The 57,671-nt window shown below is 31.7% G+C and carries 51 protein-coding genes (1 of these 51 running past the window's edge); 29 read left to right on the top strand and 22 right to left on the bottom strand.

Going from position 1 to position 57,671, the window contains the following annotated elements; translation table 11 throughout:
* The 4 genes from B2989_RS07135 to B2989_RS07120 all read right to left on the bottom strand — a co-directional run.
* Positions 1-190 carry the start of a lysoplasmalogenase gene (locus B2989_RS07135; protein WP_292946737.1) on the bottom strand. 317 nt of this gene lie to the left of the window's left edge, so 190 of the gene's 507 nt are visible here — the first part of the coding sequence; it begins with the start codon at positions 188-190; the stop codon falls past the left edge of the window.
* Positions 191-389: 199 nt separating this feature from the next.
* The gene (locus tag B2989_RS07130) at positions 390-1,112 is read right to left on the bottom strand and encodes a lysoplasmalogenase family protein (RefSeq protein WP_292946541.1); all 723 of its coding nucleotides are present in this window, start codon (positions 1,110-1,112) and stop codon (positions 390-392) included.
* Between the two features lie 110 nt (positions 1,113-1,222).
* The gene (locus B2989_RS07125; RefSeq protein WP_292946538.1) at positions 1,223-2,398 is read right to left on the bottom strand and encodes a GlmU family protein; all 1,176 of its coding nucleotides are present in this window, start codon (positions 2,396-2,398) and stop codon (positions 1,223-1,225) included.
* Between the two features lie 144 nt (positions 2,399-2,542).
* Complete coding sequence (locus tag B2989_RS07120) at positions 2,543-2,794, bottom strand: type B 50S ribosomal protein L31 (RefSeq protein WP_145002153.1); 252 nt, start codon at positions 2,792-2,794, stop codon at positions 2,543-2,545.
* Between the two features lie 160 nt (positions 2,795-2,954).
* On the opposite strand from B2989_RS07120, the gene B2989_RS07115 reads away from it, so the two are divergent.
* The 7 genes from B2989_RS07115 (at position 2,955) to B2989_RS07085 (ending at position 9,910) form a co-directional block, all read left to right on the top strand.
* On the top strand, positions 2,955-3,485 hold the full coding sequence (locus tag B2989_RS07115; RefSeq protein ID WP_028281742.1) for a DUF4199 domain-containing protein: 531 nt from the start codon (positions 2,955-2,957) through the stop codon (positions 3,483-3,485).
* Between the two features lie 36 nt (positions 3,486-3,521).
* Positions 3,522-4,475 (top strand): glycosyltransferase family 2 protein, encoded by a 954-nt coding sequence (locus tag B2989_RS07110; protein WP_292946532.1) that lies wholly within the window; start codon positions 3,522-3,524, stop codon positions 4,473-4,475.
* 71 nt (positions 4,476-4,546) lie between these two features.
* A complete protein-coding gene (locus B2989_RS07105) occupies positions 4,547-6,274 on the top strand; it encodes a phospho-sugar mutase (RefSeq protein WP_292946529.1) in 1,728 nt (575 codons plus the stop codon).
* 4 nt (positions 6,275-6,278) lie between these two features.
* On the top strand, positions 6,279-8,117 hold the full coding sequence (locus B2989_RS07100) for an ABC transporter ATP-binding protein (protein ID WP_292946526.1): 1,839 nt from the start codon (positions 6,279-6,281) through the stop codon (positions 8,115-8,117).
* 270 nt (positions 8,118-8,387) lie between these two features.
* Complete coding sequence (locus tag B2989_RS07095; protein ID WP_292946523.1) at positions 8,388-8,933, top strand: RNA polymerase sigma factor; 546 nt, start codon at positions 8,388-8,390, stop codon at positions 8,931-8,933.
* 33 nt (positions 8,934-8,966) lie between these two features.
* On the top strand, positions 8,967-9,449 hold the full coding sequence (locus tag B2989_RS07090) for a hypothetical protein (RefSeq protein ID WP_292946519.1): 483 nt from the start codon (positions 8,967-8,969) through the stop codon (positions 9,447-9,449).
* An 11-nt stretch (positions 9,450-9,460) separates the two neighbouring features.
* A complete protein-coding gene (locus tag B2989_RS07085) occupies positions 9,461-9,910 on the top strand; it encodes a glycosyl transferase family 90 (RefSeq protein ID WP_292946515.1) in 450 nt (149 codons plus the stop codon).
* A gap of 130 nt (positions 9,911-10,040) precedes the next feature.
* On the opposite strand, the gene B2989_RS07080 is transcribed toward B2989_RS07085, so the two are convergent.
* From B2989_RS07080 to B2989_RS07050, 7 genes are all read right to left on the bottom strand, one after another.
* Positions 10,041-11,138 (bottom strand): WD40/YVTN/BNR-like repeat-containing protein, encoded by a 1,098-nt coding sequence (locus B2989_RS07080; RefSeq protein ID WP_292946513.1) that lies wholly within the window; start codon positions 11,136-11,138, stop codon positions 10,041-10,043.
* A gap of 278 nt (positions 11,139-11,416) precedes the next feature.
* Positions 11,417-12,559, bottom strand: coding sequence for a YHYH protein (locus B2989_RS07075; protein WP_292946511.1), 1,143 nt, complete (start codon positions 12,557-12,559; stop codon positions 11,417-11,419).
* Between the two features lie 24 nt (positions 12,560-12,583).
* Positions 12,584-13,117, bottom strand: coding sequence for an EF-hand domain-containing protein (locus B2989_RS07070; protein ID WP_292946508.1), 534 nt, complete (start codon positions 13,115-13,117; stop codon positions 12,584-12,586).
* Between the two features lie 154 nt (positions 13,118-13,271).
* A complete protein-coding gene (locus tag B2989_RS07065) occupies positions 13,272-13,556 on the bottom strand; it encodes an EF-hand domain-containing protein (protein WP_292946505.1) in 285 nt (94 codons plus the stop codon).
* A gap of 135 nt (positions 13,557-13,691) precedes the next feature.
* Positions 13,692-14,153: a Spy/CpxP family protein refolding chaperone gene (locus B2989_RS07060; protein ID WP_292946502.1), complete on the bottom strand. Its 462-nt coding sequence runs from the start codon at positions 14,151-14,153 to the stop codon at positions 13,692-13,694.
* A gap of 2 nt (positions 14,154-14,155) precedes the next feature.
* On the bottom strand, positions 14,156-14,470 hold the full coding sequence (locus B2989_RS07055) for a hypothetical protein (protein ID WP_292946499.1): 315 nt from the start codon (positions 14,468-14,470) through the stop codon (positions 14,156-14,158).
* 34 nt (positions 14,471-14,504) lie between these two features.
* Positions 14,505-15,083 carry an RNA polymerase sigma factor gene (locus B2989_RS07050; RefSeq protein WP_292946496.1) on the bottom strand — a complete coding sequence of 193 codons (579 nt, stop codon included), beginning with the start codon at positions 15,081-15,083 and terminating at the stop codon, positions 14,505-14,507.
* A 168-nt stretch (positions 15,084-15,251) separates the two neighbouring features.
* Between B2989_RS07050 and B2989_RS07045 the strand changes: the two genes are divergently transcribed.
* The 14 genes from B2989_RS07045 to B2989_RS06980 all read left to right on the top strand — a co-directional run bounded on the left by B2989_RS07045 (position 15,252) and on the right by B2989_RS06980 (position 35,983).
* A complete protein-coding gene (locus tag B2989_RS07045) occupies positions 15,252-16,463 on the top strand; it encodes an RsmB/NOP family class I SAM-dependent RNA methyltransferase (protein ID WP_292946493.1) in 1,212 nt (403 codons plus the stop codon).
* Between the two features lie 120 nt (positions 16,464-16,583).
* Positions 16,584-18,422: an endonuclease gene (locus B2989_RS07040; protein ID WP_292946490.1), complete on the top strand. Its 1,839-nt coding sequence runs from the start codon at positions 16,584-16,586 to the stop codon at positions 18,420-18,422.
* A 164-nt stretch (positions 18,423-18,586) separates the two neighbouring features.
* On the top strand, positions 18,587-22,285 hold the full coding sequence (gene purL, locus B2989_RS07035) for a phosphoribosylformylglycinamidine synthase (RefSeq protein ID WP_292946487.1): 3,699 nt from the start codon (positions 18,587-18,589) through the stop codon (positions 22,283-22,285).
* A 69-nt stretch (positions 22,286-22,354) separates the two neighbouring features.
* Positions 22,355-23,161 carry a helix-turn-helix domain-containing protein gene (locus tag B2989_RS07030; protein ID WP_292946484.1) on the top strand — a complete coding sequence of 269 codons (807 nt, stop codon included), beginning with the start codon at positions 22,355-22,357 and terminating at the stop codon, positions 23,159-23,161.
* A gap of 263 nt (positions 23,162-23,424) precedes the next feature.
* Positions 23,425-25,194: an AMP-dependent synthetase/ligase gene (locus B2989_RS07025; RefSeq protein ID WP_292946481.1), complete on the top strand. Its 1,770-nt coding sequence runs from the start codon at positions 23,425-23,427 to the stop codon at positions 25,192-25,194.
* Between the two features lie 140 nt (positions 25,195-25,334).
* The gene (locus B2989_RS07020) at positions 25,335-25,790 is read left to right on the top strand and encodes a MarR family winged helix-turn-helix transcriptional regulator (RefSeq protein ID WP_145002185.1); all 456 of its coding nucleotides are present in this window, start codon (positions 25,335-25,337) and stop codon (positions 25,788-25,790) included.
* Position 25,791: 1 nt separating this feature from the next.
* Entirely contained in the window at positions 25,792-28,200 is a 2,409-nt protein-coding gene (locus B2989_RS07015) for a 3-hydroxyacyl-CoA dehydrogenase NAD-binding domain-containing protein (RefSeq protein WP_292946477.1), read from the top strand.
* A gap of 4 nt (positions 28,201-28,204) precedes the next feature.
* Entirely contained in the window at positions 28,205-29,395 is a 1,191-nt protein-coding gene (locus B2989_RS07010; RefSeq protein ID WP_292946474.1) for an acetyl-CoA C-acyltransferase, read from the top strand.
* 37 nt (positions 29,396-29,432) lie between these two features.
* Positions 29,433-29,795, top strand: a complete 363-nt coding sequence (locus B2989_RS07005; protein WP_292946470.1) for a four helix bundle protein — start codon at positions 29,433-29,435, stop codon at positions 29,793-29,795.
* A 43-nt stretch (positions 29,796-29,838) separates the two neighbouring features.
* Positions 29,839-31,647: an acyl-CoA dehydrogenase family protein gene (locus B2989_RS07000; protein WP_292946467.1), complete on the top strand. Its 1,809-nt coding sequence runs from the start codon at positions 29,839-29,841 to the stop codon at positions 31,645-31,647.
* A 92-nt stretch (positions 31,648-31,739) separates the two neighbouring features.
* The gene (locus B2989_RS06995; protein WP_292946464.1) at positions 31,740-32,486 is read left to right on the top strand and encodes a sugar-binding protein; all 747 of its coding nucleotides are present in this window, start codon (positions 31,740-31,742) and stop codon (positions 32,484-32,486) included.
* A gap of 3 nt (positions 32,487-32,489) precedes the next feature.
* Positions 32,490-34,139 carry a M1 family metallopeptidase gene (locus tag B2989_RS06990; protein ID WP_292946461.1) on the top strand — a complete coding sequence of 550 codons (1,650 nt, stop codon included), beginning with the start codon at positions 32,490-32,492 and terminating at the stop codon, positions 34,137-34,139.
* 2 nt (positions 34,140-34,141) lie between these two features.
* Positions 34,142-34,714: a YdeI/OmpD-associated family protein gene (locus B2989_RS06985; RefSeq protein ID WP_292946457.1), complete on the top strand. Its 573-nt coding sequence runs from the start codon at positions 34,142-34,144 to the stop codon at positions 34,712-34,714.
* Between the two features lie 57 nt (positions 34,715-34,771).
* Positions 34,772-35,983 (top strand): bifunctional alpha/beta hydrolase/OsmC family protein, encoded by a 1,212-nt coding sequence (locus tag B2989_RS06980; RefSeq protein ID WP_292946454.1) that lies wholly within the window; start codon positions 34,772-34,774, stop codon positions 35,981-35,983.
* Positions 35,984-36,038: 55 nt separating this feature from the next.
* On the opposite strand, the gene B2989_RS06975 is transcribed toward B2989_RS06980, so the two are convergent.
* Together B2989_RS06975 and B2989_RS06970 are read right to left on the bottom strand one after the other, a co-directional pair.
* Complete coding sequence (locus B2989_RS06975; RefSeq protein ID WP_292946451.1) at positions 36,039-37,505, bottom strand: magnesium chelatase; 1,467 nt, start codon at positions 37,503-37,505, stop codon at positions 36,039-36,041.
* 62 nt (positions 37,506-37,567) lie between these two features.
* Positions 37,568-38,695 (bottom strand): vWA domain-containing protein, encoded by a 1,128-nt coding sequence (locus B2989_RS06970; RefSeq protein ID WP_145002207.1) that lies wholly within the window; start codon positions 38,693-38,695, stop codon positions 37,568-37,570.
* 96 nt (positions 38,696-38,791) lie between these two features.
* Between B2989_RS06970 and B2989_RS06965 the strand changes: the two genes are divergently transcribed.
* The 5 genes from B2989_RS06965 to B2989_RS06945 all read left to right on the top strand — a co-directional run bounded on the left by B2989_RS06965 (position 38,792) and on the right by B2989_RS06945 (position 44,750).
* On the top strand, positions 38,792-42,004 hold the full coding sequence (locus B2989_RS06965) for a VPS10 domain-containing protein (protein WP_292946448.1): 3,213 nt from the start codon (positions 38,792-38,794) through the stop codon (positions 42,002-42,004).
* 71 nt (positions 42,005-42,075) lie between these two features.
* A complete protein-coding gene (locus B2989_RS06960; RefSeq protein ID WP_292946445.1) occupies positions 42,076-42,708 on the top strand; it encodes a YceI family protein in 633 nt (210 codons plus the stop codon).
* Positions 42,709-42,780: 72 nt separating this feature from the next.
* Positions 42,781-43,338 (top strand): superoxide dismutase family protein, encoded by a 558-nt coding sequence (locus tag B2989_RS06955; RefSeq protein ID WP_292946442.1) that lies wholly within the window; start codon positions 42,781-42,783, stop codon positions 43,336-43,338.
* Positions 43,339-43,423: 85 nt separating this feature from the next.
* A complete protein-coding gene (locus tag B2989_RS06950; RefSeq protein ID WP_292946439.1) occupies positions 43,424-43,951 on the top strand; it encodes an RNA polymerase sigma factor in 528 nt (175 codons plus the stop codon).
* Between the two features lies 1 nt (position 43,952).
* Positions 43,953-44,750, top strand: a complete 798-nt coding sequence (locus B2989_RS06945) for an anti-sigma factor (RefSeq protein ID WP_292946436.1) — start codon at positions 43,953-43,955, stop codon at positions 44,748-44,750.
* 568 nt (positions 44,751-45,318) lie between these two features.
* On the opposite strand, the gene B2989_RS06940 is transcribed toward B2989_RS06945, so the two are convergent.
* The 4 genes from B2989_RS06940 to B2989_RS06925 all read right to left on the bottom strand — a co-directional run bounded on the left by B2989_RS06940 (position 45,319) and on the right by B2989_RS06925 (position 50,179).
* Positions 45,319-47,547, bottom strand: coding sequence for a TonB-dependent receptor (locus B2989_RS06940; RefSeq protein ID WP_292946433.1), 2,229 nt, complete (start codon positions 47,545-47,547; stop codon positions 45,319-45,321).
* 10 nt (positions 47,548-47,557) lie between these two features.
* Complete coding sequence (locus B2989_RS06935) at positions 47,558-48,841, bottom strand: tetratricopeptide repeat protein (RefSeq protein WP_292946430.1); 1,284 nt, start codon at positions 48,839-48,841, stop codon at positions 47,558-47,560.
* Between the two features lie 97 nt (positions 48,842-48,938).
* The gene (locus B2989_RS06930) at positions 48,939-49,505 is read right to left on the bottom strand and encodes a DUF4331 family protein (protein ID WP_145002223.1); all 567 of its coding nucleotides are present in this window, start codon (positions 49,503-49,505) and stop codon (positions 48,939-48,941) included.
* Positions 49,506-49,531: 26 nt separating this feature from the next.
* Positions 49,532-50,179, bottom strand: coding sequence for a DUF4331 family protein (locus tag B2989_RS06925; protein ID WP_292946424.1), 648 nt, complete (start codon positions 50,177-50,179; stop codon positions 49,532-49,534).
* Positions 50,180-50,335: 156 nt separating this feature from the next.
* On the opposite strand from B2989_RS06925, the gene B2989_RS06920 reads away from it, so the two are divergent.
* Entirely contained in the window at positions 50,336-51,517 is a 1,182-nt protein-coding gene (locus tag B2989_RS06920; protein ID WP_292946421.1) for an LETM1-related biofilm-associated protein, read from the top strand.
* A 3-nt stretch (positions 51,518-51,520) separates the two neighbouring features.
* On the opposite strand, the gene B2989_RS06915 is transcribed toward B2989_RS06920, so the two are convergent.
* The 4 genes from B2989_RS06915 to B2989_RS06900 are packed head-to-tail and all read right to left on the bottom strand — an operon-like array spanning position 51,521 to position 54,670.
* Positions 51,521-52,276, bottom strand: coding sequence for a LytR/AlgR family response regulator transcription factor (locus tag B2989_RS06915; RefSeq protein ID WP_292946419.1), 756 nt, complete (start codon positions 52,274-52,276; stop codon positions 51,521-51,523).
* Between the two features lie 59 nt (positions 52,277-52,335).
* The gene (locus B2989_RS06910; RefSeq protein ID WP_028281701.1) at positions 52,336-52,683 is read right to left on the bottom strand and encodes a 2TM domain-containing protein; all 348 of its coding nucleotides are present in this window, start codon (positions 52,681-52,683) and stop codon (positions 52,336-52,338) included.
* Positions 52,684-52,694: 11 nt separating this feature from the next.
* The gene (locus B2989_RS06905; RefSeq protein ID WP_292946409.1) at positions 52,695-54,041 is read right to left on the bottom strand and encodes a 2TM domain-containing protein; all 1,347 of its coding nucleotides are present in this window, start codon (positions 54,039-54,041) and stop codon (positions 52,695-52,697) included.
* A gap of 2 nt (positions 54,042-54,043) precedes the next feature.
* Positions 54,044-54,670 (bottom strand): hypothetical protein, encoded by a 627-nt coding sequence (locus tag B2989_RS06900; protein ID WP_292946406.1) that lies wholly within the window; start codon positions 54,668-54,670, stop codon positions 54,044-54,046.
* Positions 54,671-54,935: 265 nt separating this feature from the next.
* Here B2989_RS06900 and B2989_RS06895 point away from each other — a divergent pair, with 265 nt between their 5' ends.
* Together B2989_RS06895 and B2989_RS06890 are read left to right on the top strand one after the other, a co-directional pair.
* Positions 54,936-56,780, top strand: a complete 1,845-nt coding sequence (locus B2989_RS06895) for a hypothetical protein (protein WP_292946403.1) — start codon at positions 54,936-54,938, stop codon at positions 56,778-56,780.
* A 39-nt stretch (positions 56,781-56,819) separates the two neighbouring features.
* A complete protein-coding gene (locus B2989_RS06890) occupies positions 56,820-57,326 on the top strand; it encodes a 3'-5' exonuclease (RefSeq protein ID WP_292946383.1) in 507 nt (168 codons plus the stop codon).
* A gap of 14 nt (positions 57,327-57,340) precedes the next feature.
* On the opposite strand, the gene B2989_RS06885 is transcribed toward B2989_RS06890, so the two are convergent.
* Positions 57,341-57,628, bottom strand: a complete 288-nt coding sequence (locus B2989_RS06885; RefSeq protein WP_292946381.1) for a hypothetical protein — start codon at positions 57,626-57,628, stop codon at positions 57,341-57,343.
* Positions 57,629-57,671: the final 43 nt, after the last annotated feature.

Genomic DNA, 57,671 nt, shown 5'->3' with positions numbered 1-57,671 from the left:
TATACAAAAACGCAACAAACAAAAAACAAACTACTAAAAATGGTAGCAAACGCTTATTACTAAAGTCTTCCTTGTGTGTAAATTTAAAAATGTAGATTAATTTACCAACTACAAAAAGTATTAAACTAATAATAAACTTTACTTTATTTAAGTGGTCAATAATTAAAATATCACCTATAAAAAAAATAATTAATCCATAAAAACATACCTATTGTTTAACTTATTTTTCTTGTAAACACAATAACCCGTAAATATTATAAGAGTGACTAGCACAAATATTTTAGAATAATACCTATAAGGAATTATAGGTAAATTAGTTTTTACATAAATATCTAAAAATAACAAAGCCAAAAATACAGGTGTAAAATAGCGTATTAATTTATCCATAATTATGTATTCACTTTCAGTATATCATTATTATCGATAGCTCTACTTTCTTTTAGTACTCCCAATATAATCATGTACTGAGACAAACAATAAAAAAACATAACAGTAATTTTATTATAAGCAATTAATGGGTCATAAAATATTTTAAGGATATTAATACTATCTGCTATCATTGAGAAAAACACACCAAATAAGACTAACCAAAAACTTAATCCATTGACCTCACTTTTTCTTAAATAAGCAAATTGCATTAATAACAGTACTACAAATAAGTAGATTAAAAATGGAAAAAAATAATGACCTAAATTATTATACACCAAATCTGTGATAATAGTCATGTAAGCAAAACCAAGTATTAAAAAAGGAATTAATTTAGAAATTTTGAAATCTTTACTATTTAAAAATCGTATCGAATAACAAATTTTAGCTCCAATAAATAAAAAAGCTGCAAATACAAAATGAGTCATTTCGCCAGAATTTCCTGTAATAAAAAAAACATCTCCAATTATAAATAAAGATAAAGCATAAATTACCAGTCGTTTTTTAGAAATGTCCTTTTGCTTAGTTTTAAATAAATAAAAAACTAATAAAGTAATGCCTAGAGCTAATTTAGTAAAGTATCTATAGGAATATAACGCTTCATTATTCTTAAAAAAAGAATCTAAAACGTATAGAAAAAGATATAAGATGGTAAATCTAAGCGTATTTTTAAAAATAAAACTCATATTGATTATTAAGCCTAATCAATATAAAAATTTAATTCAGAATTAACCCATAAAAACTTACAATTTCGACGAATAACCTTTGATCACCAATAGATTGTACTAAATAATGATTACTCTTTTCTGTACTTTTTAGAATCTTCAAAAACTTGAGTTAAAATAGCTTCGTCTTGACTAGAAAATTCCACACCTCTTCTTGCCATAACAACTTTAGCAACCTCAAAAGCTTTAGACGTTAAATAGGTTGTAAAACCAGAAGCGCCTCCCCAACTATAACTTGGCACAAAATTTCTTGGAAAACCACTACCAAAAATATTGGCATTAACACCAATAACGGTTCCTGTATTAAACATTGTATTAATACCGCATTTACTGTGATCTCCCATCATTAAACCACAAAACTGTAATCCCGTTTTAGCAAAACGTTCTGTTTCATAATCCCATAGTTTAACTTCTACATAATTATTTTTAAGGTTAGAATTATTAGTATCTGCACCTAAATTACACCATTCACCTATTACGGAATTCCCTAAAAACCCATCATGTCCTTTGTTAGAGTACCCAAATAAAACTGAGTTATTAACCTCGCCTCCTACTTTACTATGTGGTCCAATTGTAGTTGGTCCATATATTTTTGCTCCTAATTTTAAAGTTGCATGATCACATAAAGCTAAAGGACCTCTAACCAAACTCCCTTCCATTACCTCTGCATCTTTACCAATATAAATTGGTCCTGCACTAGCATTTAATGTTGCAAACTGGACAACTGCTCCTTCTTCAATAAAAGTGTTTTCTGGTGCAATAATATTATTACTTGTGGGTATTGGTTCAGATTTTCTGTCTTTAGTTAACAATTCAAAATCCTGTTGTATAGCTTCTCCGTTTTTAGAAAATATCTCCCAAGTGTGTTCAATTTTAGTAATATCGTTATCAAACTCAATAGCTTCATACGTATCAAAATCTATGTCTTCCTGAGTATCTGTTGTATAAAAAGCAATTATATCCTCATCTTTAAAAATGGCTTGATTTTTTTCTAACCCTATAATCAATTCAACTAATTCATTATTTGGTAAATAAGATGCATTTAGCATAACATTTTCTTCTAACTCAACCATAGGATATTTATCTGCCAAATAATCTTCTGTTACTGTTGTAGTTGTGGTTTGTAAATACATCTCCCACTTCTCTCTAATAGTCAGTATACCAACTCTGATATCTGCAACAGGTCTAGTATAAGTAAATGGAAGTAATTGGTTGCGTACTGGTCCATCAAAAAGGATATAATTCATTGTGGTTTTATTTTAAGTTTAAACATCAAAACACTATTAAGCATTTTACTTTTGTGTTTAGCATTCAAAAATAGTTGAAAATAAGATAACAAAAAAAGCCTTTCATAAAAATGAAAGGCTTTTAAAATATAGTTAACGCTAAAATTATTTTTTAAATTTTGCGTATTTGTTTTTGAATTTATCGATACGTCCTGCAGTATCAATTAGTTTAGACTTACCTGTATAAAATGGGTGAGACGTTCTAGAAATCTCCATTTTAATAACTGGATATTCAACACCATCAACTTCAATAGTTTCACTAGTGTTTGCAGTAGACTTAGTTAAAAATACGTCATCGTTTGACATGTCTTTAAATGCTACCATTCTATAATTTTCTGGATGTATACCTTTTTTCATCGCTAAATGCTTTTTTATCTTAACTAAATTCGAGGTGCAAATTTAAGTATTTTTTACAAATGAGCAACTAATTTATGAAAAAAAATTAATTATGTAATATTGTAACATATTATTGCACTTTAAGACTAATAGATTATTAACTAATTAACTCAACAAAATTATGGAAAAAACTATAAAATCAATCGCAATTAATTTTGGTCTGTACCTTGGTGCAACCTTAGGCGGAATCACTGTATTAGCCTATGCTTTGTATTTAGACCTATTAACTAAATGGTGGTTAGGTATTTTATTATTTGTTATAATTATTGTCTACGGAATTATTTCTGTGTCAAAATCTAAAGCATCATTAGGTGGTTATATTTCATTTAAAGAAAGTTTTAGCTCCTATTTTATTACGGTTGCAATAGGTGTAATAATTAGCACTTTGGTAAGTGTACTTGTTTTTAATTTTATCGACCCTGAAGCTGCTGTTGCTTTAAAAGAAAAAACAATTGAAGCAACATTACAAATCATGAAAAATTTTAACGCTCCTGAAGAAGAAATCGCTAAAACTTTAGATCTTATGGAAGCGCAAAAAAACCAATTCGCGTTAATGCCACAAATACAATCAACAGCCATGTTTTTAGTAATACAAGCTGTTATTGGACTTATTGTTTCATTAATAATGAAAAAAACTAACGAAGACCTATAATAGTTTTATATTTGAAAATATATTTCAAATTAAATTATGAACATATCAGTAGTCATACCACTACTTAACGAAGAAGAATCATTAACAGAATTACACCATTGGATTGCAATTGTCATGCAAACCAATGGTTTTTCTTATGAGCTATTGTTTATAGACGATGGTAGTACAGATAATTCTTGGAAAATTATTGAAAAAATCCAAGAAACGGACAATAACGTTAAAGGTATTAGATTTTTAAAAAACTTTGGAAAATCCCAAGCATTACATGCTGGTTTTGCTACAGCAACAGGAGATGTAATAATCACTATGGATGCCGATTTACAAGACAATCCAGAGGAAATACCTGAACTTTACAACATGATTACTAATCAAGGTTTTGAGTTAGTTTCTGGATGGAAAAAAAAGCGTTATGATAATAAGTTTACTAAAAACTTACCTTCAAAATTATTTAATTGGGCAGCAAGAAAAACTTCAGGTGTCCAACTTAATGACTTTAATTGCGGACTTAAAGCCTACAATAAAGATGTTGTTAAAAATATTGATGTAAATGGCGAAATGCACAGATACATACCAGTTTTAGCCAAAAATGCTGGATTTTCTAACATTGGTGAAAAAATAGTCCAACATCAAGCCAGAAAATATGGCGAAACCAAATTTGGAATGGATCGTTTTGTTAACGGGTTTTTGGACTTAATAACCATTTGGTTTTTATCCAGATTTGGCAAAAGACCAATGCATTTATTTGGTGCATTAGGCGTTATAATGTTTGGCTTAGGACTTGTTTTTGCTTTGTATTTAGGAATAGACAAACTATTTTTTAATACCTCAGGTAGACTAATCACCCAACGACCTCAGTTTTATCTAGCATTAGTAACCATGATTTTAGGATCACAATTTTTTGTTGCTGGTTTTTTAGGCGAAATAATTTTACGTCAAAAATCAGACAAAAAAAGATATTTAATTAAAGAATCCTTAAATTTAAAGGACTAAACTTATTAATTAATAACAAAACAAATAACTACCTTTAGGTAATTATTTATCTTAATTTAAGACTACAACCTATGAGACATATTGAACCAGAACTTTTAAACAGAGTCAATACTTGGTTAACTCCAGCTTTTGATAATGAAACACAAGATTATATAAAAAATCTTATCGCTTTAGAGCCTACTCAGCTTAAAGAAAGTTTCTATAAAGACTTAGAGTTTGGTACTGGAGGTATGCGTGGTGTAATGGGAATTGGGACAAACAGAATTAATAAATATACCTTAGGAAAAAACACACAAGGTATTTGTAATTACATGAAAACTGTTTTTCCAGGAGAAGACTTAAAAGTTGCTATCGCTTACGACTGTAGACACAACAGTAAAAGTTTAGCAAAAGTTGTGGCAGACGTGTTTTCATCAAACAATGTCAAAGTTTATTTATTTGAAGACCTACGTCCTACTCCAGAGTTATCTTTTGCTTTAAAACATTTAGACTGTCATTGTGGTATTGTTTTAACTGCTTCACATAATCCACCAGAATATAATGGTTACAAAGTATATTGGCAAGATGGTGGACAACTAGTACCACCTCAAGATGCCGAAATTATTAAAATAATAAATGCCTTAGACTATGCCGAAATAAAATTTGAAGCAAAGCCTAAGTTAATAGAATATATAGGAAAAGAAGTTGATGATGTTTTTATTGATGCAGCAGTAAAAAACGGAAGTTTTGATACACCCAAAGCTGCCAAAGATAATCTAAATATAGTTTTTACATCCTTACACGGAACTTCCATTACTAGCATACCAGAAACGTTTAAACGTGCAGGTTACAATAATGTAAATATTGTTGAAGAACAACGTGAACCTAATGGCGATTTCCCAACTGTAAAATCTCCAAATCCAGAAGAACCTGAAGCTCTTAAAATGGCTTTAGAATTAGCAGAAAAAGTAGATGGAGATATTGTTATAGGTACAGATCCTGATAGTGACAGAGTTGGTATTGCTGTTAGAGGTTTAGATAATAAAATGATTTTATTAAACGGAAACCAAACCATGATCATGATGACTGAGTTTTTATTGCAACAATGGAAAAATAACAACAAAATAAATGACAATCAATTTATAGGAAGCACCATTGTATCTACGCCAATGATGACTGCTTTAGCAGATGCCTTTAAGGTAGAATGTAAAATTGGTCTGACTGGATTTAAATGGATTGCTAAAATGATTAAAGATTTTCCTAACCAAGAGTTTATTGGTGGTGGAGAAGAAAGTTTTGGGTTTATGGTTGGTGATTTTGTACGTGACAAAGATGCTGTAACATCTGCTTTACTTGCTTGCGAAATTGCAGCTCAAGCAAAAGCTAAAGGCAGTAGTTTTTACAAAGAATTAATACAACTGTACACTAAACATGGTTTTTATAAAGAACGTTTAATATCCATGACTAAAAAAGGTATTGAAGGTGCGCAAGAAATCAAACAAATGATGATAGATGCAAGAGAAAACCCTCTAACAACAGTTAATGGGTCAAAAGTTATCAAGATTGAAGACTATCAATTATCTGAAGCAAAAAATACAATAGACAATACTACAAGTACTATTGATGTACCTAAATCAAACGTATTAATTTATTACACGGAAGACGGAAGTAAAATAGCCTTAAGACCAAGTGGTACAGAGCCTAAAATAAAATTCTACATTAGCGTTAATACCACTTTAGACAATGTGTCAGAATTTGAAGCTACGGAACAGAAATTGGAAAGCAAGATTGATGCTATATTAAAAGATATGCAGTTATAATTAAATGGATCAAAACCTAAAAAAAATAATCCCATATATTAAACCTTATAAGTTTAATATAGTGATGAATGTTATTTTTAATATTCTATACGCGCTTTTTAGCACATTATCATTTATAACAATGTTTCCGTTGTTAGAAGTGCTATTTCAAAAAAACTCAGAGCCTACAACTATTCTAAAAAAACCTGTGTACACTGACATTTGGAATATTACTGATTATTTAAAAGATTCATTCTTCTATGAAATTGGTAAACTTAATGAAATACATGGTCCTCAATATTCCTTATTGTTAGCTGTTGGTTTAGTAATTACTACATTTTTACTCAAAAACTTATTTAACTATTTAGCGTCCTTTCATATGATGCATTTAAAAAATGGAGTTTTAAGTGATCTGCGTAAAAAAATGTATCAAAAAATTATAAGCTTATCAATACCTTTTTATTCAAATCGCACAAAAGGAGATATAATGGCTAGAATGTTAGGTGATATTAGCCAAGTACAATCATCATTTTTTGTTATTTTAGAACTTATTGTTAGAGAGCCTTTAACAATACTATTTACGATTTATGCTATGCTAAAAATTAGTGTAAATCTTACACTTTTTGTTTTTGTTTTCATGCCTATTTCTGGTTTTATAATTTCTAGAATCGGTAAAAATTTAAAATCAAAATCAACAAAAGCTCAAGAAGAATCAGGAAAACTCATATCAATTGTAGAAGAAAGCCTAACAGGATTAAAGGTGGTTAAAAGTTACAATGCAGAATCTAGTTTCACACAAAAATTCAATAATTCTGTTGACCGTTTATTAAAATTATCAAATAGTATAGGTAACAAAAACAACTTAGCCTCACCAATGAGTGAATTTATGGGTATTGTTACAATTGCTATTCTTTTATGGTATGGAGGTAATCTAGTATTAGTTGAAAAAACACTAGAAGGCGAATTATTTTTAGTGTATCTACTATTAGCGTATAACATTTTAACACCAGCAAAAGCAATCTCTAAAGCATCATATTCTGTAAAAAATGGATTAGCTGCTGCAGAGCGAGTATTTGAAATATTAGAACAAGAGGAAACTATAACAGCAAATAGTGATGCTATTGACTTAACGGGCTTTTCACACGAAATTAATATCGAAAACATCAATTTTAGATATGAAGAAGAAAATGTGCTTAAAAAATTCAGCTTAAAAGTACCTAAAGGAAAATCTGTTGCTCTTGTAGGACAATCTGGAAGTGGAAAAAGTACAATCGCTAATTTACTGACTCGTTTTTATGATGTAAATGAAGGAAACATTACTATTGATGGTAATGACATAAAAAAAGTGACAAAAAAGTCTTTACGTAATCTAATGGGATTAGTAACACAAGATTCTATCCTATTTAATGACACCATAAAAAACAACATTTTAATAGGTAAACCTGATGCAACCGAAGACCAAATTATTGATGCTTTAAAAATTGCAAATGCTTGGGAGTTTGTTAGCGAGTTACCAAAAGGTATTGAAACCAATGTTGGAGATGCTGGAAATAATTTTTCAGGTGGACAAAAACAACGTCTAAGTATTGCTAGAGCTGTACTTAAAAACCCTCCTATTATGATTTTGGATGAAGCTACCTCAGCTTTAGACACTGAAAGCGAACGCCTAGTCCAAGTTGCTTTAGAAAATATGATGAAAAACAGAACATCTATTGTTATTGCTCACAGGCTATCTACCATCCAAAATGCAGATCAAATTATTGTAATGCAAAAAGGTGAAATTGTAGAACAAGGCACACACACAGAACTATTAGATAAAAACGGTATGTATAAAAAGTTAGTAGAAATGCAAAGCTTTGAATAATTAAAACAATTAATTAAAAAAGGATAAACCAAGTTTATCCTTTTTTTTTGTGCATTGCTAGATTTGGGGCCAACAACATAACCAAATTTAATAATATAAATCTAACGCAAATAATACTAAAATACAAGTTAATTTTGTTTTTAAACCGACAAAACACACATTTAATCGTTTATTTTTGTATAAAACTATGATTTACAGATAGTTAATAATCATTAAAAATTCTAATAAAACTTTTAAACTATTAGCTTAAATTAGAGTCTAATATTTAATATGTCAGAGAACGAAACACTTTTAGTGCAGCAATTACAATCTGAATCAGAAAAAAACGCTGCTTTTAAAACACTAATCACGCTATACAAAGAGCGATTGTATTGGCACATTAGACATATAGTAAAATCTCATGACGATGCGGATGACGTTTTACAAAATACGTTTATAAAGGTTTTTAAAAACATTAATAAATTTAAAGGCGATAGCCAATTATACTCTTGGATTTATAGAATAGCAACTAACGAAGCTTTAACGCATTTAAAAAGAAACGCAAAATTAAAAAACACTGCTAGTCACGATACTCAGGATTTAGCAATAAACAATTTACAATCGGACGTTTACTTTGAAGGAGAAGCCATACAGCTTAAACTTCAAAAAGCAATAGCAACACTTCCTGAAAAACAACAATTAGTGTTTAATATGAAATATTTTCAAGATTTAAAATACAACGAACTATCAGAAATACTTGACACCAGTGAAGGAGCCTTAAAGGCATCCTACCATTTAGCTTCTAAAAAAATAGAAGCCTATTTAAAAGAACATTAAACCAATTACGTTTTTTTTAGTCTTAATAATACAATGAAAAAAGAAAGCTTAAATACAATCAAGACTTCAGGATTTAAAATCCCTAAGGACTACTTTGAAGGATTAGAAGATGCCATTCTAGCGCAAGCAACATTAGAAGCTCATTCTAAAACCTCTGGTTTTAAGGTTCCAGATGGTTATTTTGAAACTTTAGAAAACAATATTTTATCTAAATTAGATAAGCCAGAACCTAAAGTATTTAATCTGTTTAACAAAAAAACTATTGTATCATTATCTAGCGTTGCTGCAGCCATAGTACTATTATTTAATTTAAACCTATTTAAAGCAGCTCCTACATTAGACAGCTTAGATACAGATACTGTAGAAAACTATATTTTAGATGAAATTGAAATTAACGATCTTAACATGTTAATTAATGACTCGGAATTATCTCAAACAGATTTTATAGATTATAATTTAATTGAAGTTGAAGACTATATTGACGATATAGATTTAAACGACTTATACCAAGAATAAAACATATTACAATGAAAAAACATATTATAACATTACTAGTTTTAGTGTTTTCTTTTAGTGCAATTGCACAAAAAGATAAAATAAAACAACACGAAAAACTTAAAGCTTTAAAAGTAGCACACATTACAGAGCAATTAGATTTTTCCTCCAAGGAAGCAGAAGCTTTTTGGCCTGTTTACAATGACTTTGAAGAACAAAAAAACAAATTAAGAGAAGCGTCTGACATCAAACGTAAGGATATTGATGTTACAAAATTAACTAACAAAGAAGCTGAAACCCTAATTAAGGACATGCAAGATTTGGAAGACGCTAGAGTAAAAAGCTATAAAATTTACGTTGATAAGCTTTCAAAAATAATTAGTTACAAAAAAATTGTATTACTATTTAATGCTGAACGCTCCTTTAAAAGAAAAATGATAGAAGAGTTTAGAGGAAGACACAAAGACAATAAAAAAGACTAAAAAAAAGAAGCCAATAGGCTTCTTTTTTTTGCATTAAACTTAACTTGTTTTGATTTTAAATTCTTTCTTTGAATAATTATGAGATTCTGAAATAAATTCAGAATGACGCTATTTCTACTATTCAAACAATCTATTTAAAGGTTAATTTACTAATCTTTTTATTTCCTGCAGCATACGCTGTTGTTTCATCTATAAACCTAATAGTATAATACCCATCATCACTTAAATGCGTCCACGTATTACCAGCGTCACTACTGTAATCTATTCCTTTAAATCCAATTGCAACTAATTGTTGCGCATTGCTATTTGGTACGTATTGTACACAGCTTCTGTAACCAGGTCCACTACCATCAGACATAAGTTTCCATGTTTTTCCGCCATCAGTAGTCTTTATTTTATTAGCCACATTATCATCCGCTTTGGTGTAATCTCCACCTACTGCAAAACCATTGTTTTCATCATAAAAATCTATACTATAAATACCTGTAGTTTCTAAGCCTTGTATAATTGGTGTATCAAAGACCTCCCAAGTGTTTCCTTTATCTGGAGAATATAAAATACGACTAGCCTTACCACCTGTAGCCACCCAAGTTTTATCGCCTACAATAGCTATATTAGTATCACTTGCAGCAAATGCAGCTTCGCCTTCTTTTGCTTTTGGTAACACATCACAAGATAGTTTTGTCCAAGACTCTCCTCCATCTCGTGTTATAATTACACTTAAACAATCATCTGTTGGATCTCCAATTGCAATACCTTCTTGGTCATTCCAAAATTCCATAGCATCGTAGAATGCTTTTTCATGACTTTCTTGATACACGACTGTGTTTTTATGTAAATCAACATCTAAATTAAAAATCAAAGCAGGTGACCCTATACTTAACCCATAACCTTTATTACTAGTAACAGCCAAAGCTCTAAAATTTGGAATAATGCTATCGTGTTTTACTTGAATGGGTAATACCTTTTTAATCGCATTATATCCTGGTAAATCACTATTAAAATACATACCAAATTTTCCTTCAGACGTTAAATAGGCTAAACCAACAGTATCAATAATTTCAATAGCTCTTACATTTAAAGCGTCATCTTCTATTAACGTTTCAATCTCAACAGCTGTAAAAGTGGTTTTGATTGGTTTTGGTACCGTTTTATATTTACCAATACCACAACTACCTAATCCAATTATAAGCGAAATACTAAATATTAGATATATTAATTTTTTCATGATTATTAATTTTCTATAAAAATAGAAAAGCTCCACCATTACAGCGAAGCTTTCCTGAAAAATAATCAACCAAAATTATTTACCTTTTTATTTTTAATGCTTTTGTATCTATAATTAATTATGCTCTGCTAGCTTTATTTAATCCATTATAGATACCTTTTATGTGTTTATTTTTATCAATTAGTATAAGTTTATGTTAACTAAAACCTGTTGATAATCTTCCATTATTCACTTCTATAATTTTAATTATTAGGTGTTTGTGTTTAAATTAATTTAAATCAACCTCTTTTGCCTTGAGGATGCTCTCCTTTTGGTCTTTGCCCACCGATTTTTAAAATCTTTTCTAGTTCTTCTCTAGTAATAAAACCATCTTGGTTTGCGTCTATTTTAGAAAAATCTTCAGCGATAGGTCCCTTAACCTCATTTTTAGAGAGCTTCCCATCTTTATTTGCATCCATTTGTTCTATTATCTGCGATGCTTGCGGTCGTCCTCCTTGACTATTCTGCTGACCATTTGGAGGTCCATGTTGCTCTGCTTCTACTTCTCCCATTACACAACGACCAACATACGGAAACTGATTAGTCACTAAATACATATACTTACCATCTATAGTAATACCATTACACTCGTCTAAATCTCCATAACCAGCTACATACTCGTAATCTGAACCATACGTTCCGTCATGATGTCCTCCAACAGCAATATCCATATGCTGATGTGGATTATCATAAGTGCAATCCTCACCTTCTCTGGTTCCGTCTAACAATTTAAAGCTAGGTTTATACTGTCCACTTTTTGAATAGTACATAGGAAAACCATCATGAGCAAATCCAATATGAACCAAATCTTGTCCTGTATCAAATTTTAAAATCATAGACGTTGGCGTCCCATGATAATGATAAGCACCTGTAGGTTGTACATGTGCATGATTAAAATCTAAACCAAGATCTATAACATCCTGAATAGCCTCTATACGATAATTTTCTCCTGTATCACACACTACAACCTCTGCTGTTTGAGGCTCAAATTTAATTCCGTTTAAAGCAATTCCTGGTTCTCTCATCCATTGCGCTTTACCAGTATATTTTGGTATTAATGGAAATGAATAAGTGATATCCTGAGGTGCAATAGTATTTGGATTACCTGGATTAGGAAAAGCTCCTGTGTCATGGTTTGGTAATGAATTGGTCACCATAATACGCGTATCTCCAACAATACTAACTTTAGTTTTAGTCCCAAAAGTAGCATCCTCTAAATCGTAATTCCCGTAATAATTGTCAGAGGATGTAACAACATGATCTGTATCATGAGAATGATTTGGAGTACCATCATGACTATGAGACGTAGATTTTTTTTGACTATTACAACCAAACAAAAGTCCAATAATTACTAGTGTAATAATTTTAAATATATTTTTCATTTGTTTGGCTATTCTTGTTTAAAATCAGTCTCTTTTTCTACGTTTAGAATTATCATCAGTTTCAAAAAATGCCTTTAATTCTTCCAAATCTAATTCACCATCATTATTAGTATCTATCTTACTAAAATTATCAGATAATTCAATTTTCTTTTTAGCAGCTACTTCTAATTCATTTAATGTTCCGTCACCATTATCATCAACAGCTTTGATTATTTTTTTAGCTGAAATTTTTCTAGGCTTACTATCATCTAAAGACACTTTTAATTCATCCAAATCAATCACTCCATCTTCGTTAGCGTCAATTAAATCAAAATCTTCTGACATTTTCCCTCTTTCATCACTAGCTGCTTCATCTTTATCAATCACTAGATCTTTATTAGTGTCTAATTTTGAAAGAATTTCAGACGCATCTGGTGCTCCTCCACGTTGCTGACCTCTTTCACCTCCTCTTTCGCCTCCTCTTCCACCTTGTCTACCTCCACCTCTTTGAGCAAATACGCTAAAACATAATAGCATTGAAAAGACTGTTAATACTGTTTTTAATTGGTTATTTTTCATTTTTAAATACTGTTTATAAGCTTTAGATGCTTTTATTCTAAAAAACTTGTGATAAAATGTTTTTATATTGAATTTATTTCGTCTTAATAATATATCGTTATTATAAAGACCTCATAAGTTTTACATAATGAAGCCTTTAACTGCTATTAAAAAATTAGTTACGCGCTTTTCTTTTTGGTTTTGGTGCTTTTTTAAATTCGGCTTCAGATATAAATCCGTCTTCATCTGTATCAATTTTATCAAAATTTTCTTTTAAAGGTCCTTTAATTTCGGATTTAGATAATTTACCGTCTTCATCTTTATCCAATTCTTTTAATAACTGACTAAATGTTGGTGGTTCTTTTTTCTGCTTATCGCTAGATTGAGCGTTAACACTAGTTACACTTAAAACTGTTAAACCAAGCACTAATACTGCTGTACTTAATATGTTATTTTTCATCACTAAAAATTTATTTGTTATGGTATTTAAATGTCTTGTTTTTAAATTACTTGTGGCTATATGTGTTAAACTAAACACAAAAAAAAAGACCTTCAAATTATTGAAGGTCCTTTAGTAAAATACTCACACAAAAAATTATTCAGGCCTTCTACGACCTTCTCGACCTTTATTATCAAATCTTCGAGATTTTTTTATTATAGTTTTAAATTGTAACTGTTGCCTAGCGTCACACAACAGGTATATCCCTCTTAATCTGTTAAATAATTCAGTTTCTTTTGTAATAATATTATCTGCAATAGCTTGTGTAATATTATCTATTTGTTCTTGATTTATAGAGTCTGACGTGATACTATTAAATAATTTAACTTTTAAAATTTTAATACTATCTCCAATAACACGTATAGCATTATGGTGTTTAGCTTCTAAACTATTAAACTGCTGTAATTGTGTTGGGCTAAAATTTAATTCGTTGACTATAAAATTACCGGACCCATTTGGTCTGTTAGCACCTGGTCGTCCTAAATAATTGAATAGAAAAAAACCATTCATTATAATTAAAACAATAAGTAAAAGGTATAGTACTGTGTTTTTTTTCATAATTAGAAATTAAAAAATGAAGATTCTGTATCTGAGCTCAATCCGTAATCTGATGCAAAACTAGAAATAGCTTCATCATAATTAGCGCTTTTTATTTGTTGTATTGTATATATATTTACCAGCACAACACAAACTAAAGTTGCTAATTGCAGTTGCGGTGTAAACCACTTCCAAGACTTTGATGTCTCTGCTTTTTCGGCAAACATCTTTAGTAATGCTTTATCCTTAAAAAAAGGAGAAGCTTGGATATTATTAATAGTGTCTAACACATTAATTGTCTTCTCTATTTTATCTTGAATGTTTTTATTAGTGTTCATGTAATTTAGATGTAATAGTTTTTAAAAACTTGCGCTATTCTTGATTTTTGTAAAAAGTTTCTAATGTGTTTTGTAATTTTTTTTTAGCTCTAAACAGCAATGACTCAATAGATCCAATACTTTTATTAGTGATTTCACTAATCTCCTTATAGCTTTTATCATCAATTTTATTTAATGTAAAAACAACACGTTGTGCTTCGGGTAATTTATTAATTGCCAAAAATAAGGTATCACTAGTTTCCTTTTGCTCTAATATTAAACCTGGATGATTAATTTCTGTAAAATAGCTAGCTTTGTCCAAGTTATAATCATTACCAGATAGAGATTGTAAAAAAGCGAATCGTTTTTTTGCGCTTTTTTTTCTAATAAACTCTAAACATTTATTGGTAGCAATCCTATAAATCCAAGTGGACAGCTTAGACTCTTGTTTAAATTTATCTATAGAATTAAAAACCTCTACAAAAACCTCTTGCGCAATATCCTCTGCATCTTCCCTATTTGGCACAAATGATAGACAAGTCCCAAACACTTTGTGCTGAAAATCCTCCAAGAGCTTACTATAGGCTGCTCTATTTTGTGCTTTAAGTTGATCTATAAAATCTGATTCTGTCAAAAATGCTATTTATTGCTATTAAAGCAAGTTTAGATGCAATACTCTTAAAAAACTTGCGCTTTTAATAAAAAAAAAAAGTTAAAAGACATATCTATTTATCTTAATGTTAAAAAGTAACACAAATTAGTGTTATTTACCGTAACTTTGCACGTTATTAAATACAAAAAAATGCGCTTACACAAAAATTTATGCTTTGCAACCGTTGATGGGTTATTATTAATCTTTAATGAAGGGCATTATGCAGATAAAGTTGTTCAACAATTACTTAAACGTGACAAGCGTTGGGGAAGTCGTGACAGAGGTTTTGTTGCAGAAACCACATACGATATCGTACGATGGAAAAGACTTTATGCAGAAATTGCTGAAGTAAAAGAACCATTTAACAGAGATGAAATCTGGCGTATGTTTGCAGTTTGGGCTACACTAAAAGGTATTACACTACCTGATTGGAAATATTTTGAAAATACACCGACAAGAAAAATTAAAGGTCGTTTTGACGAATTTTCTAAAATTAGAAAAATAAAAGAATCTTTTCCAGATTGGATGGATGAGTTAGCTGCTGAAGCTTTAGGCGAAGCTGTTTGGACTAAAGAAGCTGCTGCTTTAAATGAGCAAGCAGATGTTATTTTAAGAGTAAACACACTTAAAACAACTAGAGAAAAACTTAAATCCGATTTATTTGATTTAGATATTGAAACTGAAGAATTAGCAAAATATCCAAATGCTTTAAAATTAGCCGAACGTGGTAATGTATTTACTACAGAAGCTTTTAAAAATGGTCATTTTGAAGTGCAAGATGCCTCTTCTCAATTAGTTGCAGAATATTTACAAGTAGAACCAGGAATGCGTGTTGTAGATACATGTGCTGGTGCAGGAGGAAAAACATTGCACCTTGCAAGTTTGATGGAAAATAAAGGTCAAATAATTGCATTAGACATTTACGACAATAAATTAAAAGAGTTAAAACGTCGTGCTAAACGCGCTGGAGCGCATAATATTGAGCCAAGACACATAGACTCGACTAAAGTTATTAAAAAACTTTATGATAAAGCAGATCGTGTATTAATTGATGCACCATGTTCTGGATTAGGCGTTTTAAGAAGAAATCCTGATGCTAAATGGAAAATGCAACCAGAATTTATTGAAAAAATTAAAAAAACACAAGCCGAAATTTTAAGCTCATATTCTAGAATGGTTAAGTCTGGAGGAAAATTAGTGTATGCTACATGTTCTATTTTACCATCAGAGAATCAAGATCAAGTAACCAAATTTTTAGCTTCAGAAAGTGGTAAAGAGTTTTCTTTAATCAAGGATAATAAAATTTTATCTCACCAATCAGGCTATGATGGCTTTTACATGGCGCTTTTAGAAAGAAAATAATTGTATTTCAACTTAAATAATTGCATTTAAAAAGTTAACACATTTAAAATCAATTATTTCAGTTACAAATAACATATATAAATTTAATTTACATATCGTAATACCCTTTAAAATTTAACAATGAAACAATTTTACTTATTATCATTAACCTTACTACTAACACTAACTAGTTTTGCTCAAGTACCAGCTAATTATTATGATAGTGCTACCGGATTAACTGGTTATGCTCTTAAATCAGAATTAAGAAGTATTATTACTAATGGACATTCTGATCAAGGCTATTCAGGTTTATGGTTGGGATATGAAACCACAGATAGAGACCTTTATTATGAAAACGATAATACAATTTTAGATATTTATTCTGAAAAACCTACTGCTACAGACCAATACAGCTACACATACAACTCTGATCAATGCGGAAATTACAATGCTGAAGGTGTTTGTTATAACAGAGAGCATTTAGTGCCTCAATCATCATTTGGCGAAGCCTCTCCAATGAAAAATGATATACATCACGTGTATCCAACAGATGGCTATGTTAATGGTGGACGCGGAAGCTTTGCATTTGGTATTGTGGGTTCTGCTAGTCATACATATTCTAACGGATCTAAAAAAGGAACAAGTGCTGCTCCTGGATATTCAGGAACTGTTTTTGAACCAATTGACGAGTTTAAAGGTGATGTTGCTAGAGCTTTGTTATACTTTGCAACACGTTATGAAAACACAGTTGATGGTTATACCAGTTTTGATATGTTTAATGGTACTAATGACCAAGTGTTTCAAGGTTGGGCTATTAGTTTGTTATTAGATTGGCATAATAATGTTGATCCAGTAGATGCTAGAGATATACAACGTAATAACTCAGCTTACAATTTTCAAGGTAATGCCAATCCATTTATTAGTCATCCAGAATACGCCAATGCTATATGGAATCCTGGACCTACAGATACACAAGCTCCAACAGTACCTACAAATTTAGTAGCTTCTAATCCTACATCAACTACAATTGATTTATCTTGGTCAGCATCCACAGACAACACAGCTGTTGTAAGTTACGATGTTTTTGATGGTAACAATTACGTAAATACAGGATCAAACGCAACGACTTATACTATTTCAGGATTAACACCAGAAACGACTTACACGCTATCTGTAAGAGCAAGAGACGCAGAAGACAACACCTCTGCATTAAGTACAACAGCTACTGAAACTACATTAGCTGGAAGTACAGGTACAAGTAACGATTTATACTTTTCAGAATATATAGAAGGTTCTAGCAACAATAAAGCTTTGGAAATTGCAAACTTTACAGGAGCAGCTATAACAGACTTAACAGGTTATGAACTAAGATTAAGCTCTAACGGTAACTCGGGATGGACAGCAACTTATAACTTTCCTAGTGGTGCATCAATCAATAATAATGACGTGTATGTTATAGGTAATAGTAATTTATCAGTATGTACAGCTGCTGTAGATGATTCTAATAATACCATTACAGGATTTAATGGTAATGATGCTATAGGATTATTTAAAAACGGAATCCTAATTGACATAATTGGTACTTTAGGAGATAATACGATTTATGCTGCAGACACTACTTTGGTAAGAAATCCAAATATTTCTGGAGGAAACAGTACCTTTAACCTAAATGAATGGACCGAATCTCCATCTAACACATGTACCAACTTAGGACAACATAATCAAACATTAAGCACAACAGACTTTAATAAACAAGAAATAAAAATATATCCAAACCCTATTAAATCTAGTTTATTAACTATTGAAGTTAACGAAAACTCTAGTTTTGAAATCTATGATATTTTAGGTAAAAAGATCTTAAAAGGTAATGTGACTTCTAAAAACAATAAAGTTAGTCTATCTAGCTTAAGTAAAGGTGTCTACATATTAAGATTACAAAACAAAAACGGTAGTATTACTAAAAAACTGATTAAAGAATAAGTAAATCTCAATCTATAATTTAAAAAGCGACTTAATTAAGTCGCTTTTTTTTGTTTAAAACCTAGTGAATAACTCTTAAATTAAGCAGCAATTATTATCTATAATTAACCCTAAAAAACCTAAATTTGTGTCTTTATAAAAAACAACACTCAAACTAAAATATAATGATTCATTTCTTCGGAAACCAAAACAGTAACCTTTTTGCTGTTCAAGCAACAAAAGAATTATCAACGCAAACCATTTCTAAATTGATTTGGTTATTTGGCAACCAGCCAAAAATAGAACAAGCATCATTAGATGCTTTTTTTGTTGGTCCTAGAGCTGCAATGATTACACCTTGGAGTACTAATGCAGTAGAAATCACCCAAAATATGGGTATTGATGGCATCATCAGAATTGAAGAATTTGAAGCTTGCCAAAAAGACTTTACAGGCTTTGATCCAATGATTTCAGAAAAATATAATGGATTAAACCAAGAGTCTTTTTCAATTAATATCCAACCAGAACCAATATTAAATATTGAGGATATAGCATCTTATAATCAACAAGAAGGTTTAGCTTTAAATGATGAAGAAATTGAATACCTTGAAGGTGTATCAAAAAAAATAGGTCGTCCATTAACAGATTCAGAAGTCTTTGGGTTTTCTCAAGTCAACTCAGAACATTGTCGTCATAAAATATTTAATGGGACATTTGTCATTGATGGAAAAGAAAAACCAACTTCGCTTTTTAAACTAATTAAAGAAACCTCCAAGCAACATCCAAACACTATTGTTTCGGCTTATAAAGATAACGTTGCTTTTATAAAAGGTCCTAAAGTGGAGCAATTTGCGCCAAAACGTGCAGATGTTCCTGATTTCTATGTAAAAAAAGATTACGACTCTGTTATTTCGCTTAAAGCGGAAACACATAATTTTCCAACAACCGTAGAGCCATTTAATGGAGCTGCAACAGGATCTGGAGGAGAAATTAGAGACAGATTAGCTGGTGGAAAAGGATCCTTACCATTAGCAGGAACTGCTGTTTACATGACTTCTTATTCTAGATTGGAAGAAAATAGACCATGGGAACAAGCTATGGAAGCACGTCCTTGGCTATACCAAACACCAATGGATATTTTAATAAAAGCTAGTAATGGTGCATCAGACTTTGGTAACAAGTTTGGGCAACCTTTAATTTGTGGATCTGTCTTAACGTTTGAACACGACGAAGCAAAAAGCACGATTATTAATGGTGAAAAAAGAACCAACAGAAAAATTGGTTACGATAAAGTAATCATGCAAGCAGGAGGTATTGGTTACGGTAAAGCAGACCAAGCTTTAAAAGATACACCTAAAAAAGGTGATAAAATAGTAATATTAGGTGGAGAGAACTATCGCATTGGAATGGGTGGAGCTGCAGTATCCTCTGCAGATACAGGAGAGTTTGCTTCTGGTATAGAGCTTAATGCAGTACAACGATCTAACCCAGAAATGCAAAAACGTGCTGCCAATGCTGTACGTGGAATGGTAGAAAGTGACGAGAATTTTATAGTCTCTATCCATGATCATGGTGCAGGTGGACACTTAAACTGCTTATCAGAATTAGTTGAAGACACAGGTGGAACTATAGATTTAGATGCCTTACCTGTTGGTGATCCAACCCTTTCTGCTAAAGAAATTATTGGTAACGAATCTCAAGAACGAATGGGATTAGTTATTGCCGAAAAACATATAGATCATTTAAACAGAATTGCAGAAAGAGAACGTTCTCCGATTTATACTGTTGGTGACGTAACAGAAAACAATAGATTTACATTTAAATCTAAAACCAAAGGTGATACACCAATGGATTTAGCTTTAGAGGATATGTTTGGAAGCTCTCCAAAAACAATAATGACGGATACCACAATTGACAGAAATTATGGTGGTGTCTCTTATAACCCAAATTTATTTTACGATTATCTAGACCAAGTATTACAACTTGAAGCTGTAGCATGTAAAGATTGGTTAACAAATAAAGTGGACCGTTGTGTTGGTGGTAAAGTTGCCAAACAACAATGTGTTGGTCCATTACAAATCCCGTTAAATAATATGGGTGTAATGGCTTTGGATTATAATGGTGTAGAAGGGATTGCTACGTCTATTGGACACTCTCCTATCTCTGGATTAATTGATCCTGTTGCTGGAAGTAGAAACAGTATTACAGAAGCACTTACTAACATTATGTGGGCTCCATTAAAAGATGGACTAGAATCTGTATCATTATCTGCCAATTGGATGTGGCCTTGTAAAAATGAAGGTGAAGATGCACGTTTGTACGAAGCAGTACAAGCTATTTCAGAATATGCAATTGACTTAGGAATCAATGTTCCGACAGGAAAAGACTCGTTGTCAATGAAGCAAAAATATCCTAACGAAGAGGTTATTTCTCCTGGAACTGTAATTATTTCTGCTGCAGCAAACTGTAATAATATTAAAAATGTTATCGAGCCTGTTTTTAAAAGACAAGGTGGTGACATATATTACATAAACTTATCTCAAGACGACTTTAAATTAGGAGGAAGTAGCTTTGCGCAAATATTAAACAAAGTTGGTAATAACACTCCAAACACTAAAGACGCTAAGTACGTAAAAACCGTATTTAATACTATCCAAAAATTAATCAAGGATAATCAAATTATAGCTGGACATGATGTCGCTTCTGGTGGACTAATTACTACATTATTAGAGTTATGCTTTGCTGATGTAAATTTAGGTGCAGAACTAGATATTACTGCTTTAAACCAAAAGGACTCTTGTAAAGTCTTATTTTCTGAAAATTCAGGGATTGTTTTTCAATCTAAAGATGCTGCTATAGAAAAAGTACTTACAGACGCTAATATTGCTTTTCATAACATTGGAAAAGTTACAGATAGTGATACATTAAGTATTATAAACGGTATTGAGGTCTTTACTATGACTGTCTCTAGATTAAGAGACATGTGGTACAAAACATCTTTTTTATTAGACCAAAAACAAACTGCAAACGGTTTAGCTAAAACACGTTTTGACAACTATAAAAAACAAGATTTACAGTATAGTTTCCCTAAACATTTTACAGGAAAACTCCCAAACATAGATACCTCTAAACCAAGACCAAAAGCTGCAATTTTACGTGAAAAAGGAAGCAATTCTGAACGCGAAATGGCTAATGCAATGTATTTAGCTGGTTTTGATGTTAAAGATGTACACATGACAGATTTAATTTCTGGTCGCGAAACTTTAGAAGATATTCAGTTTTTAGGAGCTGTTGGTGGTTTTTCTAACAGTGATGTTTTAGGGTCTGCAAAAGGATGGGCTGGAGCAATAAAATACAATGAAAACGCTAATAAAGCCATAAATAACTTCTTTAAAAGAGAAGATACTTTATCCATTGGTATTTGTAATGGTTGTCAATTATTTATGGAATTAGAGTTGATTAATCCAGAACATGAGGTGCATGGAAAAATGCTTCATAATGACTCTAAAAAACATGAAAGCGCATTTACTTCAGTAACAGTTCAAGACAATAACTCGGTAATGCTTTCATCATTAAAAGACACAACTTTAGGTGTTTGGATAAGTCATGGAGAAGGTAAATTTAATCTTCCTAAGTCAGAGCAAGAGTATAACATTGTTGCAAAATATGGTTACGATAGTTATCCTGCAAATCCAAATGGATCAGATTTTAATACTGCAATGCTATGTGATAAAACTGGTCGTCATTTAGTAATGATGCCACATATAGAGCGTTCTACTTTTCAATGGAATTGGGCTAACTATCCAGATAACAGACAAGATGAAGTATCTCCATGGTTAGAAGCGTTTACAAATGCGAAGCAATGGATTGAAAATAAAAAGTAAGATAATTCATATTTTTTTTAATAAATTTCTTAGGTTTATGCTGTAATAATTCAGAACATAAAGCTATTAATGAATTTTAGATATATAGAATGTACCAACACTAACCAGTTGGTACAAAACTTTTTTGAGCTTACTGTTGAGCAAACCAGTATACCTTTAGTTTCTAAAGTTATACCAACTGCACAATCGCATATATTATTTTTTAAATCAAAATCACCACTAGAAACAGGCGTAAGAAATAAAATTTATAAGAATAAAGGAATCGTTGTATTTGGGCAATCCTATAAATCTTACACGATGAAGGCACAAAACCCCTATTTTAATTTTGGGATTAATTTGCATCCAACTGCACTATACAAAATTTTAAAAACAGATATTTCTAAATTAACAGATAAACATATTAGCCTATCTAAAATAGATACTAAATTATACGAGTTATTATATCCTGTTTTTAAAGAAAACCTTCACGGAACAGCATTAGCACAGCGTATTGAAAGCCAACTATCAAAGCTTCAAATTTACGAAAGTAAAAACACAAAATTAGTGGACGAAGCTATTAAGGTGATATACAAAAAGGAAGGTAAAATTAATGTAGAAGAACTTCTTAAAATATTTCCAATTTCGCAAAAACATCTAGAAGTACAGTTTAAAAAAACCATAGGATTAACACCTTTAAAATTTATAAAACTTTATAAATTTTTAAGTTTAATGAGGCAATACGAATCTAAAAAAGCATCAATAACACAATTAATAGAGTATTATGCTTATTATGACCTGTCTCATTTTACTAAAGACTTTAAATTATTTATGAACCAAAAGCCCTCAGATTACTTCAAATCTGAGAATATTTTCTTAAATAATTATTTAAAACTCTAATTTTTACGATTTTTTACATCATTTAAACAAAAGATTTTACATAATTTAGCTTCGAATTTATGTGTTTTATTTAATTTAAATGAAAGTTAAGGGATTCATTTAAAAATAGTTAGTTATTAAATAAAAATCAAAAAAGCATATATTCACGCTATCAATCAGTTAGCATAGGAGCTGTTTAATTACAGCTCCTTTTTTTTACTGCTATTTGAAATGGAAATAAAATTTCATACTTTGCAACTCTTAACAACTTCGCAAATAAACTAATGATAGAAATAACTAGACTCTTCGATTTCCCATACTATCAACTTGAAAAATACAATCTTGAAAATTCATTATCAACAAAATATGATGGTAAATGGGTATCAATTTCTACAAAAAAATACTTAGAACAAGCAAATACAATTAGTAGAGGTCTACTAAGATTAGGTGTTGCAAAAAACGATAAAATAGCAGTAATATCCTCTACCAATCGTACAGAATGGAATATAATGGATATTGGTATTTTACAACTTGGTGCACAAAATGTACCTGTATACCCTACAATATCCGAAGAGGATTATGCATACGTTTTAAATCATGCAGAAGCTAAATATTGTTTTATATCGTGTCAAGACGTTTATGATAAAGTCATAAAAATAAAAGGAGAAGTACCATCGTTAATAGAAGTTTATTGCTTTGATCAGTTAGAAAATTGCAAAAATTGGAACGAAGTGTTAGAGTTAGGAAAAGATCAATCTAACCAAAATGAAGTTGAAAAGTTAAAAGATAATGTAAAAGCTAGTGACCTAGCTACTTTAATATATACTTCCGGAACTACTGGAAAACCTAAAGGTGTAATGCTATCACACGATAATTTAGTTAGCAATGCTTTAGAAAGTTTTAAAAGAATACCTATTGGATTAGGAACAGCTAAAGCCTTAAGTTTTTTACCATTATGCCACGTATATGAGCGCATGCTTATATATTTATACCAATACTGTGGTGCCTCAATACACTACGCTCCTATTGACCAAATAAGCGAATACGCACAAGAGGTTAAGCCACAAGTAATGACTGCTGTACCTAGATTACTAGAAAAAGTATATGACAAAATTATTGCTAAAGGCGCTGAGTTAACCGGAATTAAGAAAAAATTATTTTTCTGGGCTGTAGACGTTGGGCTACAATACAAACCTTATGGCGAAAATGGTTGGTGGTACACACAAAAACTAAATCTTGCTAATAAATTAATATTTAGCAAATGGAAAGCTGCACTTGGAGGCGAAGTTGCAGTAATGGCATCTGGTAGTGCAGCTTTACAACCTAGATTAGCACGTGTATTTAATGCAGCAGGATTTGGTGTTATGGAAGGTTATGGATTAACCGAAACCTCTCCTGTTGTATCTGTAAATGATATGCGCAACGGAGGATTTAAAATAGGTACTGTCGGCAAATTATTAGATCGCACTGAAGTTAAAATTGCCGAAGATGGAGAAATTTGTGTAAAAGGACCTCAGGTCATGATGGGATATTACAAAGACGAAGCCAAAACTGCCGAAGTTATTAAAGATGGCTATTTCCACACTGGAGATATAGGTGTTATTGACGACGAAGGCTTTTTAAAAATTACCGATCGTAAAAAGGAAATGTTTAAAACCTCTGGTGGTAAATATGTAGCACCACAATTATTAGAAAACAGATGTAAACAATCTAGATTTATAGATCAAATAATGGTTATTGGTGAAGGCGAAAAAATGCCAGCAGCGATAATACAACCAGATTTTGAATTTATCAGAAATTGGGCCAAAATACATAACAAAACATTAGGTACTAACGAAGCGTTAGTTGCTAATCCAGAAGTAATAGCTCGTATACAAGAAGAGATAGACACAGCAAACACTAAATTTGCTAAGTGGGAAAAAATTAAACAATTTAGATTAACAGCCGAAGCTTGGACTGTAGAAGGTGGACACTTAGCTCCTACTTTAAAACTTAAGCGTAAAATAATTAAAGAAAAATATAAAGCATTATACAACGATATTTATGGTTATTAATACTTTAAAATAAATCTTATCTGCAAAAAAGCTATCTAAATTTAGGTAGCTTTTTTTTATGCACTAATTTTAAATTTATTATGCATGCATAATAAATTTTTACTATCTTTGAAAAGATAACCATTTATAATGATTCCAATATGAAAGACAAAACCATAGATTACGTCCTTAGAACCACATGGTTAGCGGTTAATAAAATGTACAACGAAGAAGCTGCTAAATTTGGTACAACTATGGCTACTGGTTTTACTTTATTAAGTATTGATCAAGAAGAAGGAACACCTTCCACCTCATTAGGTCCAATTATGGGTATGGAAGCAACTAGTCTTTCCAGAATCCTAAAACGTATGGAAGAATTAGATTTAATAGTACGTCGACCAAACCCAAATGATGGTCGTGGTGTATTAATTTATCTAACACCTTTTGGTAAAGAAAAACGTAAAGATGCCAAAGAGCGTGTTTTAGTTTTTAACGAAGCAATTAGAGAACACGTATCTGATGAAAAATTAAAAAGCTTTTACGAAGTTTCGGATACAATTAATGAATTGATCTCAAACAAAAAAATATACAATCAAAAAGAACACACATTAAAATAATATGAGCAAACGTAGAATTAAAAAAGTAGCGATTATTGGTTCCGGAATTATGGGATCTGGTATTGCTTGTCACTTCGCCAATATTGGTGTAGATGTATTATTATTAGACATCGTTCCTAGAGAACTAAACGACAAAGAAAAAGCTAAAGGATTAACCTTAGAAGACAAAGTCGTAAGAAACAGATTAGTAAACGATGCATTAACCGCATCTTTAAAATCTAAACCCTCTCCTATTTACAGTCAAGCTTTTGCTAGTCGTATTACTACAGGTAACTTAGAAGACGACATTGCTAAAGTAGCAGATGTAGACTGGATTATGGAAGTTGTAGTAGAAAGACTTGACATTAAACAACAAGTTTTTGAAAACCTAGAAAAATACAGAACGCCAGGAACTTTAATTACTTCAAACACTTCAGGAATTCCAATAAAATTCATGAATGAAGGTCGTAGCGAAGATTTCCAAAAGCATTTCTGTGGTACACACTTTTTTAACCCAGCACGTTACTTAAAATTATTCGAAATAATTCCAGGACCAAATACTGATCCTTCTGTATTAGAATTTTTAAATGAATATGGCGAAAAATTCTTAGGAAAAACTTCTGTTGTTGCTAAAGACACTCCTGCTTTTATAGGAAACAGAGTTGGAATCTTCAGCATACAAAGTTTATTTCACGCAGTTAAAGACTTAGATTTAACGATCGAGGAAGTTGATAAATTATCAGGACCAGTAATTGGTCGTCCAAAATCGGCAACCTTCCGTACGGTTGATGTTGTTGGTTTAGATACTTTGGTTCACGTTGCAAACGGAATTAGAGAAAATTGCCCTAATGACGAACGTTTAGAGTTATTTGAATTACCTGACTTCATCAATACAATGATGGAAAACAAATGGTTAGGAAGCAAAACAGGACAAGGTTTTTATAAGTTAGTAAGAAATGCAGATGGTACTAAAGACATTCTATCTTTAGACCTAAACACTTTAGAATACAGACCAAACAAACGCGCAAAATTCGCGACTTTAGAATTAACAAAGACTATTGATAAAGTAGTTGACCGTTTTAAAGTATTAGTAAAAGGAAAAGATAAAGCTGGTGAGTTTTACAGAAAAAGCTTCACTGCATTATTTGCTTACGTATCTAATCGTATTCCAGAAATTTCAGACGATGTTTATAAAATTGACGATGCTATGAAAGCTGGTTTTGGTTGGGAACACGGACCATTTCAAATTTGGGATGCTATTGGAGTAGAAAAAGGAATCGAGTTAATGAAAGCTGAAGGTTTAGAGCCTGCTGCTTGGGTTAATGACATGGTTGCTGCAGGTAATACATCTTTTTACACAGTAAAAGAAGGTGCAACATATTACTATGATATTCCTTCTAAAAAACAAACTAAAATACCTGGACAAGATAGCTTCATTATTTTAGATAATATTAGAAAAACAAACGAAGTATTTAAAAATTCTGGCGTTGTAGTTGAAGATTTAGGGGACGGAATACTTAACCTAGAATTTCAATCTAAAATGAATACTATTGGTGGTGACGTTTTAGCGGGATTAAATAAAGCTATTGATTTAGCCGAAAAAGATTTTGCTGGTTTAGTCGTTGGTAACCAAGCTGCAAACTTCTCAGTTGGTGCAAACATCGGAATGATTTTCATGATGGCTGCAGAGCAAGAATATGATGAGCTTAACATGGCTATCAAATACTTCCAAGATAGTATGATGCGTATGCGTTATTCTTCTATCCCAACTATTTCTGCGCCTCACGGAATGGCTTTAGGTGGTGGATGTGAGTTATCATTACACGCAGATAAAGTAGTTGCAGCAGCAGAGACTTATATGGGACTTGTAGAGTTTGGTGTTGGTGTTATTCCTGGTGGAGGAGGTTCTAAAGAAATGGCTTTAAGAGCACAAGATCTTTTCCAAAAAGGAGACGTACAACTTAACGTGTTACAAGAGCATTTCTTAACTATTGGTATGGCTAAAGTATCGACTTCTGCTTATGAAGCGTTTGACTTAAACTTACTACAAAAAGGAAAAGATGTCGTTGTAGTAAATAAAGACCGTCAAATAGCTGTTGCAAAACAACATGCTATGTTAATGGCTAATTCTGGTTACACACAACCCGTAAAAAGAGATGACGTTTTAGTTCTTGGTAAACAAGCATTAGGTATGTTTTTAGTTGGAACAGACTCTATGGAAGACTCTAATTACATTTCTGAACACGATATGAAAATAGCTAATAAATTAGCTTACGTTATGGCTGGTGGAGATTTATCAGAGCCAACACGCGTAACAGAACAATATTTATTGGATTTAGAGCGTGAAGCTTTCTTAAGTTTATGTACAGAACGTAAAACTTTAGAACGTATTCAGCACATGTTAACAAAAGGTAAACCTTTAAGAAACTAAAAAAATGAAAACAGCATATATAGTAAAAGCATATAGAACCGCAGTTGGTAAAGCTCCAAAAGGCGTGTTCCGTTTTAAAAGAACAGATGAATTGGCAGCCGAAACCATCAAGTATATGATGAAGGAATTGCCAGGTTTAGACCCAAAGCGTATCGACGATGTTATTGTTGGTAACGCAATGCCTGAAGGTTCTCAAGGATTAAATATGGCACGTTTAATCTCTTTAATGGGATTAGATATTGTTGATGTTCCTGGTGTAACAGTCAACCGTTTTTGCTCTTCTGGAGTAGAAACTATTGGTATGGCAACTGCAAAAATACAAGCTGGAATGGCAGATTGTATTATTGCTGGTGGTGCAGAAAGCATGAGTAGCGTACCAATGACAGGTTTTAAACCAGAATTAAACTACGACATTGTAAAATCTGGTCACGAAGATTATTATTGGGGAATGGGAAATACTGCTGAAGCTGTTGCAAAACAGTTTAAAGTATCTCGTGAGGACCAAGATGAGTTTGCATTTAATTCGCACATGAAAGCATTAAGAGCGCAAGCTGAAAACCGTTTTCAAGATCAAATAGTACCAATCAATGTTGAAGAAACTTACATTGATGCTAACGGAAAGAAAGCAACAAAATCTTACACAGTAACTAAAGATGAAGGACCTCGTGCAGGAACTAGCAAAGAAGCTTTAGCAAAACTTAGAGCAGTATTTGCTGCTGGAGGAAGTGTTACAGCTGGTAACTCGTCACAAATGAGTGATGGTGCTGCTTTTGTAATGGTTATGAGTGAAGACATGGTTAAAGAACTAGGTTTAGAGCCAATTGCAAGAATGGTAAACTATGCTGCAGCAGGTGTTGAGCCTCGTATCATGGGTATTGGACCAGTAAAAGCGATTCCAAAAGCATTAAAACAAGCAGGATTAAAACAAGACGATTTATCTTTAATCGAGTTAAATGAAGCTTTTGCTTCTCAATCTTTAGCAGTAATTAGAGAATTAGGTCTTAACCCAGATATTATTAACGTAAATGGTGGTGCAATTGCATTGGGTCACCCATTAGGATGTACAGGTGCTAAATTATCGGTACAACTTTTTGACGAAATGCGTAAGCGTGACATGCAAGGTAAATATGGTGCAGTTACCATGTGCGTTGGAACAGGTCAAGGTGCTTGTGGAATATTTGAATTTCTTAATTAAAAAAGACAAGAGAAAATAGAATAAAGAGAAAAGACTGATGTGTGCTAAACAAAGACATAATTATAAGAATTTAAAAATTTGGAAACTCGGTTTAGAGATTACAAATAATATTTCTGACGTGTTATTAGATTTCCCAAAGCACGAAAGATATGATTTAAGTTCTCAAATTAGTAGATGCTCAGTTTCAATGCCAAGTAATATTGCAGAAGGTTCATCAAGAACTGACAAATCTTTTCGTCATTACTTAGATATCTCATTAGGTTCTTCTTTTGAATTAGGAACACAATTATTAGTTGCGCAACACAGAAAATATATAAATAACGAAACATTAAAAAAACTTGAAGAAAAAATAGAAGAATTCCAAAGGATGACAATGGGATTTCAAAATAGTCTCGGTTAGAGTCTTTTTTCTATTTTCTATCTTCTTTAATCTAATTAAAAACATGGCAACAGAAGAAAAAGATATATTAAGAGGAGGTCAATTCCTTGTAAAAGAAACAAATTGTGAAGATGTGTTTACTCCTGAAGATTTTTCAGAAGAACAATCAATGATGAAAGATTCTGTAATGGAATTTAACGATCGTGAAATTATACCTCACAAAGCACGCTTTGAGGCTAAAGATTATGCATTAACTGAAGAAGTAATGCGTAAAGCTGGAGACATGGGCTTTTTAAGTGTTGCCGTACCTGAAGCTTTTGGCGGAATGGGAATGGGATTTGTTTCTACAGTATTAACATGTGATTACATTTCTTCTGGAACTGGATCATTTAGTACTGCTTTTGGTGCACATACTGGTATTGGTACTATGCCAATTACTCTTTATGGTACTGAGGAACAAAAAAACAAATACGTACCAAAATTAGCATCTGGAGAGTGGTTTGGAGCTTACTGTTTAACAGAGCCTGGAGCTGGATCTGATGCAAATTCTGGTAAAACAACTGCTGAGCTTTCTGCAGATGGAAAATCATACAAAATTAACGGTCAAAAAATGTGGATCTCAAATGCAGGATTCTGTAGTGTGATGATCGTTTTTGCTCGTATTGAAGATGATAAAAACATTACTGGATTTATCGTTGAATATGATGGTGAAAATCCTAACGGAATTACTTTAGGTGAAGAAGAACATAAATTAGGTATTCGTGCGTCTTCTACGCGTCAAGTATTTTTTAACGACACTGTTGTTCCTGCTGAAAATATGTTAGCTGGTCGTGGTGAAGGTTTTAAAATTGCGATGAATGCTCTTAACGTTGGTCGTATTAAATTAGCTGCTGCATGTTTAGATTCTCAAAGAAGAATTTTAACTACTGCTGTAAACTATGCTAAAGAACGTAAACAATTTAAAACACCTATTGCAGATTTTGGAGCAATTAAAGTGAAGTTAGCCGAAATGGCTGCAAGTGCTTATGCTGGTGAATCTGCTACTTATAGAGCTGCTAAAAATATTGAAGACAGAATCGCGATGCGTGAAGCTGCTGGAAATACACACCAAGAAGCAGAGCTTAAAGGTGTTGAAGAATATGCAATTGAATGTTCTATATTAAAAGTTGCGGTATCTGAAGATGTACAAAATTGTGCAGATGAAGGAATCCAAATTTTTGGTGGAATGGGATTCTCTGAAGAAACTCCTATGGAATCTGCTTGGAGAGATGCTAGAATTGCACGTATATACGAAGGAACTAACGAGATTAACAGAATGTTAGCGGTTGGTATGTTAGTTAAAAAGGCAATGAAAGGTCATGTTGACTTATTAGGTCCTGCTTCTAAAGTACAAGAAGAATTAATGGGAATACCATCTTTTGAAACACCAGATTACTCTGAGTTATTTTCAGAAGAAAAAGAAATGATTAAGAAACTTAAAAAGACATTCTTAATGGTTGCAGGTGGTGCTGTTCAAAAATATGGTCCTCAATTAGAAGATCACCAACAATTATTAATTGCAGCTGCAGATATCTTAATTGAAATCTATATGGCAGAGTCTGCAATTTTAAGAACTGAGAAAAACGTTAAGCGTACTAGCGAAGCTGAGCAATCGGCACAAATCGCAATGGCTAAATTATATTTATATCACGCAGTAGATATTGTTGAAGAAAAAGGAAAAGAAAGTATTATTTCTTTTGCTGAAGGAGACGAACAACGTATGATGTTAATGGGTCTTAAGCGTTTTACAAAATACGCTAACTATCCAGATATAGTAGACTTACGTATCGAGATTGCTGAAAAAGTAAAAGCAGAAGGAAAATACTGCTTCTAAAAATTAAGTTTTAGTTTTAATTACCCTAAAAAGCTGTTTTGTAATGAAACAGCTTTTTTAATTTTGTTACTTTAGTAAAAAATTAAAAGTAAATGATTAAACACTTCCTATTTTTTACTAGCGCTTTGCTACTTTTAAGCTGCAATAATAATCAGAAACAAATTTTTAAACCCGAAAAACCACCGACTGTAGTATTAAAAGCACAAGATCAAATATTAGTAGACGGTAGAGCAACTGAAGATGCTTGGATTAATGCCAAATGGCATGCCATAGACCAAAAATGGTTAGGCGAGAATTATAATGATGAAGACTTTAAAGGACAATACAAACTAACTTGGAACGAACAAGCTCTTTTTGCTTTAGTCAAAATTCAAGACGATTCACTTTATGATCAATATAAAGACCCATTAAAATTATGGTGGGATGATGATTGTGTTGAAGTCTTTATTGACGAGGATAATAGTGGTGGTGAGCATCAATATAATCACAACGCATTTGCTTATCATGTTGCACTAGATGGAAACGTCGTTGATATTGCTCCTGGCGAAAAACCAACTCTTTATAACAACCACGTAGAATCTAAGAGAATTACTTCGGGTAACACTTCTATTTGGGAACTAAAAATACATATTTATAAAGCTAATTATATTGATGGAGGACATAACTCACCTACTAATTTGTTCTCTAATAAAAAGATAGGATTTGCCATAGCATATTGTGATAATGATTCAAGTACTGAACGCGAAAATTTTATAGGATCAGAAATTATTGAAGGAGAAGATAAAAATAGAGGCTGGATTGATGCTTCTGTTTTTGGGACTTTAATTTTAAAAGAATAAAAAATGAATAAAACTCTAATAGCAAGTTTAATATTAATTCTAACTGGATATTCAAACTTAAAAGCCCAAGGCTTACTGCAAGAAAAAAACAACTTTACTAGACAAGACACGCTTCGTGGTAGTATTACTCCTGAGCGCGAATGGTGGGATTTAAGCTATTATCATTTAGACATTAAGGTTAATCCTGAAGACAAAACTATTGCTGGAACAAATACAATTCAGTATAACGTTTTAAAACCAAACCAAGTTTTACAAATTGACTTGCAAGAACCATTAGTATTGACTAAAGTGACTCAAAACAATAAAGAACTAGAAATAAAACACGATGGAAATGCACACTTTGTAATGCTTAAAGATCAACAATATATAGGTGAAACAAATAGTGTAATTGCTTATTACGAAGGGAAACCTCGTGAAGCTGTTAGAGCACCTTGGGATGGCGGAATTTCTTGGAAAAAAGATACCAACGGAAATCATTTTATAGCCTCATCCTGTCAAGGACTTGGCGCAAGTGTTTGGTGGCCTAATAAAGACCACATGTATGACGAAGTAGATAGTATGGATATTAGCGTTACTATCCCAAAAGGGTTAATGAATGTGTCTAACGGAAGACTTAAAAATATTATTGATAATAAAGATGAAACAATTACAACTAATTGGCATGTAGCAAACCCAATTAACAACTATGGTGTAAATATTAATATTGGTGATTATGCTAATTTTTCTGAAGTTTTTAAAGGCGAAAAAGGCGATTTAGACATGAATTATTACGTCTTAAAAGACAACCTTGAAAAAGCAAAAAACCATTTTAAAGATGCACCAAAAATGATGAAAGCTTTTGAACATTGGTTTGGTCCTTATCCGTTTTACGAAGATAGTTTTAAACTGGTAGAAGTTCCTTATTTAGGTATGGAACACCAAAGTTCTGTAACTTACGGAAACAAATATATGAATGGCTATTTGGGTAGCGATTTATCCGGAACAGGTTGGGGTTTAAAATTTGATTTTATTATTATTCACGAAGCTGGACACGAGTGGTTTGCTAACAATATTACCAATGTAGATATTGCAGATATGTGGATTCACGAAAGTTTTACTGCTTATTCTGAAAGCTTATTTTTAGATTATTATTACGGTAAACAAGCCTCATCAGAATACGTTATTGGTACAAGAAGAGGTATTCAAAATGACAGACCGTTAATTGGACATTATAATGTTAATAATGAAGGTTCTGGCGACATGTATTACAAAGGTGCAAACATGCTTCATACCATTCGTCAATTGGTTAAAGATGACGAAAAATGGAGACAAATATTACGTACTTTAAATTCAAAATTCTATCATCAAACCGTAACAACACAACAAATTGAAAACTGTTTAGCAGAAGAATCTGGATTGGATTTAAAAGGCATTTTCAATCAATATTTACGCACTGTTAACATTCCTGTTTTTGAATATCAAGTTGAAGGTAAAAAATTACACTACAAATGGACTAATATAGTTGATGACTTTATAATGCCAATTCAAATTGAAGTCAATGGTGTTAATCAATGGATTACACCTTCAAAAAACAATCAAACGCTTAAATTAAAATTTAAAGATGCTAAAATAAAAGTGGATAGTAATTTTTATGTGAATGTAAAAGCACTTTAAAAATGACTACTGACGAGTACTATTTTAAATCTGATACTGAATGGCGAGAATGGTTACACATCAATCACGACAGCGATGATGGTATCTACCTCATCTTTTACAAAGTAGACCACAAAAACGAAAGTATGCGTTGGGAAGAAGCTGTAAAAGTAGCCTTGTGTTATGGTTGGATCGATAGTACTGTTAAAAGTTTAGGAGATGGAAAACGCAGACAATATTTTTGCAAACGTAATCCAAAAAGCGTTTGGAGCGCACTTAACAAAAGACACGTTAAAGCTTTACTTGCAGAAGACTTAATGCATCCAAAAGGTTTAGAAATAATTAAAACAGGAAAGAAAAACGGAAGTTGGACTGCTTTAGATGACGTTGAAAAAGGTATAATTCCCGAAGCATTACAATTAGCGTTTAATGCAAACCCGAAAGCTTATAAAAACTACAACAATTTTGCGCCTTCATACAGAAAAAGTTATTTGTATTGGCTAAACCAAGCCAAACGGGAAGCTACAAAAGAAAAGAGAATTACAGAGATTATTAAATTTTGCGAAGCCAATATTAAGTCTAGAGATACGTGGTAATGACTAAATATTGAAAGGCTTTCACTTTTTTTCGACTTAATATAAAACCGCAACACAATGAATATTCAAAAAATAAATTTCACTAATGCAGAAGGTCAACAATTAGTTGGTCGTTTAGAGCTGCCAATAAATCAACATCCTCATAATTTTGCCATTTTCGCACATTGTTTTACTTGTAATAAAAACTTATCTGCAGTAAAAAATATTTCTCGCGAATTAACAGCAAATGGCTTTGGAGTATTACGTTTTGATTTTACTGGTTTAGGGGAAAGTGAAGGTGATTTTGAAAACACCAATTTTTCAGGAAATGTAGAAGATTTAATTAGTGCTTCTAATTATTTGAAAGAAAACTATACTGCTCCTTCCCTATTAATTGGACATTCCTTAGGTGGAGCTGCTGTTATATTTGCTGCCTCTACAATAGAATCTGTTAAAGCGGTTGCAACCATTGGAGCACCTTCTAATCCAAAACACGTCAAGCACTTAATACAAAGTAGTGTTGAAGAAATTAAGGCAACAGGAAAAGCAAATGTGAATATTGGAGGAAGACCATTTACAATTAAAAAACAATTTTTAGAAGATATTGAAACTAAGTCACTACCAGACGTTGCTAAAAATTTACGAAAAGCCTTATTAGTTATGCATTCGCCTCAAGATACAACCGTTGGTATTGAAAATGCTGAAGAAATTTATATCGCAGCAAGACATCCAAAAAGTTTTGTAACGCTAGATGGAGCGGATCATTTATTAATGAAAAAAGAGGATTCTGTTTACGTAGGAAGTGTGATTGCTACTTGGGCAAAACGCTATATTACCATACCTAGAACAGAAATAGTAAAGACAACACATCAAGCAGTTGCAAGTTTAGATGCAAAAGATGGTTTTACCACACAAATGACTGTTGGAAGTCATACTATGATGGCTGATGAGCCTACAAATTTTGGTGGCAATGATTTTGGACCTTCGCCATATGAGTTTGTCTCAGCTGGATTATCTGCTTGTACTGCAATGACTGTTCAAATGTATGTTAAACGAAAAGGATGGGATTTACAAAATATTGAAGTCCACACTTCACATACTAAAGTATCAAAACAAGTTGTTGAAAATGGCGAACAAAAAGAAATGAAAGTTGACACGTTTAATAGAGAGATTAAACTAAAAGGTAACTTAGACGAAAAACAGATACAACGTATTCTTCAAATTGCAGATAAATGTCCAGTGCATAAAACGTTACATAGCGATATAGAAGTGGCTACCACACTGGTTTAAATAAAAAAGCGCATCATTTTAATGATGCGCTTTTTTATTGTTTTAAGTTTCAAAATTACAAACCACTAATAAAACTTCCGTAAGGATCTTTAAACTGAATCCCTTCAGTAAATCTGTGTTTACTTAATTGTTTATATTCCACTAAAGCCCAAAGCACAAACTCTTTTACAAAATAACTTTCTTGTTTTGTTAATTTTGGTTGGTGTTCTGCTAATAAATCATCTAAAGGAGAAACTGCATCTAATAGATTTTTATACTCCTTGTCTCGTAAACCGTCTAATAGCTCAAAACCTTCAGAAGCATTGAAAAACCAAGAGACAATGTCATCATAAGGACTTACATCTTCTTGTTTTTTTAATTTTTCTATCTTAGGGAAAAACTCAGGAAATAAACTTTTAACCGCTTCACCTATTAAGTTATAAGCCACTTGTGCAGCACCTTCTTGTTCACCTTCATAAACCAACTCAACTTTACCAGTAATAGCAGGAATAATTCCTAAAAAGTCTGATAATCTAATAGTTGTAGTATCATCTCCATTTTTTAATCCTCTAAGCTCTGCTGTACTTAATAAGTTTTCAAAAGCGGTAATACTTAAACGTGCACTTACACCACTTTTTTCATCTATAAAATCACTGTCTCTTGCTTCAAATACAATTTGTTCTAATAAATCTTTTGCTAATTCTGGTACATGAATACTTTCTTTTTGACGACCATCAGATTTAGCTTCTTGTTGCGTAATAATTTTAGCAGTTTCAATATCTTTTGGATAATGCGTTAAAATTTGCGATCCAATTCTATCTTTTAAAGGTGTTACAATGCTTCCTCTATTGGTATAATCTTCAGGATTTGCAGTAAAAATAAACTGCATGTCTAAAGGTAAACGTAATTTAAATCCTCTAATCTGTATATCACCTTCTTGTAAAATGTTAAACAAAGCCACTTGTATTCTAGCTTGTAAATCTGGTAATTCATTAATAACAAAAATGCAACGATTTGCACGCGGAATCATTCCGTAATGTATTACTCTGTCATCTGCATAACTCAACTTTAAGTTTGCTGCTTTTATTGGATCCACATCACCAATAATATCTGCAACAGTAACATCTGGAGTTGCTAATTTTTCGGCAAAACGCTCGCTTCTATGCATCCAAGTAATTGGTGTGTCGTCTCCTTTTTCTGTAATCAATTCGGTTGCAAAACGTGAAATGGGTTGTAAAGGATCGTCATTAATTTCGGAACCATCAACCACAGGAATATACTCGTCTAACAAATTAAGCATTAAACGTGCTAAACGTGTTTTTGCTTGACCACGTAATCCTAAAAAGTTGATATTATGACGTGATAAAATGGCACGTTCTAACTCTGGAATCACAGTGTTTTCGTAACCATGTACGCCTTCAAAAACGGTTGTTTTACTTTTTATTTTTTCAATTAAATTATCTCTTAATTCATCTTTAATAGACTTGCTTTTGTATCCAGCTTTTTTTAATTCGCCTAAAGTTTTAATATTTTTTATTTCCATAGTTCTTTTAAATCTTTTTCATTCGAGCGTGAAAATTTTTCACTTATAACTCTTAGCTTTTTTTATCCTTTAATTCTTTTTTTTCTATTTGTTTCGTAGTCCTCAAAAATCATTTCACCTAATCCTTTTAATCCTGTATAAAACGCTTTTCCTTGATTGGCATGCGTAAATTCTTCTACAAATTGCATTAGATAAGGATCTTGAGCAATCATAAAAGTTGTAATAGGAATATGCAATTTTCTGGCTTGTTGTGCTTGTGCATAGCATTTATTAGTAATGTATGGGTTTAAACCATTACTATCTTTATAATAGGTTCCGTCTGGCAAACGCAAGCAACTTGGTTTACCATCTGTTATCATAAAAATTTGCTTATTAGTATTACGTTTACGACGCAATAAATCCATTGCTAATTGTAGTCCAGCAACCGTATTTGTATGATATGGACCAACGTTTAAATAGGGTAAATCTTTAATTTTTATTGGCCAAGCATCGTTACCAAAAACTAATATGTCTAAGGTATCTTTTGGGTAGCGTGTTGTAATTAATTCGGCTAAAGCCATCGCTACTTTTTTAGCAGGTGTTATTCTGTCCTCTCCATACAAAATCATACTGTGGCTAATGTCTATCATTAAAACCGTACTCATTTGTGACTTATGTGTGGTTTCTTCGACCACTAAATCGTCTTCGGTTAAATTAAAATCGCCAATTCCGTTGTTAATTTGTGCGTTTCTTAGACTTTCCGTCATAGAGACTTTATCCAAACTGTCGCCAAATTGGTAGTTTCTAAAATCGCCTGTATGCTCATCTCCTATTCCAACACCTTTACTTTTATGGTTTCCAGAACCACTACGTTTGATGTTACCAAATATTTGATCCAATGCAGATTGTCTAATGGCACGCTCAGTCTTTGCTGTAATAGCATTCCCTTTGTTTCCATCTGGTTTAATTTCTTCACGTATGTAACCTTTTTCTTTAAGATCTTCAATAAAATCGTCAATTGAATATTCTGGAGTGGTTAATTTATATTCTTTATCTAATTCGCGAAGCCAATCTATAGCTTCGTCAAAATCTCCAGAAGTATGCGTAATTAATTCTTTAAAAATATCAAAAAGCTTCTCAAAAGGGGATTGCGAAGGTGCTTCGTATGGTTTAAATACAAAGCCTTTTCTGTTGTTATTTTTGTTTTTCATGCAGTATAAAAATACGACATTTTAACATCAAAATAAACGTCTTAACAGCTTTTTAAGATTATGTTGTTTAACTTTATGCAAACTAATCGACCAAAAATGAAAAAACTATCCTTTACCCTCTTATTACTCTTCTGTATTACAGCGTTTTCGCAAGAATTCTCTATGGATTTAGTTAAAAACATGAAACCAAGAAACATTGGTCCAGGCGGAATGTCTGGTCGTGTTACAGCAATAGATGCTGTTCACTCTAATCCAGATATTATGTATGTTGGTACTGCTTCTGGTGGTTTATGGAAATCGACTTCTGGTGGTATAAATTGGGAACCTATTTTTGAAAAAGAAGTCACAGCATCTGTTGGTGCAGTTGCCATACAACAATCTAATCCAAGTGTGATTTGGGTAGGTACTGGAGAAGGTAATCCTAGAAATAGTTTAAATGGTGGTTATGGAATCTATAAATCTTTAGACGCAGGAAAATCATGGACGCTTATGGGTTTAGAAAACACTAGACACATACATCGTGTGGTTATAGATCCTACAAATCCTAATATAGTGTATGCTGCTGCAATTGGTAGTCCATGGGGAGAACATCCAGAACGTGGTATTTTTAAAACTACAGATGGTGGTAAATCTTGGAAAAAAATATTATTTGCCAATAACAAAACAGGAGCTGCAGACCTTGTTATGGACCCTACTAATCCAAACAAATTAATTGCTACACTATGGGAGCATAAACGTGAGCCTTGGTTTTTTAAATCTGGAGGAACAGGTTCTGGATTACATATCACACATGATGGTGGAGAAAACTGGACTAAAGTAACAGAAAAAGAAGGCTTTCCTAAAGGAGAACTAGGTCGTATTGGTGTCGCAATAGCTGCTAATAAACCAAATATTATTTATGCTTTGGTTGAAGCAAAAAAGAATGCACTTTACAGAAGTGATGATGGTGGGTTTAAATGGAAAAAAATAAATGAAAAAAGCGACATTGGAAATAGACCTTTTTATTATTCTGAAATATATGTTGATCCACAAAACGAAAACAGAGTATATTCAGTTTACACCTATATTAATGTTAGTGAAGATGGTGGTAAAAACTTTACACAGTTAATGCCTGCTTATGGTGCAAACAATGGAGTGCATCCTGATCATCATGCTTGGTGGATACATCCTACAAATGGTAATTTTATGATTGATGGTAATGATGGTGGATTAAATATTACTAAAGATGGTGGTAAAAACTGGCGTTTTGTTGGTAACCTTCCTGTGGCTCAATTTTACCATATTAATGTAGATAATGAATATCCATATAATGTGTATGGAGGTATGCAAGATAACGGATCATGGAGAGGTCCTGCTTATGTTTGGCGTGCACAAGGTATACGCAACAGCTATTGGCAAGAGATTAGTTTTGGAGATGGTTTTGATGTGGTACCTGATAAAGACGATTCGCGTTACGGTTGGACCATGAGTCAACAAGGCTCTGTTAGCAGATATGATTGGCAAACAGGTAATAATTATACTATACAACCAACACATCCAGATAAAGATGTTACCTTAAGATTTAATTGGAATAGCGCAATAAACATTGACCCTTTTAGCAATAATACTATTTATTTTGGAAGTCAGTTTGTACATAAATCTACAGACAAAGGATTAACATGGACAGTCATCTCACCTGATTTAACAACTAACGATCCTGAAAAATTAAAACAACATGAAAGTGGTGGCTTAACTATGGATGCTACTGGAGCAGAAAACCACTGTACTATTTTAGCAATAGAACCTTCTCCTGCAGAAAAAGATGTCTTTTGGGTTGGTACAGATGATGGTCGCGTGCATGTTACCACAAATGGAGGACAAAGCTATAACGACGTGTCAAATAATCTAAAAGGATTACCTAAAGGCAGTTGGATTGCACAAATAAAAGCTAGTAATAAAAATAAAGGTGAGGCTTTGCTTATCGCCAATGATTACAGACGTTTTAACTACACACCTTACGCTTATAAAACAACTAACTATGGTAAAACATGGGAGCGTATTGTAGACGAAAACGATGTTAAAAGTTACACCTTATCAATTATTGAAGATTTAGAAGAACCAAACTTACTATTTTTAGGTACAGATGATGGTTTATACGTATCTATAAACGCAGGAAATAATTGGACTAAATGGACGGAAGGCTTCCCTACTGTTTCTGTAAAAGACTTAGTAATTCATCCTAGAGAGCATGATTTAGTAATTGGGACTTTTGGACGTGCTGCTTGGGTTTTGGACGATATTAGACCATTACGTGCTATAGCAAAAAACAAACAAGTTATAGACAGTAAAATTACCCTATTCTCTCCTCCTATTGCATATCAAGCAGCTTACCAACAACCAACAGGAAGCCGATTTGGTGCAGATGCTATGTTTAATGGAGATAACAGAGGTCGTGGTGCACAATTTACGTATTTGGTTAATCCTGTAAAAGCTTCAAAAGAAGAGAAAAATGAAGACGATGATGATAAAGCAAATGATTCTGATGCTGATGACGATAAAAATGAAATTAAATGGGATTCTATTTCATTAAAAATATACAATGGAGATAAGTTAATCAGAACCTTAAAACGTAAAGTTCCAGAAAATAAAGGATTACATAAATGGACTTGGTATATGGACGAAAAAGGTGGCGACAGACCATCTAGAACCGTTAGAAAAAGCTCTAGAGAATCTGGAGGTGTAGATGTAAAACCAGGCAACTACAAAGCTATTTTAGAATATGGTGACCAAACATCAGAAACCATGATTACTGTAGCGTCAGATCCAAGACTAGATGTATCTACCAAAAATACAGATGCTGTATATGCTGCTTTAAAAGAGATTGAAAATATCCGTCAAATAGCTGCTGATGCCACTAAGCAATTAGCTGAAAATAAAAAGTTAGCTGAAAAATATAAAACGGAATTAACGGATTTAGATAAAGAAAAATATAAAGATGAAATAAAAGCATCCAAAGACATAATTAAACAAATTGATGAATTATTAGATATTTACATTGGCAAACAAGATAAACGCCAAGGAATAACTAAAACTTTAGATGTTAGTGTAAATAACAGAATAGGTACTGCCTCTTGGTATATTGCAACAAGACAAAATGGTTTAACTAGTACAGAAACCACCTTATTACAACATGCTAAAGAAGATTTAAAATTAGCATTAGATAAAACCAATACCTTTTTTAACACCAACTTTAAACCCTATTATCAAAGCATTATTAAAATTAATATGACCAAAGGTATAGATGAAATTAAAACCTTTAGTTTAGATTAATTGTTTGTAAATTACAACAGTAAAATTATGTATCTAACATTATAATAATTACGAAAAAAATAAATTTTAAAATGAAAAAAATAACAAAATTAGTATTGGCATTATCTCTTGTTTTTGCTGTAAGTTGTAAGGACGACACTAAAAATTCTGATAGTAAAAAAGAAACAACTGAGTCTGTAGCAAAAACTGAAAAATTTGTTGTAAAACCAGAAGGAACAACAGTAAAATGGACTGCTTACAAAACGACTGAAAAAGTTCCTGTTGGTGGACAGTTTGTCACTTTAAATTTTGATGAAAAAGCAGGAGATTCTCCACAGGATGCATTAAACAATTTAAACTTTTCTATTCCAATTAGTGGTTTATTTACAGACAACGACGCTAGAGATTTAAAGTTAAAAACTTCATTTTTTGGAGAGATGTTAAATCCTGAATTTATAAAAGGAACGATTAAACATATAGATAACAAATACATTGCTTCTATTACCATGAATGGCGTCACTAACGACTTACCTTTAGAAGTAAAAATCACAGATGAAAGACGTGTAGCCATGTCTGCGACAATGCAATTAAAAGATTGGGATGCCTTAGGTGCTTTAAGTATTTTAAATAAAGTTTGTTTTGATTTACATAAAGGTGCAGATGGTGTTAGTAAAACATGGGAAGACGTTTCAATAGAAATCAACACTTTTTTAAGAAAAAACTAATAGTATTTTATTATATTAGTAAAAAAGCAGTTGGACAGAGCTACTTAACTTAAAAATCTAAATAAAATGAAAATGAAAAAAATATCATTACTACTATTAGTGTTAACTTTTGGAGTATTTATAAGCTGTAAAGAAGATAAAACACAACCTGAAACTGAAAAAACCGAAGCCGAAACTGCAAAAAAGGTTAAACTAAAATTAGAATCTAAAAGCGGAAGTAATGTTACAGGTAATGCTGTATTTACAGAAGAAGATGACCAAATTAAATTTACTGCAATGCTTAGTGGTTTAGAGCCAGGAATACACGCTATCCATATTCATGAAAAAGCAGATTGCTCTTCGGATGACGGAAAATCTACAGGTGGACACTGGAACCCAACAGGAGCACCTCACGGAAAATGGGGAAGTAAAGCTGGATACCATAAAGGCGACATCGGTAATTTACAAGCAGACGCTAATGGTCATGCTACAATAATGCTAAAAACAGATGAATGGTGTATTGGATGTGGTGACGAGAACAAAGACATATTAGGTAAAGCAATAATTGTACATGCTGGTACAGATGACTTTACAACACAACCAACAGGAGATGCTGGTGGACGTGTAAGTTGTGGAGGGATCATTAAGTAATCCACAATAGCAATAGATTAAAAAAAATCGCTTTTAAGCGATTTTTTTATGTTTTTTATTATACTTTAGTTCAAGATATTTTTATATGGATATAGACAATTTAGTAGTACAATTTAAGAAGAAAGACGAAAAGGCTTTTGAAAAATTATACGATATGTACAAAGATAGTATGCATGGTGTAATTTATAATATAGTTAGAGATAATGACATTGCAGAAGAAATCATGCAAGATGTATTTATCAAAGCTTGGCATAAAGCCGATAGTTACGACGTTAAAAAAGGTCGTTTCTTTACTTGGTTAATAAATATTGCTAGAAATGCAGCAATAGATAAAACTAGGTCTAAGTCCTTTAAAAACTCGGGTAAAAACCTTAACTCTGATTTTTTCGTAGATATTATCCAGTCGCATGATAGTTTAGACGATAGTACTGATGCTATAGGCATCAAGAAATTTGTAGACAAATTAGCTAAAAAGTGCATTGAAGTGATTGAGCTATTATACTTTAAAGGGTTTACTCAAAAAGAAGCCTCAGAAGAGTTAGACATGCCAATTGGGACGATTAAGACTAGGAATAGAAATTGTATAAAAGAATTAAGAGAAGCTGTACTATAATATGAACATTAACGACTATATAAACTCAGGAATATTAGAACTGTACGTTGCTGGACAGCTTTCTGAAAAAGAAAGTAGTGAAGTATATGATCTAATGTTGAAACATCCCGAAGTCCTAAAAGAAGTTTTAGAGATAGAGGCTGCTATAGTTAAATTAACTGCAAGTGTCTCTCCAAAAAAAGATATCGCTTTTAATACTATAAAAGGTAGATTAAACAACAATACAGATAGTAAAGTTATTAGTTTAAACAGACCTAAAACCCAATGGTTAAATTATTCTGGTTGGGCAGCTGCTGTTGTTTTAGCAGGTGGATTAATTTGGACAATAAATCAAAAATCTGATTTAGAAAACCAAATACAAACGGTTAATACTGAAAAAGACTTTTTAGAAATCCAAATGGAAACTTCTAAAACAGATTTAGCAGAAACTAAAAACTTATTAAATATAATTAGAGATAAGAGCATTATTAATATACCATTAGAAGGTCAAGCTGCAGCTCCTGGAGCTTTTGCTAATGTGTATTGGGACATAAAAGATGACACAGTCTATTTAGACTTACAAGGTTTACCAGAGCCTCCAGAAGGTAAAGTATACCAAGTCTGGTCTTTAACTTTAAACCCTCTAACACCAACTAGTTTAGGTACTATTGACGATTTTATACAAGACGACAATAAGATTTTTAAACTTAAAAATGCTAATCAATCACAAGCATTTGGTATAACATTAGAGCCAGCTGGAGGAAGTCCTTCTCCAACATTAGAACAGTTATATACTTTAGGTGCTTTGGCATCCTTATAAGATTATAGATCACTTACAAAAAAGACACCTATTAGGTGTCTTTTTTTTTGCTTTACTATATCAAACTAATTTATACAGTATCATGCACTTGAGCTTGTTTGTTATTTACAAAATAATAGCCATTTGCTTATAAATAATAATCTAATGAAACATAAGTAAACAAATAGAAGCTTTTGTGATTTTTGATGCCCAAAATAAGCGCCTAATTACAATGATTAATAATTAAGTGATAAATCTATGTCTAAGTAACATTGCTTAAAGCTTATGCATCATCTATTGCTTTTAATAATCAATTGAGTAAACTTATACTCTAGTAGTTAGTAATTAGTAATAAATAAATAATTCATAATACTTTAAACTAAAAGGTCTATTTGTGTGAATTATAAACAGGATAAAAAAAGAAAGAGTTTGATAATAAATTATCAAACTCTTTCAAAACAAACTAACAAAAAACAAACCTTACTTTTTCATAGCATTTAAATTAATGTTAGTTGTGCAATTAATTGTTTCCCTTAAACTGATTGCAACTATACTTACGTAATTTTAATGAGTAAGGTTTTATTTATTTTTAAAACGTGTAACTTAATGTTGTTTTAAAGTTAAAAGGTGTTCCAGGTGTAAAGTGAATCTCTTCCACTGGATCAACTTCATTTTGTAATCTTGACTCGGTTAAAAATTGAGTTTCTTTCCAATCTGTATCCAATACATTTTCAATACTAACACCTAATCTCCAGTGTTTGTTAAAAGCATAATTCACATTTAAATCTGTTACAAAATAGCCTTCTGCTTGCACACTATTATCTTCATTTGCAGGTCTATCATCTACGTATCTGTAGTTAATTCCTCCTGAAAAATTATTTAAATCTTTAAAAGACAAACCTCCTACCAATGTAAAATCTGGTGCTAAGGGTATATAATCGTTTCCGTTGTCTTCTTCTAAACTTCTTGCTCTGGTAAGTGTAGCATCTGTATTAAAGTAAATATTATCTGTTAATTGGTATCTAACTCCAAAATCTACTCCATAACGTTCAGATTTTCCGCTAGGCTCAATAATTCCTGCATCTCCAACGTAAACAAATTCTTCTTCAGAAAACAAATACCATAAAGCTGTATTAATGACTAACTTTTCTGTTGGTTTCCAAATGTTTCCTAAATCTAATCCATAAGCTTTTGGTAAAGCGTTATCTATTTCTTGATTTAAAACGACTCTAGAATCGTTTGAGTGAAATCCAATTCCGGATTTAACAAACCATTGCATATTATTATTTTGATTATACTCAATACTTAATTTTGGTAAAATAGCGACTTCACTATCAGTAAGGTTAGAGTATGTTGGACTTAATTGGTCTTGGTACTGAAACTTAATATATTCTAGACGTAAAGCTGGTGTAATTTTAACTTTACCTAAATCAATTTCAGCATTAAAAAAACCATATAAATTACGTTGATTAACATTACCCAATTGAATATTTTCTAAGGTTTGTTTTCTATTTAAAGTACGCGATAACTCAATATCACTAACATCGTCATATCTTAAACCAACACCAGAATTATAAGTAATATCAAACGTATCGTAGTTTTTATTTTTTTTGAACTGTGTATTAAATCCAAAAATATTACGCGCTTCTTTTTGCTTTATTTGATCTCCATTTATTGGGTCTTCTAAAAAGAAAGTGAAGTTAGAATATAACTCAAAATTGTAGTTAGAGTAAAAAGCATTAGTCTGCATAGACACGTCATTATCTAATATTGTACTGTATTGCACATTAAGGTTAGTACGATTGGTGTTACCACCTTCTGTATCGTCCACAGCTCCAAAATTAGAAAGCGTTCCGTTATCCACTAATCGTTGAGGGATTTGACCTGAAGCATCCCATTGACTTGTAAAGTGACTAAGGGTTATTCCTATTTTAGAATCATTATTTAAATAGGCATTATACTTACTTACAATATTTAATCTATCAAAATTTTGAGGCGATTCAAAAGGTCCATCAGTCTCAATATACTCTACAGCTACATATGCGTTCTGAGAGGATTTGTTTTCTAGAAGGTTAAACATCCCTAAAGTTCTTAAAGAATTAAATTGACCTGCTGAAAAACTAATTAAGTTATCCTCTAACTTATCTTTTGTTTTAAAGTCTACAAATCCAGCAGTATTAAAATCACCATGATTTGCATAATATGGACCTTTACCAAAATTGATGGTGTTTATAGTTTCTGGGATTAAAAAATGTAAGTCACTATAGCCTTGACCATGTGCATGAGACACCATGTTTACTGGCATACCATCTACTGACAAACCAACATCTGTACCATGGTCGACATCAAAACCTCTTAAAAATATTTGTTCTGCTTTACCACCACCTGCATGTTGACCAATGATCAAACCTGGTACTTTTCTTAAAATTTCTTGTGATGAGTTAATTGGACTTGTTGCCAAATCTATTTTAATCATACTATTCATTACATCAATTGGCTCTGACAAAACTAACTCGTCTAAAACAAATGCTTTAGCCTCTAAATTTATTGTAAATGTATTGTCTAAAAGTGATTGCGTTAAAACAAGTGTTTTCTTTTGATAACCTAATAAACCAACCATTAGGCTATCACCTACTTTTGTTTTATTGATTACAAACTGTCCAAATTGATTGGTATGTGCGTGTTCTTTTGAGGTTTGATTATACACATAAGCAGTTTCTAAAGGTTGGTTATTATCCATAACATACCCTTTAACTGTTTGTGCATTTACTGTTAAAACAACACCTAAAAATGCTAAATAAGTGATTATACTTTTCATTATCTAAATACTATAATTGGTTAACTACTTTGGTGGTTAATGGACCTAACTCATAACTACTTTCTTGTAATTCTTTTTTAAGTTCAGCTACTTCTTTTAATTTACCATTAGCTTTATATATTGCTGCAATATGGTATTGTGCTTCTGGCTCAAAAGTTTGTCCTAAAACGTGCTGCTCTGCTATTGTTAATGCTTTTTTAACGTCACCATTGTTATAATAACTCCAAGCTAATAGATCATAAGATAATGGCGTAGGTCTATTTTCTACTTCAATTTTAGCTAAAGTAATGGCTTTTTCGTTTTTAGTATCTGCTAATATTTTTGAAGAATACACATTATACATATCTCCATAATCCTTATTATCAATAGCTTCAAAATAACTAGATAAATACTTGTTTTTAGCGTCTATATTATTTTCATATTCTGCAATTTCTGCTTTAAACAATAAATAGTCTGGAGCATTATGTAATTGCGAGATAGCATCTAAAATACGTTTAGCTTCTGAAGCATTTTTTTCGTGAGAATATACAATCCAAGCAATTCCTTTTTTAGCATAAGCATCATCAGGATTTAAGGCTAAAGATTTTAAATAGTAGTTATACGATTTTTCTATTTGACCATCATGACCATAAAAATCGGCAAGGTTAGTATAAGACCATTCCATTAAATTATCCAATTTAGAAGACTCTGCTTTTAACGTTGCACGCTCTAAATAATTAATTGCTGAAGCTAAGTCGCCTTTATAATCGCTCCATTTAGACAATCTGATTAGGTATCCAAAATCGTTTAAATCCTTTACGTCCTCTAGATAATTTTTGGCGATATCAAAATCTCCTAACTCCATATGTACATCAAAAAGCATTTTTTTAGTACCATCTAGATTTTGACCGTTTTCTTCAGCTTTTTTAAGTAATTCTAAAGCTTGCTTAAATTTATGTTGTGAAATATAATTACGTGCTAAGGCTCTTAAATGTCCAGCCGAATTATATTGTGTTTGTTCATTTAATGTAATTAGTGATTGCTCTGCAGATTTTAAATGTTTGATGTTTCCTGTAGATTTAAACAATCGTGATTCTGCTCCTGCAATTTGAGATAAGTAAGAGAATTGATTTGGAGTAGCCTCTAATTTTTTAGTCCAGAAATTATAATCTGAAGTTGCATTAACAGTTTCTGTATTAGTTTGTAAAGTTAAAAACTGATTATAATCCTCTGGATTAGTAACTGTTTTTGTTTTTTCTGAACAACTAGTTGCCATAATTATAACAAGTAGCAGCATGTATAGTTTAGTGTTCATAATAGTGTTGTTTTATTGTTTTGTTTGTTTGAAAAGGGAATTGGCGAAAATAAAAAACCTAGAGTACTATTTACAATACTCTAGGTTAAATTTTAGTCTACCAAGGAGACGCTAAATAAGGGAAAGATGTAGAAAATGCTTTATCATTTGCATCTACATTATCATTAGATAGTGTTGGGTTTTCACTAAAATCCTCACCACCAAAGATTAATAATAATTCTACAGTAATAACATCATCTGCTAAAGTACGTCCTGTTAAAACATTTGTACCATCATAAAAAGTAGTTGTTCCGTCTAAAGACACATTAAGTACATCTGTTGCAAGTAAACCTGTAAAAGATGGTGCATCTAAACCTAATGCATTTGCATCTCCTGGGTTAGCATAAGCTGGACTTAATCCTGTTAAGTTAGTCTCAAACATACTTTGGAACGCTGCATTTTGGCTACTTGGTACTGTTGTGTTAAACATATCTTTAGATCCTGAAGACACAAATACTGTATTTACAGCAGGACGTCCCATTTGATCTTGTTGAGTGTAAACACCTGTAAAGTCAGGTCCAGAAGGTCCTGTTGGTCCTACTACAGCAGCATCGTCATCATTAGAGCAATTAAAGGCTACTAAGGTTACAAGAAGCACAGTAAATATATTTTTTAAATTTTTCATAATTTGTAAGTTTTAAAAGTTTGTTATTATTTAGACTTAGATTCTACCCAAGTATTAATTGTTCCTGATCCACCAATCATAGATTTTGGTACCTCAACTACAATTGACATTACATTAGTACCAGCAAATGTGTCTGTTCCTGGATTATTAAATCCTGAAGCTGTACCACCAATAATTGCTGTGTACTGATTAAAATCGAAGAAAAATGGGTCATCTCTTGGTCCTGCAAAAGCAGAAATTCCTGCAGTAGTTTGCACTATTGGAGACGTACCGTAAGATGTAATATCTACTATTGTTTGTGGTCCTGATCCAATAACTGTACTACTTAATCCTGTTGTACCTGGAGCAACTGGTCCAAAAAAGTACATTTTACCATCTCTTGGTAAAGCTTGAATTACTAAATCTTCAACATTGTCTCCAGTGTTGTCAATGTTAAATTCAATCATAACGTTTTCGTCAAAACTAGCACTTCCTGTTGCTGCTGGACTTAAAAGACCTTGTACATTGGCAACAAATACTAAGTTGTCTGTGTTTTCTCCCTGAAAAGCGTAAAAATCTGTGATATCACTTGTACCACCTTGTACAGCTGGAGCATCAATGTGATCCGCTGATAAGAAGAAGAAACTTGCTGCTGCAAATACACCTACTCCTAAAATAAATTTGAAATTTTTCATAATGTTTTTGAGATTTTTTGTTAATTATTATTTTTGGTTCTCGCAGACACTTACGCAACTTTTGTAATGTTGGTTTTATAAATTTTCTGTAAAAGAGAAAAAAAGACATAAAATAATTTTAAAAAAGTATCTTTGGCACCATAATTAAATAGAATCATGAACCCATCTGCTTCAGGCTGGATTAAAAAACTTATAAACGAGCTAAAACCTCATGAGCTCTTTAAAGACAACGACTTAGAAGTGTATTACAGACACTTTAGAGACTGTGGTTTTATATACGGAAGTAATGTAACAGTTGTAAATAATTGGACTAAAAATAAAGATTATAGTTCTGACGAAATTTGTAAAATAAATTTGGTTATTGCCTTATTAATTACCTACACTAACCACAATACGACCAACGATTTTTATACCGAAGTTGCTAATTTTTACAATACTATTAATAAAGAAAGAATCTCTTTTTTACAAGGAATTATTGGATCTAAGGATGTAAAAGATCAAGCAGAACGTATTATAAATAAACGCGTACAAATAGATGATAATCTAATAGACAAAAGTTTTAATTACTTTATAACTAATGCCTTATTATTTGTAGACGTATTGGCTTTTAGAACCTATTTAAAAACTGGAAAAGTTGATGATGATGTTATTAAACAATATGAAGCGATTATAGAAAGTATTGTTTTAAACACTTTAAATAGTAAAAAAGTAAAATCCGATTACGACAAAAGTTTAATTAATTTGTTTGAGCAGTCTTTGCGTTATCAACGCGACAGTGTCTTACTTTATAGTGAAGCTACAAACTTAGTAGATACCAATTTATTTGCACGCTACTGTTTGGATCTAGCTGCTATGGCTACGTGGACTGATGCCAAATTAGATAATGAGGAAGAATCTTTTTTAAATACTTTAGGTGAAAAACTTAATTTAACACAACATCAAACTGATGAAGCTTCAAAAACTATTGAGGACTTTTATAAAAATTACAGAGAAAAAGTACCACTTTTAGGCTCTAAAAACATTGTAAAAACGTTTTATGATAACTCTACCAATATCGTATTAAAGTTAATTAAACGAAACAGTAAAAAACTAACACAAGAGCTTTTAGAAAGTAAAGAATTACTAATTTTACTAACACAGTCTACAGTAAGAGATTTGACTAAGGACGAACAAAAAAAAGTACAAGATCAACTTTTAGATGTTTTTAAATCCATACCAAGTCTAGCCATTTTTATATTACCTGGTGGTGCACTACTGTTGCCTTTAGTCGTTAAATTTATCCCTAAACTACTTCCAAGCGCTTTTGATGATAATAGGATTGAAGACGAAGAAGAGTAACCACTACTCCAACCAATCTTTAAAATCCTTTACACGCTCTCTGGCTACAATAACCTCATCTTCATTATAGTGATTAAGTTTAATTTGTAAACGCGAGTTGGTGTAGCTAATAATGTCTTTAATAGCATTAATATTTATAAAAAACTTTCGGTTTGTCCTAAAAAAGGTCTCAGGTTCTAATTCGTTTTCTAATGCCTCAAGGGTTGTATCTAAAAGGTAATTTCGACCTTCAGTGGTGTATAAATAGGTTCCTTTGTTTTCGCTGTAAAAGCATTCGACATCATCAATGTTTACCAATTTTAAATGTTGTCCTACTTTAACAGAAAATCGTTTTTTGTAAACCCTATCAATTGGATTAACCAATAATTTTTTGATATCCTCAAAGTCTAATGCGATATTAGTTTTCTGCGGAAGCCTAGTTTTATATTTTGCAACAGCAGTTTCTAAATCCTCATCATCAATAGGTTTTAATAAGTAATCAATACTGTTTAATTTAAACGCTTGCAAAGCATACTCGTCATAAGCAGTTGTAAAAATAATAGCCGACTTTACCTCAACTTGATCAAAGATTTCAAAAGACAACCCATCGCTAAGCTGTATGTCCAAAAATATTAAATCAGGATGTGCATTGGTATTAAACCATTGGATCGATTCTTCTACGGAATGCAACATCGTTTCGGTACTAATATCAATACTTTCTAGCATACGTTTTAAACGTCTTGCAGATGGTTTTTCATCTTCTATAATTATCACTTTCATTGGTACTATAATTTGGTTGGTTAGTTGATATTAAGTGGTTTTTATTGACTAATAATTGGTTATTCCCAACGTTTATTTTCTTTTTCTTTGTTCATATACTTTTCAATTTTACGTTGTTCCCAGTTTTTACCAAACAAATAATCTGTACCAAAAACACCTAAAAAATGAAATATTAAACCAATTCCCCAAAATATTGGAGTAGACCAAACTGCCATACTTAAAAACGGTTGCCCAGATTGCTTATATATTAGTAACATTATAAAAATATTAACCACAATGTAGATTGCAAAATGCCAATAAAAGCCAACTATTTTTTCTACTTTTTTCTTTGCTCTTAAGTAAGCTTCTTCCTTTTCATATCTAGCCTGTTGGTTTTCTTCTAGATACGTATCAATATCATTTTTCATTGTAATATATTTTAGTTCCAACGTTGTTGGTTGTCTTCTTCCATAAACTTTTTAATCTTTTTGTCTTCCCAAGATTTACCTAACACACCATCGTTTACAAAGACTTTATAGGCATGAAATGATAGTCCAACTGCCCAACCAAACATTGGAAAGAAAAACCATTTAAAATCCCAACTGGTTTTATAATTTATAAATATTAAAAATGGGATGACTATACAATATGAAATTAGGTTATAATAAAATTCTTTTAACTCTTCCACATGTTTACGTGCTCTTACATATGAGTCGTCTAATTGTTGTTTTGGTATTGGTTTCATAACTGATACTTCTTTACTTAGCATAGGTATTGCCACTATAAAGCTAGCTGTATTCTGGCTAATACTTACGCGTTTATTGGTTAATAATTGGTAGCGTTGTTTGATGTTTTCTAATCCAACACCACTACTCTTTTTTACTATTTGTTTAGGTTGTAAATTGTTTTCTACAACTAGGTTTTGATCGGTTTCATAAATTTTAATATGTAACGGTTTATTACTAGTTACAATATTATGTTTTACTGCATTTTCTAGCAATAATTGCAATGCTAGTGGTACGACTTTACTTTCTGGATCCTTAGCTTGATCTGGTATATCAAAAATAATACTGTCTTCAAATCGCATTTTAAGCAAGGACATATAGGTTTTAGCAAATTGCAACTCTTCATCAACGGTTACTAATTCTTTGTTTTTTTGCTCTAAAACGTAACGGTAAACTTTAGATAAACTAGTGGTAAACTTTTGAGCGCTATTTGGGTTTTCTTCAATTAAACTAGTTAATACATTTAAGCTATTAAACAAAAAATGAGGATCCAATTGGTTTTTTAATGCATCAAACTTTGCGCTGGCAGTACCTGCAATTACTTTTTGTTCTTTTACTTTATTTTCTTGCAAATGCTTTAAGTAAAAAAAGATGTAATATCCTGCAGTTACTGTAATGGCTATGGTTAACGAAAACCAATAATATACTAACTTATCCTCGTATAAAAAGTCCATTACTGACTGACCATAGATGACTACTTTTATAAACAATCTTAAAAAGAAAATGGCAACAACAGATATAACTACAGATGCTAAAGCTGCTAGAATTAAGTTTTTAATTTTAAACAGATTTGCTTTATGCTTTTGCAACATATACGTTACAAAATAAGCGTTAGACAAGTGCAACACAACAGCATACATTTGATTGTAAACAAAATCTAGTAGCAACTCTTGATTGGCTTGTATTGTATAACCGTTTAGATACATTATCACGATTCTAACCAAAAACACAAGCACACCTACTATAAATGCTTTACCTATTTCTTTAAAAAATTTTGACATTATTATTCGTTACAGTCTTTAGTTAATTGTTCTGCGCGCTCTTGTCCCCAATTTGGATCAAACGCAGTTTCTGGTTTAAAGTTAGCAAAAAGTTGCAGAGATTTTTCTATTTGCTCACAAAATGGCTTAGTATCTTTTCCAAAATATTTGGCAGTTCCCATATCCCATTCTGCCTTACTTAACATAACTCTTGGATTATCAGGAGCTAATTTATATGCTTGTGCGTATAATGTGTTTATTTTACCAGATAAGGTCATTCCATAAGTTGCACCATCACTTACTACATAAACCATATGCAACATGGCTTGCAATACCATTATTTCGGGATTATCTTTAGATATTGCGTTGGCATCATCCACAAAACCCTGTGCTTTTTTTAACTGAGCCTCTAAAACATCCTTTTGCTTTAGTTTAGAAAATCCATCCAATATTAATACTTGTGCTGCGTAATAGGATGGTAACCAATTGTCTGTTTCAGCAGTTGCAATGCGCTCAAACATATTTGAGGCTTGTGCGATTTCACCTTGTTTCCAAAAGTCAAATGCTTTGTTCATTCCGCTTTCATAACTGGTTTGTGCTTGTAGCATACTTGATACTAATAATGCGATAATAATGGCTAGTTTATACATTTTAAAGTGTTTTATTGTTACAGGACAAATATCTTGTATAAACCCATCTTTTAAAAAAGGGAATCACCCAACTGTTATATTTTTAGGCTGAATTGTAATAGGTGTAATTTACGTAGTTCTACGTATTTTATATAATAGCTTATAGTTGTAAGTTTATACTTTAAGATAAGGTTAAATGAGGTTACGGTTTCCCGTAATCTTTTTTGGTAAAAAAAGCTTTGTTTTGATATAAGAAAGTAAAGTTTTAACCTCAGTTACCATAATTATGAAATTAGAAAACATATTAGACAAAATGGGTTCGATAGAAAAGAACTCGTTTATTAAGATAATAGATACCATTATATCTAAAAATCCTAAGCAAATAAAAGAGATTAACACAATTCTAAGTTCTACAGACAAAGGGTTAAAATCTGTAGACAATCAAAATATATCGAAGATTTTTGCATTAACTGAAAATGAATTTCAAGAATATATTAAATGTGAATTTCAAGAAATCACTTCTCAATTAGATATTTTAATTGATATAATTATTAGAGATGGTAACTGTATAATGAAACAAGATTGGTTTTCCCGTCTTTACGAAACTGAAGTCAAGCAATTAAAAACTAAAATTAAAGGATTAAATGCAGATTTTGAAGATGATAAATCTGAATTGAGTATTCTTAGAAAAAGGGATTATAAAATCTACAAATCTTGTTTACATACAGCCTATAACAATGATATAGCTAATAATAGAGAAGCAAAAGTCTCTTCGGATGAACTTTCAATAATACTTACACTTTCAAAACAACTAGGACTTTCGCAAGAAGAAATTAAATTAATAAATTACTCTATTCTACCAATCAAAAAGCTTGATATACAAGATGTAATTAAAGGGTTGAAAAATATTGGTGTTATCTTTTTTTCAAATAAAGAAAACACTATTTATGTTGCTGATGAAATGGTCAGAATATTAAGAAATATAAGAGAAAAAGAAGTTGGCGAAAAATTTTACAGAAGAACATTAAAATTATTAAGAGAACCAATCATAAATCAAATATGCAAAGATCACAATATTGATAGAAAGCTTAATTACTCTGAAAAAATTGAAGAAATAATTAAAGAAGGAGTTTCTTTTACTAATCTACTTTTAGAAGGAATTTACAAAACAGGAAGTACCTTAACCGAAAAGAAAAAAACCTTAAATGAACTTTGTGAAAAAGGTTTAAATATAAGTAGTTTAAAAGGAAGTACTTTGGATGAAAAAATAAGCAGTTTAATCGAATATTTTGATAATGTTGAACGTGATGAAAAAGTTGGTATTTCATTAGATGGATTTGATAAATTATTATCAGAGTTAAATCAGTCTTTACCCAAATTAAATAAACAAATAAAGGATCAATTTGAATTACAAGAAGAGTATGTTTTAAAAGCAGACTTTTTATTAGATTATAATATTAAACCTAGAGACATTTTAGATTTAATTATCAAAGAAGATTTAACTAAATTTATTAAAGATAATGGAGTCAAACAGCGAGGAGATGACATTTTAAATATTTTGGAACATTACAAAGATGTTGAAAATTTATATCTAGAAAATTATCAAAACGTAGCTTACAGAAATCTTAATTTATTAAAAGAAAATGGAATCCTAATAAAGGAAAGTGAATTAGGTCAAAAGTTTGAAGAATTAACAAAGACAATGTTCACTAGTTTAGGTTTTAATGTAGATGATTCTTTTAAAAATAAATTAAATACTAAAAAGGATATGATGGATATTCTTTTAAACTTAGGTAACGACGAAATCATAATTGTTGAATGTAAAACCAGTAAAGAAAGAGGATATAACAAGTTTAGTTCTGTTTCTAGGCAACTTAAATCTTATCAAAACCTTGCGCTTAAAAACAATTTAAGAATAGTAAAAATTTTACTAGTTGCTCCTGAGTTTAGTGATGATTTTGTAACAGATTGTGAAATGGATACAGAAATGAATTTATCATTAATTACAGCTTCAACTTTATCAAATATTTTTGACTTTTTTAAAACATCCAAATACAAAGAGTTCCCTCATGTGTTATTTAGAGACATTGTTATTAATGAAGAACGCATTTTAAAAGCTTTGAGTAAATAAATTAAATTATATAATTTAACTTTACAAAAAACCTAATACATGACCTTTGCTGCAATAGATTTTGAAACTGCTAAAAGTCATCATATTTGCTCTGTTGGAATTGTGACGTTTAAAGATGGTGAAATTATAGAAGAGTTTCATGCATTAATACAACCGCCTAAAAACGAATACAATTACCACAACGTTCAAGTACATGGTATTACAGAGGATGACACTAGATTTTCGCCTAACTTCAAAGCTATTTATCCTGAGATTAAAAAAAGGATTTCGGGAATTACAACTGTGGCTCACAACGAGTCTTTTGACAGAACGGTTTTACTAAAAACGATGAGCGACTACAATATTCCGCATGCTGATTTAGTCATGGAACAGCGTTGGGAATGTACCTTAAAACTATATCGCAATAAAGGTTATAAACCTGCTAAATTAGATGCTTGCTGTAAAGTACACAATATCCCTTTAAAGCATCATGATGCTTTATCTGATGCTAGAGCATGTGGTAAATTATTTTTAATTGCTCAGTTTGAGTCTTTACCGTTATTTTAGATTACAAACCATAACTAAGCACGTGCTTTTTTTATTAATTTAATAACTATAAACGCTATTAAGGCTTGCATTAATGCGTTAACTGTTACAACCAACCAAAACGAATTTGTGCTTGATCTATAAATACCCTGTTCTGGAAACAAGCGATTAAATAAGGTTAACGGAAACGAAATAGCTTCATCAATTAACCGTATTACAATACTATTGGGTTGCAGGACGTGTTCTGCTAGATAACTTATTGAAAACCCTAATGCAATATCTATAATAAATAGAATGATAAATAGTTTGACAAATAATTTCATGCTGTAAATTAATAAAAAAAATACTAACTAAAATATCACACTT

Origin of the sequence: Olleya sp. UBA1516, assembly GCF_002323495.1 — a bacterium.
Taxonomy (GTDB): domain Bacteria; phylum Bacteroidota; class Bacteroidia; order Flavobacteriales; family Flavobacteriaceae; genus Olleya.
This window is presented reverse-complemented; position numbering and strand designations above follow the sequence as displayed.

Bases quoted from the DNA above. Each gene is read 5' to 3' on its own strand.
- B2989_RS07130 (WP_292946541.1), bottom strand. From the start codon at position 1,112: ATGAGTTTTATTTTTAAAAATACGCTTAGATTTACCATCTTATATCTT.
- B2989_RS07125 (WP_292946538.1), bottom strand. From the start codon at position 2,398: ATGAATTATATCCTTTTTGATGGACCAGTACGCAACCAATTACTTCCA.
- B2989_RS07120 (WP_145002153.1), bottom strand. From the start codon at position 2,794: ATGAAAAAAGGTATACATCCAGAAAATTATAGAATGGTAGCATTTAAA.
- B2989_RS07115 (WP_028281742.1), top strand. From the start codon at position 2,955: ATGGAAAAAACTATAAAATCAATCGCAATTAATTTTGGTCTGTACCTT.
- B2989_RS07110 (WP_292946532.1), top strand. From the start codon at position 3,522: ATGAACATATCAGTAGTCATACCACTACTTAACGAAGAAGAATCATTA.
- B2989_RS07105 (WP_292946529.1), top strand. From the start codon at position 4,547: ATGAGACATATTGAACCAGAACTTTTAAACAGAGTCAATACTTGGTTA.
- B2989_RS07100 (WP_292946526.1), top strand. From the start codon at position 6,279: ATGGATCAAAACCTAAAAAAAATAATCCCATATATTAAACCTTATAAG.
- B2989_RS07095 (WP_292946523.1), top strand. From the start codon at position 8,388: ATGTCAGAGAACGAAACACTTTTAGTGCAGCAATTACAATCTGAATCA.
- B2989_RS07090 (WP_292946519.1), top strand. From the start codon at position 8,967: ATGAAAAAAGAAAGCTTAAATACAATCAAGACTTCAGGATTTAAAATC.
- B2989_RS07085 (WP_292946515.1), top strand. From the start codon at position 9,461: ATGAAAAAACATATTATAACATTACTAGTTTTAGTGTTTTCTTTTAGT.
- B2989_RS07080 (WP_292946513.1), bottom strand. From the start codon at position 11,138: ATGAAAAAATTAATATATCTAATATTTAGTATTTCGCTTATAATTGGA.
- B2989_RS07075 (WP_292946511.1), bottom strand. From the start codon at position 12,559: ATGAAAAATATATTTAAAATTATTACACTAGTAATTATTGGACTTTTG.
- B2989_RS07070 (WP_292946508.1), bottom strand. From the start codon at position 13,117: ATGAAAAATAACCAATTAAAAACAGTATTAACAGTCTTTTCAATGCTA.
- B2989_RS07065 (WP_292946505.1), bottom strand. From the start codon at position 13,556: ATGAAAAATAACATATTAAGTACAGCAGTATTAGTGCTTGGTTTAACA.
- B2989_RS07060 (WP_292946502.1), bottom strand. From the start codon at position 14,153: ATGAAAAAAAACACAGTACTATACCTTTTACTTATTGTTTTAATTATA.
- B2989_RS07055 (WP_292946499.1), bottom strand. From the start codon at position 14,470: ATGAACACTAATAAAAACATTCAAGATAAAATAGAGAAGACAATTAAT.
- B2989_RS07045 (WP_292946493.1), top strand. From the start codon at position 15,252: ATGCGCTTACACAAAAATTTATGCTTTGCAACCGTTGATGGGTTATTA.
- B2989_RS07040 (WP_292946490.1), top strand. From the start codon at position 16,584: ATGAAACAATTTTACTTATTATCATTAACCTTACTACTAACACTAACT.
- purL (WP_292946487.1), top strand. From the start codon at position 18,587: ATGATTCATTTCTTCGGAAACCAAAACAGTAACCTTTTTGCTGTTCAA.
- B2989_RS07030 (WP_292946484.1), top strand. From the start codon at position 22,355: ATGAATTTTAGATATATAGAATGTACCAACACTAACCAGTTGGTACAA.
- B2989_RS07025 (WP_292946481.1), top strand. From the start codon at position 23,425: ATGATAGAAATAACTAGACTCTTCGATTTCCCATACTATCAACTTGAA.
- B2989_RS07020 (WP_145002185.1), top strand. From the start codon at position 25,335: ATGAAAGACAAAACCATAGATTACGTCCTTAGAACCACATGGTTAGCG.
- B2989_RS07015 (WP_292946477.1), top strand. From the start codon at position 25,792: ATGAGCAAACGTAGAATTAAAAAAGTAGCGATTATTGGTTCCGGAATT.
- B2989_RS07010 (WP_292946474.1), top strand. From the start codon at position 28,205: ATGAAAACAGCATATATAGTAAAAGCATATAGAACCGCAGTTGGTAAA.
- B2989_RS07005 (WP_292946470.1), top strand. From the start codon at position 29,433: ATGTGTGCTAAACAAAGACATAATTATAAGAATTTAAAAATTTGGAAA.
- B2989_RS07000 (WP_292946467.1), top strand. From the start codon at position 29,839: ATGGCAACAGAAGAAAAAGATATATTAAGAGGAGGTCAATTCCTTGTA.
- B2989_RS06995 (WP_292946464.1), top strand. From the start codon at position 31,740: ATGATTAAACACTTCCTATTTTTTACTAGCGCTTTGCTACTTTTAAGC.
- B2989_RS06990 (WP_292946461.1), top strand. From the start codon at position 32,490: ATGAATAAAACTCTAATAGCAAGTTTAATATTAATTCTAACTGGATAT.
- B2989_RS06985 (WP_292946457.1), top strand. From the start codon at position 34,142: ATGACTACTGACGAGTACTATTTTAAATCTGATACTGAATGGCGAGAA.
- B2989_RS06980 (WP_292946454.1), top strand. From the start codon at position 34,772: ATGAATATTCAAAAAATAAATTTCACTAATGCAGAAGGTCAACAATTA.
- B2989_RS06975 (WP_292946451.1), bottom strand. From the start codon at position 37,505: ATGGAAATAAAAAATATTAAAACTTTAGGCGAATTAAAAAAAGCTGGA.
- B2989_RS06970 (WP_145002207.1), bottom strand. From the start codon at position 38,695: ATGAAAAACAAAAATAACAACAGAAAAGGCTTTGTATTTAAACCATAC.
- B2989_RS06965 (WP_292946448.1), top strand. From the start codon at position 38,792: ATGAAAAAACTATCCTTTACCCTCTTATTACTCTTCTGTATTACAGCG.
- B2989_RS06960 (WP_292946445.1), top strand. From the start codon at position 42,076: ATGAAAAAAATAACAAAATTAGTATTGGCATTATCTCTTGTTTTTGCT.
- B2989_RS06955 (WP_292946442.1), top strand. From the start codon at position 42,781: ATGAAAAAAATATCATTACTACTATTAGTGTTAACTTTTGGAGTATTT.
- B2989_RS06950 (WP_292946439.1), top strand. From the start codon at position 43,424: ATGGATATAGACAATTTAGTAGTACAATTTAAGAAGAAAGACGAAAAG.
- B2989_RS06945 (WP_292946436.1), top strand. From the start codon at position 43,953: ATGAACATTAACGACTATATAAACTCAGGAATATTAGAACTGTACGTT.
- B2989_RS06940 (WP_292946433.1), bottom strand. From the start codon at position 47,547: ATGAAAAGTATAATCACTTATTTAGCATTTTTAGGTGTTGTTTTAACA.
- B2989_RS06935 (WP_292946430.1), bottom strand. From the start codon at position 48,841: ATGAACACTAAACTATACATGCTGCTACTTGTTATAATTATGGCAACT.
- B2989_RS06930 (WP_145002223.1), bottom strand. From the start codon at position 49,505: ATGAAAAATTTAAAAAATATATTTACTGTGCTTCTTGTAACCTTAGTA.
- B2989_RS06925 (WP_292946424.1), bottom strand. From the start codon at position 50,179: ATGAAAAATTTCAAATTTATTTTAGGAGTAGGTGTATTTGCAGCAGCA.
- B2989_RS06920 (WP_292946421.1), top strand. From the start codon at position 50,336: ATGAACCCATCTGCTTCAGGCTGGATTAAAAAACTTATAAACGAGCTA.
- B2989_RS06915 (WP_292946419.1), bottom strand. From the start codon at position 52,276: ATGAAAGTGATAATTATAGAAGATGAAAAACCATCTGCAAGACGTTTA.
- B2989_RS06910 (WP_028281701.1), bottom strand. From the start codon at position 52,683: ATGAAAAATGATATTGATACGTATCTAGAAGAAAACCAACAGGCTAGA.
- B2989_RS06905 (WP_292946409.1), bottom strand. From the start codon at position 54,041: ATGTCAAAATTTTTTAAAGAAATAGGTAAAGCATTTATAGTAGGTGTG.
- B2989_RS06900 (WP_292946406.1), bottom strand. From the start codon at position 54,670: ATGTATAAACTAGCCATTATTATCGCATTATTAGTATCAAGTATGCTA.
- B2989_RS06895 (WP_292946403.1), top strand. From the start codon at position 54,936: ATGAAATTAGAAAACATATTAGACAAAATGGGTTCGATAGAAAAGAAC.
- B2989_RS06890 (WP_292946383.1), top strand. From the start codon at position 56,820: ATGACCTTTGCTGCAATAGATTTTGAAACTGCTAAAAGTCATCATATT.
- B2989_RS06885 (WP_292946381.1), bottom strand. From the start codon at position 57,628: ATGAAATTATTTGTCAAACTATTTATCATTCTATTTATTATAGATATT.